This is a genomic window from Alphaproteobacteria bacterium, assembly GCA_015062495.1.
Classification (GTDB): domain Bacteria; phylum Pseudomonadota; class Alphaproteobacteria; order Rs-D84; family Rs-D84; genus Enterousia.
In genome coordinates this window covers 1-57,671 of sequence record SUUN01000002.1, presented here as the reverse complement: position 1 = coordinate 57,671, position 57,671 = coordinate 1, and the positions used below count along the sequence as shown (strand labels likewise).

Annotated in this window: 59 protein-coding genes and 1 tRNA gene (1 of these 60 running past the window's edge); 50 read left to right on the top strand and 10 right to left on the bottom strand. The window is 43.9% G+C overall.

The features are described 5' to 3' along the window. From E7008_02800 to E7008_02770, 7 genes are all read left to right on the top strand, one after another. Positions 1 to 1,402, top strand: partial view of a hypothetical protein gene (locus E7008_02800; protein MBE6456847.1) — the 3' portion only. It extends 677 nt beyond the left edge of the window; the window shows 1,402 of its 2,079 coding nt (coding positions 678–2,079); its start codon lies beyond the left edge, outside the window; the stop codon is at positions 1,400 to 1,402. A 34-nt stretch (positions 1,403 to 1,436) separates the two neighbouring features. Continuing rightward, complete coding sequence (locus tag E7008_02795; GenBank protein ID MBE6456846.1) at positions 1,437 to 3,530, top strand: hypothetical protein; 2,094 nt, start codon at positions 1,437 to 1,439, stop codon at positions 3,528 to 3,530. Positions 3,531 to 3,599: 69 nt separating this feature from the next. Beyond that, a complete protein-coding gene (locus E7008_02790; GenBank protein MBE6456845.1) occupies positions 3,600 to 5,222 on the top strand; it encodes a hypothetical protein in 1,623 nt (540 codons plus the stop codon). Between the two features lie 87 nt (positions 5,223 to 5,309). Continuing rightward, on the top strand, positions 5,310 to 6,356 hold the full coding sequence (locus E7008_02785; protein MBE6456844.1) for a hypothetical protein: 1,047 nt from the start codon (positions 5,310 to 5,312) through the stop codon (positions 6,354 to 6,356). A 93-nt stretch (positions 6,357 to 6,449) separates the two neighbouring features. After that, positions 6,450 to 7,496, top strand: a complete 1,047-nt coding sequence (locus E7008_02780) for a hypothetical protein (protein ID MBE6456843.1) — start codon at positions 6,450 to 6,452, stop codon at positions 7,494 to 7,496. Positions 7,497 to 7,602: 106 nt separating this feature from the next. Continuing rightward, the gene (locus tag E7008_02775) at positions 7,603 to 8,883 is read left to right on the top strand and encodes a hypothetical protein (GenBank protein MBE6456842.1); all 1,281 of its coding nucleotides are present in this window, start codon (positions 7,603 to 7,605) and stop codon (positions 8,881 to 8,883) included. Positions 8,884 to 9,077: 194 nt separating this feature from the next. Further along, entirely contained in the window at positions 9,078 to 10,856 is a 1,779-nt protein-coding gene (locus E7008_02770) for a hypothetical protein (protein MBE6456841.1), read from the top strand. Between the two features lie 374 nt (positions 10,857 to 11,230). Here the strand turns inward: E7008_02770 and E7008_02765 are convergent, their stop codons facing one another. Then, a complete protein-coding gene (locus tag E7008_02765; GenBank protein ID MBE6456840.1) occupies positions 11,231 to 11,806 on the bottom strand; it encodes a DedA family protein in 576 nt (191 codons plus the stop codon). 88 nt (positions 11,807 to 11,894) lie between these two features. Between E7008_02765 and E7008_02760 the strand changes: the two genes are divergently transcribed. From E7008_02760 to fabF, 6 genes are all read left to right on the top strand, one after another. Further along, positions 11,895 to 12,245 carry a hypothetical protein gene (locus E7008_02760; protein ID MBE6456839.1) on the top strand — a complete coding sequence of 117 codons (351 nt, stop codon included), beginning with the start codon at positions 11,895 to 11,897 and terminating at the stop codon, positions 12,243 to 12,245. A 77-nt stretch (positions 12,246 to 12,322) separates the two neighbouring features. Further along, on the top strand, positions 12,323 to 14,116 hold the full coding sequence (gene lepA / locus E7008_02755) for an elongation factor 4 (protein ID MBE6456838.1): 1,794 nt from the start codon (positions 12,323 to 12,325) through the stop codon (positions 14,114 to 14,116). Between the two features lie 10 nt (positions 14,117 to 14,126). Further along, the gene (locus E7008_02750; GenBank protein MBE6456837.1) at positions 14,127 to 14,537 is read left to right on the top strand and encodes a hypothetical protein; all 411 of its coding nucleotides are present in this window, start codon (positions 14,127 to 14,129) and stop codon (positions 14,535 to 14,537) included. 19 nt (positions 14,538 to 14,556) lie between these two features. After that, positions 14,557 to 15,564, top strand: a complete 1,008-nt coding sequence (locus E7008_02745; GenBank protein MBE6456836.1) for a hypothetical protein — start codon at positions 14,557 to 14,559, stop codon at positions 15,562 to 15,564. 130 nt (positions 15,565 to 15,694) lie between these two features. Next, the gene (locus E7008_02740) at positions 15,695 to 15,931 is read left to right on the top strand and encodes an acyl carrier protein (protein MBE6456835.1); all 237 of its coding nucleotides are present in this window, start codon (positions 15,695 to 15,697) and stop codon (positions 15,929 to 15,931) included. Positions 15,932 to 16,055: 124 nt separating this feature from the next. Beyond that, a complete protein-coding gene (gene fabF, locus E7008_02735; GenBank protein MBE6456834.1) occupies positions 16,056 to 17,306 on the top strand; it encodes a beta-ketoacyl-[acyl-carrier-protein] synthase II in 1,251 nt (416 codons plus the stop codon). A gap of 130 nt (positions 17,307 to 17,436) precedes the next feature. Here fabF and E7008_02730 read toward each other — a convergent pair whose 3' ends face one another. Together E7008_02730 and E7008_02725 are read right to left on the bottom strand one after the other, a co-directional pair. Further along, positions 17,437 to 19,674: a hypothetical protein gene (locus tag E7008_02730; GenBank protein ID MBE6456833.1), complete on the bottom strand. Its 2,238-nt coding sequence runs from the start codon at positions 19,672 to 19,674 to the stop codon at positions 17,437 to 17,439. Positions 19,675 to 19,796: 122 nt separating this feature from the next. Then, a tRNA-Pro gene (locus tag E7008_02725) sits at positions 19,797 to 19,873 on the bottom strand. Between the two features lie 119 nt (positions 19,874 to 19,992). Here E7008_02725 and E7008_02720 point away from each other — a divergent pair. Further along, positions 19,993 to 21,675, top strand: coding sequence for an acetyl-CoA synthetase (locus E7008_02720; GenBank protein ID MBE6456832.1), 1,683 nt, complete (start codon positions 19,993 to 19,995; stop codon positions 21,673 to 21,675). Between the two features lie 24 nt (positions 21,676 to 21,699). Here E7008_02720 and E7008_02715 read toward each other — a convergent pair whose 3' ends face one another. Both E7008_02715 and E7008_02710 read right to left on the bottom strand, forming a co-directional pair. After that, positions 21,700 to 22,962, bottom strand: a complete 1,263-nt coding sequence (locus tag E7008_02715) for an insulinase family protein (protein ID MBE6456831.1) — start codon at positions 22,960 to 22,962, stop codon at positions 21,700 to 21,702. Between the two features lie 73 nt (positions 22,963 to 23,035). Next, positions 23,036 to 23,254 (bottom strand): hypothetical protein, encoded by a 219-nt coding sequence (locus tag E7008_02710; protein ID MBE6456830.1) that lies wholly within the window; start codon positions 23,252 to 23,254, stop codon positions 23,036 to 23,038. 140 nt (positions 23,255 to 23,394) lie between these two features. Between E7008_02710 and mltG the strand changes: the two genes are divergently transcribed. The 32 genes from mltG (at position 23,395) to E7008_02550 (ending at position 45,062) form a co-directional block, all read left to right on the top strand. Then, positions 23,395 to 24,480 (top strand): endolytic transglycosylase MltG, encoded by a 1,086-nt coding sequence (mltG, locus tag E7008_02705; GenBank protein MBE6456829.1) that lies wholly within the window; start codon positions 23,395 to 23,397, stop codon positions 24,478 to 24,480. A 259-nt stretch (positions 24,481 to 24,739) separates the two neighbouring features. Next, positions 24,740 to 25,507 (top strand): hypothetical protein, encoded by a 768-nt coding sequence (locus E7008_02700; GenBank protein ID MBE6456828.1) that lies wholly within the window; start codon positions 24,740 to 24,742, stop codon positions 25,505 to 25,507. 120 nt (positions 25,508 to 25,627) lie between these two features. Further along, the gene (locus E7008_02695) at positions 25,628 to 26,377 is read left to right on the top strand and encodes a hypothetical protein (GenBank protein ID MBE6456827.1); all 750 of its coding nucleotides are present in this window, start codon (positions 25,628 to 25,630) and stop codon (positions 26,375 to 26,377) included. 397 nt (positions 26,378 to 26,774) lie between these two features. Then, complete coding sequence (locus tag E7008_02690; GenBank protein ID MBE6456826.1) at positions 26,775 to 27,146, top strand: 30S ribosomal protein S12; 372 nt, start codon at positions 26,775 to 26,777, stop codon at positions 27,144 to 27,146. Positions 27,147 to 27,224: 78 nt separating this feature from the next. Further along, positions 27,225 to 27,698 carry a 30S ribosomal protein S7 gene (gene rpsG / locus E7008_02685; protein ID MBE6456825.1) on the top strand — a complete coding sequence of 158 codons (474 nt, stop codon included), beginning with the start codon at positions 27,225 to 27,227 and terminating at the stop codon, positions 27,696 to 27,698. A 27-nt stretch (positions 27,699 to 27,725) separates the two neighbouring features. Beyond that, positions 27,726 to 29,807, top strand: coding sequence for an elongation factor G (gene fusA / locus E7008_02680; protein ID MBE6456824.1), 2,082 nt, complete (start codon positions 27,726 to 27,728; stop codon positions 29,805 to 29,807). A 51-nt stretch (positions 29,808 to 29,858) separates the two neighbouring features. Continuing rightward, a complete protein-coding gene (tuf, locus tag E7008_02675; protein MBE6456823.1) occupies positions 29,859 to 31,046 on the top strand; it encodes an elongation factor Tu in 1,188 nt (395 codons plus the stop codon). Positions 31,047 to 31,122: 76 nt separating this feature from the next. After that, the gene (gene rpsJ, locus E7008_02670; protein MBE6456822.1) at positions 31,123 to 31,434 is read left to right on the top strand and encodes a 30S ribosomal protein S10; all 312 of its coding nucleotides are present in this window, start codon (positions 31,123 to 31,125) and stop codon (positions 31,432 to 31,434) included. A gap of 79 nt (positions 31,435 to 31,513) precedes the next feature. After that, positions 31,514 to 32,239: a 50S ribosomal protein L3 gene (locus E7008_02665; GenBank protein MBE6456821.1), complete on the top strand. Its 726-nt coding sequence runs from the start codon at positions 31,514 to 31,516 to the stop codon at positions 32,237 to 32,239. Positions 32,240 to 32,269: 30 nt separating this feature from the next. After that, positions 32,270 to 32,890, top strand: a complete 621-nt coding sequence (gene rplD / locus E7008_02660; GenBank protein MBE6456820.1) for a 50S ribosomal protein L4 — start codon at positions 32,270 to 32,272, stop codon at positions 32,888 to 32,890. A 26-nt stretch (positions 32,891 to 32,916) separates the two neighbouring features. Further along, on the top strand, positions 32,917 to 33,249 hold the full coding sequence (locus E7008_02655) for a 50S ribosomal protein L23 (protein ID MBE6456819.1): 333 nt from the start codon (positions 32,917 to 32,919) through the stop codon (positions 33,247 to 33,249). Between the two features lie 77 nt (positions 33,250 to 33,326). Continuing rightward, on the top strand, positions 33,327 to 34,160 hold the full coding sequence (gene rplB, locus E7008_02650) for a 50S ribosomal protein L2 (GenBank protein ID MBE6456818.1): 834 nt from the start codon (positions 33,327 to 33,329) through the stop codon (positions 34,158 to 34,160). 22 nt (positions 34,161 to 34,182) lie between these two features. Beyond that, the gene (gene rpsS / locus E7008_02645; GenBank protein ID MBE6456817.1) at positions 34,183 to 34,467 is read left to right on the top strand and encodes a 30S ribosomal protein S19; all 285 of its coding nucleotides are present in this window, start codon (positions 34,183 to 34,185) and stop codon (positions 34,465 to 34,467) included. Positions 34,468 to 34,483: 16 nt separating this feature from the next. After that, positions 34,484 to 34,888, top strand: a complete 405-nt coding sequence (locus tag E7008_02640) for a 50S ribosomal protein L22 (protein ID MBE6456816.1) — start codon at positions 34,484 to 34,486, stop codon at positions 34,886 to 34,888. Between the two features lie 91 nt (positions 34,889 to 34,979). After that, a complete protein-coding gene (gene rpsC / locus E7008_02635) occupies positions 34,980 to 35,681 on the top strand; it encodes a 30S ribosomal protein S3 (GenBank protein MBE6456815.1) in 702 nt (233 codons plus the stop codon). A gap of 38 nt (positions 35,682 to 35,719) precedes the next feature. Next, positions 35,720 to 36,133 (top strand): 50S ribosomal protein L16, encoded by a 414-nt coding sequence (gene rplP / locus E7008_02630; protein ID MBE6456814.1) that lies wholly within the window; start codon positions 35,720 to 35,722, stop codon positions 36,131 to 36,133. Positions 36,134 to 36,186: 53 nt separating this feature from the next. Beyond that, a complete protein-coding gene (gene rpmC / locus E7008_02625; GenBank protein MBE6456813.1) occupies positions 36,187 to 36,378 on the top strand; it encodes a 50S ribosomal protein L29 in 192 nt (63 codons plus the stop codon). Positions 36,379 to 36,525: 147 nt separating this feature from the next. Further along, positions 36,526 to 36,795 (top strand): 30S ribosomal protein S17, encoded by a 270-nt coding sequence (rpsQ, locus tag E7008_02620; GenBank protein MBE6456812.1) that lies wholly within the window; start codon positions 36,526 to 36,528, stop codon positions 36,793 to 36,795. Positions 36,796 to 36,901: 106 nt separating this feature from the next. Beyond that, on the top strand, positions 36,902 to 37,276 hold the full coding sequence (gene rplN / locus E7008_02615) for a 50S ribosomal protein L14 (protein MBE6456811.1): 375 nt from the start codon (positions 36,902 to 36,904) through the stop codon (positions 37,274 to 37,276). 22 nt (positions 37,277 to 37,298) lie between these two features. After that, positions 37,299 to 37,601 (top strand): 50S ribosomal protein L24, encoded by a 303-nt coding sequence (locus tag E7008_02610; GenBank protein ID MBE6456810.1) that lies wholly within the window; start codon positions 37,299 to 37,301, stop codon positions 37,599 to 37,601. Between the two features lie 54 nt (positions 37,602 to 37,655). Beyond that, positions 37,656 to 38,201, top strand: a complete 546-nt coding sequence (rplE, locus tag E7008_02605) for a 50S ribosomal protein L5 (GenBank protein MBE6456809.1) — start codon at positions 37,656 to 37,658, stop codon at positions 38,199 to 38,201. A gap of 18 nt (positions 38,202 to 38,219) precedes the next feature. Then, positions 38,220 to 38,522, top strand: a complete 303-nt coding sequence (rpsN, locus tag E7008_02600) for a 30S ribosomal protein S14 (protein MBE6456808.1) — start codon at positions 38,220 to 38,222, stop codon at positions 38,520 to 38,522. Between the two features lie 88 nt (positions 38,523 to 38,610). After that, on the top strand, positions 38,611 to 39,009 hold the full coding sequence (rpsH, locus tag E7008_02595) for a 30S ribosomal protein S8 (GenBank protein ID MBE6456807.1): 399 nt from the start codon (positions 38,611 to 38,613) through the stop codon (positions 39,007 to 39,009). 20 nt (positions 39,010 to 39,029) lie between these two features. Next, a complete protein-coding gene (gene rplF / locus E7008_02590) occupies positions 39,030 to 39,581 on the top strand; it encodes a 50S ribosomal protein L6 (protein ID MBE6456806.1) in 552 nt (183 codons plus the stop codon). A 52-nt stretch (positions 39,582 to 39,633) separates the two neighbouring features. Continuing rightward, on the top strand, positions 39,634 to 39,990 hold the full coding sequence (rplR, locus tag E7008_02585) for a 50S ribosomal protein L18 (protein MBE6456805.1): 357 nt from the start codon (positions 39,634 to 39,636) through the stop codon (positions 39,988 to 39,990). A 23-nt stretch (positions 39,991 to 40,013) separates the two neighbouring features. After that, entirely contained in the window at positions 40,014 to 40,574 is a 561-nt protein-coding gene (locus E7008_02580; protein ID MBE6456804.1) for a 30S ribosomal protein S5, read from the top strand. Positions 40,575 to 40,605: 31 nt separating this feature from the next. Then, positions 40,606 to 40,782 (top strand): 50S ribosomal protein L30, encoded by a 177-nt coding sequence (rpmD, locus tag E7008_02575; protein MBE6456803.1) that lies wholly within the window; start codon positions 40,606 to 40,608, stop codon positions 40,780 to 40,782. A gap of 82 nt (positions 40,783 to 40,864) precedes the next feature. After that, positions 40,865 to 41,323 carry a 50S ribosomal protein L15 gene (locus E7008_02570; GenBank protein MBE6456802.1) on the top strand — a complete coding sequence of 153 codons (459 nt, stop codon included), beginning with the start codon at positions 40,865 to 40,867 and terminating at the stop codon, positions 41,321 to 41,323. Positions 41,324 to 41,388: 65 nt separating this feature from the next. Next, positions 41,389 to 42,705, top strand: coding sequence for a preprotein translocase subunit SecY (secY, locus tag E7008_02565; protein ID MBE6456801.1), 1,317 nt, complete (start codon positions 41,389 to 41,391; stop codon positions 42,703 to 42,705). A 151-nt stretch (positions 42,706 to 42,856) separates the two neighbouring features. Continuing rightward, positions 42,857 to 43,234, top strand: a complete 378-nt coding sequence (gene rpsM, locus E7008_02560) for a 30S ribosomal protein S13 (protein ID MBE6456800.1) — start codon at positions 42,857 to 42,859, stop codon at positions 43,232 to 43,234. 163 nt (positions 43,235 to 43,397) lie between these two features. Then, positions 43,398 to 43,781, top strand: a complete 384-nt coding sequence (gene rpsK, locus E7008_02555; protein ID MBE6456799.1) for a 30S ribosomal protein S11 — start codon at positions 43,398 to 43,400, stop codon at positions 43,779 to 43,781. A 594-nt stretch (positions 43,782 to 44,375) separates the two neighbouring features. After that, positions 44,376 to 45,062, top strand: coding sequence for a hypothetical protein (locus tag E7008_02550; GenBank protein ID MBE6456798.1), 687 nt, complete (start codon positions 44,376 to 44,378; stop codon positions 45,060 to 45,062). Between the two features lie 21 nt (positions 45,063 to 45,083). On the opposite strand, the gene E7008_02545 is transcribed toward E7008_02550, so the two are convergent. Continuing rightward, positions 45,084 to 45,272, bottom strand: a complete 189-nt coding sequence (locus E7008_02545) for a hypothetical protein (GenBank protein MBE6456797.1) — start codon at positions 45,270 to 45,272, stop codon at positions 45,084 to 45,086. Between the two features lie 146 nt (positions 45,273 to 45,418). Here E7008_02545 and E7008_02540 point away from each other — a divergent pair, with 146 nt between their 5' ends. After that, positions 45,419 to 45,721, top strand: coding sequence for a hypothetical protein (locus E7008_02540; GenBank protein ID MBE6456796.1), 303 nt, complete (start codon positions 45,419 to 45,421; stop codon positions 45,719 to 45,721). A gap of 92 nt (positions 45,722 to 45,813) precedes the next feature. Here the strand turns inward: E7008_02540 and E7008_02535 are convergent, their stop codons facing one another. From E7008_02535 to E7008_02525, 3 genes are all read right to left on the bottom strand, one after another. Then, positions 45,814 to 48,399 (bottom strand): OmpA family protein, encoded by a 2,586-nt coding sequence (locus tag E7008_02535; GenBank protein ID MBE6456795.1) that lies wholly within the window; start codon positions 48,397 to 48,399, stop codon positions 45,814 to 45,816. An 18-nt stretch (positions 48,400 to 48,417) separates the two neighbouring features. Further along, on the bottom strand, positions 48,418 to 50,178 hold the full coding sequence (locus E7008_02530; GenBank protein ID MBE6456794.1) for a hypothetical protein: 1,761 nt from the start codon (positions 50,176 to 50,178) through the stop codon (positions 48,418 to 48,420). An 86-nt stretch (positions 50,179 to 50,264) separates the two neighbouring features. After that, positions 50,265 to 51,152: a hypothetical protein gene (locus E7008_02525; protein MBE6456793.1), complete on the bottom strand. Its 888-nt coding sequence runs from the start codon at positions 51,150 to 51,152 to the stop codon at positions 50,265 to 50,267. Positions 51,153 to 51,285: 133 nt separating this feature from the next. On the opposite strand from E7008_02525, the gene E7008_02520 reads away from it, so the two are divergent. From E7008_02520 to E7008_02510, 3 genes are all read left to right on the top strand, one after another. Continuing rightward, positions 51,286 to 52,038: a hypothetical protein gene (locus E7008_02520; GenBank protein MBE6456792.1), complete on the top strand. Its 753-nt coding sequence runs from the start codon at positions 51,286 to 51,288 to the stop codon at positions 52,036 to 52,038. Between the two features lie 120 nt (positions 52,039 to 52,158). Further along, positions 52,159 to 55,779, top strand: a complete 3,621-nt coding sequence (locus tag E7008_02515) for a hypothetical protein (protein ID MBE6456791.1) — start codon at positions 52,159 to 52,161, stop codon at positions 55,777 to 55,779. 78 nt (positions 55,780 to 55,857) lie between these two features. Further along, positions 55,858 to 56,271 carry a hypothetical protein gene (locus E7008_02510; protein MBE6456790.1) on the top strand — a complete coding sequence of 138 codons (414 nt, stop codon included), beginning with the start codon at positions 55,858 to 55,860 and terminating at the stop codon, positions 56,269 to 56,271. A gap of 28 nt (positions 56,272 to 56,299) precedes the next feature. Here E7008_02510 and E7008_02505 read toward each other — a convergent pair whose 3' ends face one another. Next, positions 56,300 to 57,637, bottom strand: a complete 1,338-nt coding sequence (locus E7008_02505; GenBank protein ID MBE6456789.1) for a hypothetical protein — start codon at positions 57,635 to 57,637, stop codon at positions 56,300 to 56,302. Positions 57,638 to 57,671 lie beyond the last annotated feature (34 nt).

Genomic DNA, 57,671 nt, shown 5'->3' with positions numbered 1-57,671 from the left:
GACAGTTGATGGTTTGGGTGATATTGCGTCGGATGATTTGTTAAATCGTGTTGCTGATTTGGAATCGACGGTTGAGGGATTGCAAAGTGGTGGTGCAAGTGGCGAAACAGTATCGCAATTGCAAGAAGATGTAGAAGGTTTGAGTTCACAGGTTGAATCTGTGATGGCGCAGTTGGAAGATGTGGCGACACAGGAACAGATTAAGGATTTTGTGAAGTCTGATGCGGTTGAGTCGATGATTCAGGATTTGGCGACCAAGGGCGAAATTACTGAATTGCAAACAGAGATGGCAAAATTGGCGACCAAGGATTCGGTCAAAGATTTTATAACTTCTGATTATGTGACGCAGGCGATTGCAGGTTTGCAGACAGCGGATCAGGTTTCGCAGGCGATTGATGCTAAAATAGCAAATTTGGCGACCAAGGGTGAGTTGGAAACTGCAAAATCTGAATTGCAGGCCGCGATTGATAATATTAATAAGGGGCAGATTGAATTAACGAATTATTATACCAAGGCAGAAGCGGATGCAAAGTTCGCGACCAAGGGCGATATTCCGGTTGTGCCAACCAAGGTTTCTGAGTTTGAAAATGATGCAGGGTATGTAAAACAGGGTGCTTTGGATATCATTACGGCGTCTATTACGAGCGAGGTAGAAGCAGCGCAGTCTGCTGCGGATGCGGCCAAGGTGGCGGCAGATGCGGCCCAGAATTTGGCGAATTTGAATGCGGCGGAATTGGAAGATTTGGCAGATGTGGCGAAAACGGGTTCGTACAATGATTTGACGGATAAACCAACACTGATAACCCAGGATGATTTGACGACATTGCGCACTGCGTTGGAATCGCAGATTAATGCCAAGGCCGATGCGGGTGATTATGCGACATCTGGTGCGTTGCAGGATGTTTCGGATGCGTTGGCAGAATTGAAAAATGATTCTTATACGCGTGAAGAAATCAATCAAAAGATTGCGGATGCGGTGTCTGGTGGTGAAATTGATTTGTCAGACTATGCGACGGTTGCGGCACTGAATGAAGCCAAGGCGGCATTGGAAGCCAAGGATACAGAATTGTCAAATGGGTTGACGGCCCTGACGGAGTCTTTGACGGATTATGTCAAGAAATCTGAATTGTCGCCGGTTGCGATATCTGGTAACTATGCAGATTTAGAAGGTGCGCCAGATATGAATCAGTATGTGACGACGACCCAGGTTGATACCACGGTTTCAAATGCAATGAATGCATATGAAATTCCAGATGGTTCGATTACTGCGGACAAGATTCAGGCGGGCGCGGTTACATCTGATAAAATTAATACTGGTGCGGCCGAGGGCGAAATGGTGATGCTGATGTCCAATGGGGATGGAACTTCATCGTGGGTTTCTGTAACGGTTGATGCGGAATAACGGTTGCAAAACTGTGTAAAGAAAGGAAAGGATTATGAAAGTTAAGAATATTGCTTTTTCAGGATTTGCGGCCATGATATTTGCGGGCCTTTGCGGTGCGGCGGATGCGGCATCGGTTAATCTGGCAAGTAAGTCGTATGTTGATACGCAGTTGGCGGGTAAGGCAAACTTGATTGATTTGGAAGCGTTGGAAACGACGGTTGGTCAAAAGGCTACCCAGGAATCTTTGAATACGGTTGCGACACAGGTGAATCAGAATACACTGGATATTGCAGATTTAAAGGCAGCGGGTTATCTGACTGAAACGGATTTGAATAACTTGAAGACAACGTTGCAGGCGGCGATTGATGACAAGCAGGCCAAGGGTGATTATGCAGATGCGGCAGAATTGGAAACGTTAAAGACAACGGTTGAAACGTTGCAAAGCGGTACTGTTGACAAAACGGTTGTTGAAAATTTGCAAACAACGGTTAATACGATTTCTGCGGATTATGCAAAAAAATCTGAATTAACATCGGCCGAGGAAAGATTACAGGCGGCAATTGATGCGATTAAGATTCCAGATGTGTCGAATTTGGTAACAAACACACAATTGACTGAACTGCGTACTGCATTGGAGACAGAAATTGCGAAAAAGCAGGATTCTGGTGATTATGCCACGGCGGATGCATTGACAGCGATATCGACTGAGCTGGGCACATTAAAGAACAATGTTTATACCAAAGATGTAATTGATCAAAAGATTGCGGATGCAGTGGCCGGTGGTGAAATTGATTTGGATGGATATGCGACAACATCTGCGTTGGATGCATTGACGGCACTGGTTAATGGCAACACAGCCGAAATTAATGCGTTGAAGAGCGCAGGTTATCAGACATCAACTGATGTTCAGGGTGCGATTACCACAGCGATTGCGGATATGGCAACAGATCAAGAGTTGGCAAATTTAAAAACAACCTTGGAAGCGGCAATTGAAGATAAGCAGGCCAAGGGTGAATATCTGGTTGCGGCGGATTTGACGGAACTGAATGATGCGATTGCGGAATTGCAGTCTGGCAAGGCAAACGCATCCACGGTTGAAACGATTCAAACAACAATTAATAATTTGGGTAATACATATGCAACCAAGTCTGATATGACGACGGCGGATGCAGATTTGTTGGCCAAAATTAATGCAATTGAAATCCCAAGTTTGGAAGGGTATGTAAAGTCATCTGATTTGGCGGCGGTTGCGACATCTGGTTCATATAATGATTTGAATGACAAACCAGAAATTCCATCAATTGAAGGTTTGGCAACCGAACAGGCTTTGACGAATTTGCAGGCGACATTACAGGCGGCGATTGATGAAAAGCAGGCCAAGGGTGAATATCTGGTTGCGGCAGATTTGCAAACACTGAATGATGCGGTTGCAGCATTGCAGTCTGGCAAGGCGGACGCATCCACGGTTGAAACGATTCAAACAACAATTAACAATCTGGGCAATACATATGCCACCAAGTCTGATATGACCGCGGCGGATACTGCATTACAGAATGCAATTGATGCAATTGAAATCCCAAGCCTGGCGGACTATGCAAAAACAGCGGATGTTGAAGCGGCTTTGGCGGGCAAGGAAAGTGTATCGAACAAGGTTTCGTCGGCCACCGCTGATGAAATTGAAGCGATGGGTTCGACCGAGAAGCAATCGAAATATCCATCGATTGCCGTGGCGCAGACAATTGCAGATGCGGCTGTTACCAAGGTGAACGAAGTTGCAGGTGATTTGTCATCGTTGCAGACCCAGGTCAGTACGAATACAGCCGATATCAAGACTATTAACGAGGCCGGTTATCAGACATCGACCCAAGTTTCCCAAGCAATTGACACGGCAACGGCAACGCTGGCAACCAAAGACGAACTGAATGCCAAGCAAGATACATTGACTGCTGGTGCGGGTATTACCATTACAGATAATACGATTTCTGCAAGTGTTGATACTTCGTCATTTGTTCCGAATCCGACAGCAACACCAACAACATATGGTGAATATGTGCTGATGTTGAGTATCGGTGAAGATGGTAAACCAGAAGGTTATGATTGGCTGGATACATTGGATTTGATGGGCGATAGTGGTTTTGATATGTAGGATTAGAGAGTAGCAAAATGCTGTTTCTCTTATAAATAAATGGGAGCAATTGTGAAATTGGCGCGAAAAATGGTTAAGAAAACAAATTTTTTATTATTCTCTTTAATTGCGGCTTTGATCGCTAGTCCTGCGTATTCGGTAACTGTGACGAAAACCTATGTTGATAAGCAGGATAAGTCTCTGCAAAACAACATTCTTTTGTTGCGTGATATGTTGAATACCAAGGACTCGTCTGGTGCATGGTTGACCCTTGATACAGAAGCTAAATTGGCAATTCCGGCTATTAATGAATTAAAGGCGGCATTGGATTCCAAGGCGAATGTAGGCGATGTGTTAACGGCGGACAGCTTGACAGAATTGAACGAAGCGGTTGCTGCATTGGAATCGGGCAAGGCCACGGTTGCAGACCTGGAAGCGTTACAAAACACAGTTGACGCATTGGGTGACACATATGCCACAGATGACGAAGTAAGCACGGCGATTGCGAATGTTCAGTCGGCGATTGATAATATTGATTTGTCTGCGTATGCAAAAACTGCGGACTTGGCGTCGGTTGCGACATCGGGTTCATATGCTGATTTGACGAACAAACCAGACATTCCATCAATTGAAGGTTTGGCAACGGATCAGGATTTAACAGATTTGCGTTCTGCATTGGAAACAGAAATTGCGAACAAGCAGATTGCCGGTGACTATCTGGTTGCGTCGGATTTGACAGAACTGAGTGATGCGGTTGCGGAATTGCAGTCTGGCAAGGCAGACGCATCCACAATTACCACAATCCAGGAATCAATTAGCAAACTGGGCGACACGTATGCGACCAAAACTGATATGACGACGGCGGACGCAGAATTGTTGGCCAAAATTAATGCGATTAGTATCCCAAGTTTGGAAGGGTATGTAAAATTATCCGATTTGGCGGCGGTTGCGACATCTGGTTCATATAATGATTTGAATGACAAACCAGAAATCCCATCAATTGAAGGTTTGGCAACGGATCAGGATTTGACGAATTTGCAGACGACATTACAGGCGGCCATTGATGAAAAGCAGGCCAAGGGTGAATATCTGGTTGCGGCAGATTTGAAAACACTGGAAGATGCGGTTACAGCATTGCAGTCTGGCAAGGCAGATGCATCCACAGTTACCACAATCCAGGAAACAATCAGCAAACTGGGCGACACATACGCGACCGATGCGGAATTAACGGCGGCGATTGATGCGGTGGAATTATTAATACCGACAATCCCAACCAAGGTTTCGGAATTTGAAAATGACGCGGGTTATATTACCGATGCAGCATTGACTGATTATGCAAAATCTGCGGATGTGGAAATGGTTGCGAACAAGGTCTCAGACGCCACCGCTGAACAGATTGAAGCCATGAGTTCTGCGGACAAGGCAACCAAGTATCCATCAATCGCAGTGTCCCAGACGATTGCAAATGCGGCGGTTACCAAGGTGAACGAAGTGGCGGGCGATCTGTCTACACTGCAAACCCAGGTTAGCACAAATACCGCCGACATTGCCGAATTGGATGAAACGGTTGAAGATGTCCGTGTTGTTGCATATGCAGCAATCCCAGCCCCGACCGAGGCATGTAAGTCGGCATCTGGGGCGTGTGCACTGTCGTCGGATACCGAAGGTAATTTGACATGGGTTGTTATTGCGGGTGCGTTGAATAACAATTAATAAGAGCATATTTAGCCATTGACGCGATTCGCTGAAAAATGGTAAAATAAAACAAAATAAAAAAAACGAAAGAAAGGAAGGAAAAAAATGAAAGTAAAAAACATCATGTTTTCAGGCGCAATGGCGGCGATTTTAGGCGTCACCGGTGCGAACGCGGCGGTTACTGTTGCGTCCCAGGGCTATGTTGACAGCAAAATTGGTGAGGTTTCGACATCTGTTGAAAACATCACAAATAATTATCTGACCAAGGAAGCAGCGGCTGATACATACCTGACAGAAACACAGGTAAGCCAGCAGATTACAAATGTTATCGCAGCCGAAGATGGCGCGGTTGCAACAGCACAGGCAGCAGCAGACAAGGCCCAGGACGAAGTTGATGCTTTGGAAGAAGTTGTAGCAACCAAGGCAAATGCAGCCGATGTTTATACAAAAACGGAAGCAAATGAATTATTGGCAACCAAGGCTGATGTAGATAGTGTTTATGCAAAAACACAAACTTATACCCAGGATGAAGTAAAGGCTTACGTTTCGCAAACTTTGACAGATATTGGCGAAGGTAATATTTCCTTGGAAGGTTATGCCAAAACCCAAGATGTTAATAATGCTTTGGCTTTAAAGGCCGATAAAACTCAGGTTGCAACAGATATCGCAAATGCGGTTGCCGGCAAGGCGAATACAGCCGACGTTTATTCCAAAACAGACGCAGATTCAACATTTGCGACAAAAACTGCTTTGAGTGATGTTGATGCAAAATTTGCGGATTACACAACAACAGCAGTTTTAAATACAACGTTGGCTGATTATGCAAAACAGTCCGCCTTGACTGCAGAAGAAACAGCGCGTAAGGAAGCTGACCAGGCGGCAACATCTGCTTTGTCTGGCAAACAGGATACTTTGACCGAGGGGCAATTGGCGGCGGTGAATTCCGGTGTTACAACTGAAACTGTTGCCCAGGTTGCAACGAATACAGAAGAAATTGCCAAGAAAGCAAATGCGGATACTCTGACATTATTGGCGACGGCGAATGTCCCAGAGGAATGTCAGTCTGAATCCAATACTTGTGTTCTGTCTATGACATCGGATGGTACTTTTGCATGGACACCATTGACCGCAACACCAACGGCGTCTAACTAATTTAAAAATATTTCATCCGATTCGTTTTTTGTCTTTACACACATTGGCAAAAAATGATAGGATGAAATAACCGAATGAAGGGAAGGGAAAATCATGAAAAAATTAACAGCTGGTATATTTACCGTTATGTTGGGCCTGTGTGCGACATCTGGTGCAGACGCAGCCGTTGCATCTAAGGGCTATGTTGACAGTTTTGTTGGTGAACAAGGTTCAATTACATCGGCCGTTACGTCATTAACACAAACCGTTACAAATAATAAAACCGCAGCCGAAAATGCGACCAAGGCCGTTGCGGATGATTTGGCTGGCTATAAGACAACCAATGATGCGGCTGTTCAGGCGAATGCGGATGCAATTGCAACTGCTGAACAGGATATTGATGCGTTGGAAACAACGGTTAACGATGAAACAAATGGCCTGGTTGCCAAGGTTGCAACCTTGCAACAGGATATTGAAAATGTTCAGGGTGGTTCGTTAACCTTGAAGGATGGCTCTATTTCTAAGGCAAAGTTGGATGAAAGTTTGCAGACAGAGATTGATTCATTCCAGAATGCAGAAGAGGTTTCTGGTGCTATTGAAACTGCGTTGGGTGACTATACCACAACAACAGATTTGAATGCGGCTTTGGAATTAAAGGGTGATAAAACGGCGGTTGAAACAAATGCGGCAAATATTGCAACCAATACAAGCGCGATTGCAACGTTGAATGGCGATGAAAATACGACGGGTTCTGTTGCAAAATCCATTGCAGATGCGTTCACGGCGGCTAATTTGGATCAGTATGCGAAAACCTCTGCGATGGAAACGGCTTTGACATCTTATGCGTTGAAATCGAGCTTGAAGGCGTTGGCATATAAAGATACCGTTGGTACAGATGATATTGATAATTTGGCGGTGACAACGGCTAAATTGGCAGATGGCGCGGTTCAATCTGGCAAGATTGCAAATGGTGCTGTTACCGACGAAAAGATTTCGGCTGTTTCATCTTCTAAGGTTACAGGATTGTCTGAATCCTTGGCAGAAAAATTGACAATTCCAACGGCTGCAAATGAAACAGATGGTAAGTATGTTTTGACCGCTACGTCGGCAAATGGTCAGGCGACTTACTATTGGGAACTGATTGCGCGTGAAGGTGAATAATAATCACGCCACGTGAAATTTTGTGTCGTGGGTGGTGGTTCGCCCACGGCATAAATAAAAAAAATCAAATAAACCAAAGACAAAACAAGAAAGAAAGGAAAGAAAAATGAAAAAAATATTAACAGTATCTCTGTTTGCAATGATGGCGGTCAGCGCAGCAAACGCAGAAATCGCATCAACAGACTATGTTGGTAAGCAGATTACGGCGACTGCCGGTACGTTGAGCAATTTGACTACGACAGAAAAAACGAACTTGGTTGGTGCTATTAACGAGTTGAAGGATGGGATGACTACTATGGATGATGGTTATGGTACAGTTATTGATGAACTTTCGTCCAGCTTTACTTCTTATCAAACATCAAACGATGCGGCAGTAGCGGCGGCGAAACAAGCCGGTGATGATGCCCAGGCAGATATTGACGCTTATATCGAATCCAACAATGCGGCGTTGGCATTAAAGGCAAATTCTGCAGATGTTTATACAAAAACAGCGGCAGATGCAGAATTTATGAATTCATCAGAAGTTTCAGCAGCAATCGCTAGTGCGGTTACTGGTGATAACGGTGCATTGAAAGATTATGTTACAAATGATGCGTTGGCAGATTCTCAGAGTGCTCAGGATACGACTTTGAAAGCGTATGCAGATTCTGTAGCAGCTGATGCAGCAGCAACTGCAAAATCTGGTGCAGAAGCAACAGCAGCGGCTGCATTGAATGCATATAAAACAACAAATGATGCAGCAGTAGCGACGGCGAAAAAAGCCGGTGATGATGCCCAGGCAGATTTGGATGCATATAAAACAACAAATGCTGAAGCAGTAGCGGCGGCGAAAAAAGCCGGTGATGATGCCCAGGCAGATATTGACGCTTATATCGAATCCAACGATGCAGCGTTGTCGTTAAAGGCAAATTCTGCAGATGTTTATACAAAAACAGCGGCAGACGCAGAATTTATGAATTCATCAGAAGTTTCTACTGCAATCGCTAATGCGGTTACTGGTGATAACGGTGCATTGAAAGATTATGTTACAAATGATGCGTTGGCAGATTCTCAGAGTGCTCAGGATACGACTTTGAAAGCGTATGCAGATTCTGCAGCAGCAACTGCAAAATCTGGTGCAGAAGCAACAGCAGCGGCTGCATTGGGTGAATATCAAACAACAAATAACGCAGCAGTAGCGGCGGCGAAAAAAGCCGGTGATGATGCCCAGGCAACAGCTGATACAAAACAGGCGAAATCGACAGCTGATTATCAGTTGGGTAACAAGGATGGGACTTGGACAACTATCAAGTCTTATTATGAAGGCTTGCCTAGCTATTGTAGCACAGGTACGTGTTCTTTGGTTGCCAAAGAGGGGACAATCCAATGGGAAAAGGTTTCCTATTAATAGCCTGAATATATTATCCGGGGTGGGTGGTGTACCACCCAAACCGGATAAGGTTTTGATTTTGGCCATATTACAAAAATTGTGAAAAAATTTTTGCAATATGCGTCATTTTGTCCTTGTGCGATATGGGCGAAATTGAATATAATGCATAAACGAAACAGAGAGTGGTGAAAAATATTTGGTGGGATGTCCTGATGATTAAGACTAAGTTTGTTTTTGCGGTATCTTTGGTGGCAATGTTGGCGGTCAGTTCTGCGTGGGCGAATGCGCCTGCGTCAGGTGAATCCGTTGGTACGGCGCATGATGTTTATGAGGATCAAACCCCGACCGATGGTGCGGGTATTGCGGGTGTTTCATATGTGAACAAGGCCGTGAACAAGGCCGGTGCATCAGCCCAGGCGGCCGAGGCACATGCCGCAGCGGCGGGACAGTCTGCGTTGAATGCGGCATCAAGTGCAGCAGCGGCAGCAGCCAGTGCCAAGTCGGCAAATGACGCGTTGGCAAATAAACAGGATAAGTTAACGACGTCGAATATCAAGGGTTCAGGCAGTGTTACTGTTGGTATTAGTGATGGTGTGATTACGGTTAGTGGTACGGATACCAATACGACATATAGCACTGGTACGGCGACAACGTCTGGGTTGACCAAGTTGTACACAGGTACAGGTACGAACACAGATGGTACGATGACACAGGCTGCTTTGAATACAGCACTGGCGGGTAAGTTAAGCACAAGTGGTAATGCGGCATCTGCGACCAAAGCGACACAAGACGGCAGTGGTAATAACATTGTGAATACCTATGCGACCAAGACGGAGTTATCAGATGCCATTTCCACGTATGATGAAGGTATTGGAGATACACTTGATAATTTGACGAATACAAAGCAGGATAAAAGTACGGCGGTTACGCATACGGCGAATACTGCGGCGGGGTCTGAGACGCTTCCGGTTTATGTAAATTCAAATGGTGTTGCAACCGCGATAACCAGTTATAGTGGTACAGCGGCGAAGGCGACTGCGGACGCGAGTGGTAATAACATTGTGAATACCTATGCGACCAAGACTGCGTTAAGTGATGGTTTGGCAACGAAGCAGGCGACATTAACGACGTCGAACATCAAGGGTTCTGGTAGTGTTACTGTTGGTATTAGTGATGGTGTGATTACGGTTAGTGGTACGGATACCAATACGACATATAGCACTGGTACGGCAACAACGTCTGGGTTGACCAAGTTGTACACAGGTACAGGTACGAACACAGATGGTACGATGACACAGGCTGCTTTGAATACAGCACTGGCGGGTAAGTTAAGTACAAGTGGTAATGCGGCATCTGCGACCAAGGCGACACAAGACGGCAGTGGTAATAACATTGTGAATACCTATGCGACCAAGACTGCGTTAAGTGATGGTTTGGCAACGAAGCAGGCGACATTAACGACGTCGAACATCAAGGGTTCTGGTAGTGTTACTGTTGGTATTAGTGATGGTGTGATTACGGTTAGTGGTACGGATACCAATACGACATATAGCACTGGTACGGCAACAACGTCTGGGTTGACCAAGTTGTACACAGGTACAGGTACGAACACAGATGGTACGATGACACAGGCTGCTTTGAATACAGCACTGGCGGGTAAGTTAAGTACAAGTGGTAATGCGGCATCTGCGACCAAGGCGACACAAGACGGCAGTGGTAATAACATTGTGAATACCTATGCGACCAAGACGGAGTTATCAGATGCCATTTCCACGTATGATGAAGGTATTGGAGATACGCTTGATAATTTGACGAATACAAAGCAGGATAAAAGTACGGCGGTTACGCATACGGCGAATATTGCGGCGGGAACAACGACAAGACCTGTTTATGTCACCTCTGGTGGTGTTGCGACGGCGGTGACGGGTATGAGTATTCCATATGGTGCGGAGTCAAATCCGACGTCATGGGCAACCATTTGGGTTGAATAAGTATAAAATCCCCCATCTGGGGGATTTTTATTCGTGCAACCAACCCGCTACATAAAAGTTTATTTAATTTTGTCCGTTGGGCAAACAAAGAGCAATTGATACCCGTCTGGTATTGCCCATAAAAATTTTCTTAGTCCCTGTTCCCGCCTGCGCGGGAATGACAAAGGTAGGGCTAGCAAGAAGTATTCTACTAAACTTTTATTTATGTTGCAGTCCCTGCGGGGCAATGGATACCCGCCTGGTATCACCCACAAAAATTTTCAATTTTTGCGGGGCCCGAAGCGGGTATGACGTTTTTATTTTTTTTACTTCGATAAACTTTTGTTTATCTGGGTATGTGGGGGAATAAAAAATCCCGCTGGGGCGGGATCTGATTAAAACAGGCTGACCAGGCATATGCCAAGGCCCGCCGCAATTATCGCGCCAAGTGTTAATGGCCAGAAGTACTTTTTAACAATTGCGTTGGCGCGTTCCTGGAAAAAATAGAGCAGGGACGCGATTATTGCAAAGCGGCCTGTGCGGAATATTGCCGATACCGCCAAAAATATCCACAGTGGATAGCCGATAAAACCCAGCCATATGGCCAGCAATTTATACGGTATTGGGGTTACCGCAGTCAGGACAATTATCCAGATGCCATATTGGCTGAACATCGGTTTGATTGTTGATTCAATTAATTCAGGATTGGAAAATGTTTCAATCAACCATACGCCAACAGAATCATACAGCCACATACCAATCATATAGGCAATCGTACCACCAACAATAGAGCCAAGTGACGCGGCGACTGTAATCGGGACGGCGCGTTTCTTGTTCGCAATAATTGGTGGGGTCATAAAGACTTCGGGTGGGATGAATAAAAATATGGATTCGCAAATGGTTAGCAAAAATACAATCCACGAATATGCGCGCGATTCTGATTTGGCCAATATGTATTCTGAAAATTTCATCCCATGTCCCCGTTGTTTAAAAAAATTACTTGATTGTGGTTTTATATTTTATATCTTAACAATGATAACATAAAAAAAGACAATATACATGCCAAAAAAACAATTTAATTCAAATCGTGGCGAACGTGTTGCAAGCAAGGTTCAGACACTGGTGGCGGAAATTCTGCGGGATATATATGGGGATGATCCGTTGATTTCGGGGGTGTCGCTGGTTGGGGCGGATTCGCATGGGGGATTGCAATTTGTGCGGTTGTATTTCTATACGCGTAATTTGGATGTGGCGGCGGTGCAGGCGCGGCTGGATGCAATTACACGCGCTGTGCGGTTCGAATTGGCGGCGCGCATGAATCAGAAATATGTGCCAGATATTAAGTTTGCCTATGACGATACGTTGGAACGTGCGGCGCGTATTGATGAATTGTTGAGTAATTTAAAATAATCTGGTTTTGTTGAATTTTCGCCTTGCGAATGCGTGAATACTGGTATATCATTGCCGCATAAGCAAGGTGGTTTTGTATGAAGCAGTCTAATATCCGGAATTTTTCAATCGTCGCACATATTGACCATGGAAAATCGACGTTGTCTGACCGTCTGATTGAATTTACTGGCGGCTTGCAATCGCGCGAGATGAAGGCCCAAGTTCTGGATTCTATGGATATTGAACGTGAACGTGGGATTACGATTAAAGCCCAGACTGTGCGGTTGAATTACACGGCGAAAAATGGTGAAACATATCAACTGAATTTGATGGATACGCCGGGACATGTGGACTTTTCATACGAAGTGTCGCGGTCGCTGGCTGCGTGCGAAGGTGCGTTGGTGTTGGTTGACGCAACCCAGGGGGTTCAGGCACAGACATTGGCTAATGCGTATTTGGCGTTGGATAATGATCTGGAAATGTTGCCGGTATTGAATAAGATTGATTTGCCGTCCAGTGATGTGCAGTCCACACGCGAACAGATTGCAGATGTGATTGGACTGGACGCAGGGGATGCATTGGCGGTATCGGGTAAAACCGGCGATGGTGTGCCAGAATTGCTGGAAGAAATTGTAAATAAATTGCCTGCGCCACATGGGGATGAAAATGCGCCGACGCGCGCGCTGTTGGTCGATTCGTGGTACGATTCTTATTTGGGTGTTGTGATACTGGTGCGTGTGGTTGATGGGACGCTGACACGTGGGCAAAAGATTAAGTTTATGGCAACGGGCGCGGAATATGTTGTCGACAAGATTGGTTACTTTACGCCAAAAATGGTGAATGTGGATAAACTGCATACCGGGGAAATTGGATTTATTATTACCGGTATGAAGACAATTCATGATTGCAAGGTTGGTGATACGATTATCGATTCGAAATATGATAATGCCCAGATGTTGCCAGGGTTTAAACCGTCTGTGCCGGTGGTGTTTTCGTCATTCTTTCCGGTTGAGGCAGATGATTATCCAACGTTTCGTGAAAGTGCGGAAAAGTTAGCACTGAATGATGCGTCGTTTATGTTCACAGTTGAAAAATCATCGGCATTGGGATTTGGGTTGCGATGTGGGTTCTTGGGCCTGTTGCATATGGAAATTATTAGTGAACGGTTGGCGCGTGAATTTAATCTGAATCTGATTAACACTGTGCCAAGTGTGCTGTATAAAATTCATATGCGTGATGGGTCGGTGATTGATTTGGAAAATCCAGCCGATATGCCAGAGCCAACACGAATCGCCGCAATCGAAGAACCCTGGGTGCGTGCGACAATTATGATGCCTGATAAATATATGGGGGGGATTATGTCGCTGTGTTCGGAACGGCGCGGGGTTCAGGAAAATATTTCATATGTTGGTAATCGCGCGGTGTTGGTTTATCAGTTGCCGTTGGCAGAAATTGTGTTTGATTTCTATGACAGGGTAAAGTCGATTTCGTCAGGGTATGCGTCGTTTGACTATGTGGTCTATGGGTATCAGGCGTCTGATTTGGTGAAAGTCAATATTTTGGTCAATGAGGAAAATGTAGAACCGTTGTCGTTTATGTGTCATCGTTCTTTTGCGGAAAAACGTGGTCGTCAGATTGTAGAAAAACTGAAAGACCTGATACCGCGGCATCAATTCAAGATTCCTTTGCAGGCCGCAATCGGGGGCAAGATTATCGCAAGAGAGACAATTGCGGCATATCGCAAAGACGTAACCGCAAAATGCTATGGCGGGGATATTACGCGTAAACGCAAGTTGCTGGAAAAGCAGAAAGAGGGTAAAAAGCGTATGCGTTCGTTCGGTAATGTAGAAATCCCACAGTCTGCGTTTATTAATGCATTAAAGGTATCATAAGGGGTACAATATGAAGTGGTTTGATTATCTGAGAAAAACACCAGTGGCGCAAATTTTGACGGATTGGCGTGAATATAGAGGATTGAAAAAGGCACTGAGCCGGGCCGAGAAGGATATGGTCGTATCCGGGATGCCATTAGTTCGTCATTATGGAATTGACGATAGCATAGGGACAGGAAATGCATGTATAAAAAGCAAGCAGTTGGTTGGCGAGTTTGAATTGTTTGAACATTCGCCCTGTGCGTATCAGGTTGTGCGCTGTCCGCACTTTGTACCAGAAGGACACGAGCAGAAATGCCAGAATAATTTGTGTGTGATGTGGAAAGATAATAATCAATACTGTGAAAACAGACAAAAATTTGATGATTTAAAGATTGTCTGTGCGGGGTATTGGGCAAACAAATTTATGCGTGTAAAATAATAAACCAAGGGGGTGGCCCATGGCACACCAATTTTATTTTAATCCGTATATCTTGGATAATCTGCCGGCGCCGGCGACGGGGTTTGATGTCGTTCAGGATATTTCTGAACCACGTTTGCGGATGTATATTACCAGTCGGGGGGTCAAGACTTTCTTTGTTCGTAAACGTGTGCGGGGCAAGGATAAACGAATTTTAATTGGTAAATATCCAGATGTTGATATCGAAGATGCACGCAGCGCGGTGCCACAGATTCTGGAAAATGCGGCAAAAAAACCGCCTGTGCGCAGAAAGAAAATTACATTTAAGCAGTTCTTGGATTTGTATTTGGCGAACAAGGTTCGGCGCGGGGAAGATTCGCATATGAAATTGGTGCGCGCAATTAATCGGCATTTGGTGGTGCTGTTTGATAAAAAAATATCTGGGATTACATCTGATGATGTGCGTGCGTGTGTGCAAAATATTCGTGGTGTTGCCATTGCTGCGCGTATGCAGGAATTGTTGCAAAGTATTTTTAATTATGCGGTGGATATGGGATATGTAAAATCTAATCCTGCGATTGGTTTGGATAAAATCAAACAAACCCGACGTGTTCGACCATTGAACAGGGCAGGGTTGCAACGGCTGATGCGGGTAATTAATGACATGGATAATGTTATTTTGCGTGCAGCTTTTTTGATGCAGATTTATGGGTTCGCAACACGGTCAAAAATTTTTTCTATGGCGTGGGAAGACCTGGATTTTAATCACGATATGTGGAATACGCATCCTTTGCCAGATCGGGCAATTGTACTGTTGCAGGATTTACCCCAGGATGGGCATTGGGTTTTCCCAGGACATGGCGGGGTGCATTTAATTGATCCGCGTACGGCATGGAAGCGTGTTGTCATGGCGGCGGGAATTCCAAATTTAACGATGGATGACGTGCATAAATTTATGATGCGACAGTTGGTGTGGGCGTCGGATAGGGAAGATCTGCGGGTGAATATGAATAATTTGTTGGATGATATTTGCAGCCCATGCATATAATTTCGCATTTGTCAAGCGTTTGTTATCGTTTGTTATAATTCCTTGACACATATGTTAGAAAATGATAGTTTAGTAATCAATGACGGTCATGGTATGGACCAAACAATTTAACTAAAACAAAGGAAAAGAAATGACAACTTTTGAAAAAGTAAAGAAAATCGTAGTTGAAAAACTGGGCGTATCAGAAGATAAAGTTACAGAATCTGCAACGTTTGTAAACGATTTGGGTGCTGATTCCCTGGACGTTGTAGAATTCGTTATGGAAGTGGAAAAAGAATTCGACATCACAATTCCAGATGATGCAGCAACAAAATTGGAAAAAGTTGGCGATGCAGTTAAATACATCGACGAACACAAGAAAAACTAATTATTGTTTTGTGTAAGGTTTTTTCCGCTTGGGCAATTGTGCAGGCGGATTTTTTTATTGTCTTTTTCGTGGGAAACAGTATATCATATGGGCGTATGTTAGTTATACAAAAGGAATATATATTATGAGAAGAGTTGTTATTACCGGTATGGGTATTGTGTCCCCTGTTGGAACAGGTGTTGAGCATGCGTGGAAAAATATCCTGGCGGGAAAGTCTGGGGTTAAAAAGATTGATTCATTCGAAGTAGATGATTTGGCATCGCAAATCGCAGGTGTCCCAGAATATGGAACTGAACCCGGTCAATATAACCCAGACGCGGTGGTGGATGCCCGTGAACAGCGCAAACTGGATAAATGTGAAATATATGGCATTGTGGCGGCGGACGAAGCCATCAAAGATGCCGGGCTGGATACATATGATGGTGATAAAACACGTATCGGTGTATCAGTTGGCAGTGGTATTGGTGGATTTAATACGATTTATGATAACTGTATTGAACTGCATATCGGCGGTCCACGTCGCGTTAGTCCGTTTTTTATCCCCAAGGGGATTATTAATATGGCGGCGGGTAATATTTCAATTAAATATGGTTTCCAGGGGCCAAATATTTCCGTTGTGACGGCATGTGCAACCGGTGCCCATTCAATTGGCGAAGCAGCACGTATGGTAAAATATGGTGATGCAGATATTATGATTTGTGGTGGCACCGAAGGTGCGGTCAGTCGTATTGCGCTGGCTGGATTTTCGGCGATGAAGGCATTAAGTACGCGCAACGATAATCCGGCGGCGGCATCACGCCCATGGGACAAGGGACGCGATGGATTTATCATGGCCGAAGGGGCAGGTGTCCTGGTTCTGGAAGAATATGAACATGCTGTTGCACGCGGTGCAAAAATCTATGCCGAGGTTGCAGGTTACGGTATGTCAGGTGATGCATATCATATTACAGCACCATCGCCAAATGGCGAAGGTGGCAAACGTGCAATGATTGCCGCGTTAAAAGATGCGGGTGTTAATCCAGCCGACGTTGATTATATCAACGCGCATGGTACATCGACCGGTTTGGGTGATGTTGGTGAATTGGCGGCGGTGCAAAGTCTGTTTGGTGATGCGCCGGTATCGATGTCGTCAACAAAATCTGTGACGGGGCATTTGTTGGGTGCGGCCGGTGCGGTCGAAGCGATATTCTGTGCGTGCGCAATTCGTGATGGTATTGTGCCACCAACAATTAACTTGGATGACCCCGAAGATGCGGTGGGGGATTTTGACCTTGTGCCGCATGTTGCAAAAAAACGCAAGGTGGATGTGGCGTTGAGTAATTCGTTCGGTTTTGGTGGAACAAACGCGTCGCTGGTCCTTAAAAAAATCCAATAAAATGGCATATCTGCAAGCGGTGTCGACAACTTATGTACGTTTTGTACACTGCGTTGTCGGCACTGCGTGCATCTATACCATTTTCTTGAATTTTATTCCCCCAGAATTTGAAGTGTTTTTGGGATTTTTATTATTGTGATGCGCCCTGATAGAATATGTTCCCAGCGGTGTTGGGCAGTGTAAAGCATCCGTTTGTATCACAAATCTGGGTTGTGCCACCGACCATATGGCAGTCGGTTATGTAAGTGGCACCCTCAGCGGTTGTTGAACCGGCGGGGCATTTTTTTTGCTCGGTTTTTGGGTCGGAGTTTGTGCCAGGGCAATAATAGCCCGCCTGGCACGTGGTCCATATTGCGCTAAGTAATATATCATTTCCGCCCGAAATTGTTGATATGTCGGTCCCGGGGGAGATTTCGCATGTGCCTGTATCAAAACCCATCGAATTGATTGTTTTACAGCAAGGTTGCAATTTTTGCCCCGCCTGTGGCATATATTGACAAGACCATTTATTCGCAAATATGTATCCAGCGCGCATATATGTGTTGTCGGGGGCATTGCACGGTTTGTCATACGTGCATGTTGTTGGTTCGCTGGGGGCATTGCCAGCTGTGTTTTCATTCCCGCTGTAATTTACCTTAAATTCTTTAACCGCCCATTGTGCCTTAAAGACATAGTCTTGGTCAACGATTAGGGATGTTTCGTTTGTGTATGTTGTGTTTGAATTTTCTTCGAGCCACCCGTTAAATGTATATCCTGTTTTTTGACATGTGTTGGATGGTAAAATATAATGTTCGCCACCATATTCTATTTCGATTTCCTTGGTGGGGCTTGAATCGTCAGAATTGCAGTAATAGCGAATATAGTATTTGTTTATTTCGCAATCTTTTTGTCCATTGATGGGATTATAGGATATCGTATCGCGAGTTTCGTCCTTTACGTGATAGCCTTCTATACATTCGCATCTGTATGCGCCGGCATTGTTTATGCAGGCACCTTCTTTATTATTCTTGCCATCGCATGAACAGTTCGTGCTGCATGCATGACCGTCTGCCATTGTGCCGACTTCGTCATACAAGACTGTTCTGTTTCCTGTAATTGTTTTAGCATCTATGGTTGTTAGGTTGGGGCATTGATTGCATGTGAAATGATAATATTCCCCGACGTTGGCACCACGGGTTAGATAATAGCCTTGGGCTGATGTAAGGGTGTATTCGCAATTGTCAAGTGATGTCTTATCCGTTACATTTATTGCAGTTAGAGAACAATTTTTATCTGTATTTGTAAGTTTTACTATGTCATTGATACAGGATTTGCAACTTGATTGGCCTTGTTCGTTTTGATATTTCCCTGTGGGGCAGGGTTTGCATGATGATTGGCCAGTTTTGTCTTGATATGTGCCAGCGGGACAGACATCGCAGGTTTCTTGACCAGGCAATGCATTCGAGTACCCGATGTCGCATAGGGTACATTCCGTGCCGGTAAAGTTATTCATTGCTTGGTATGTACCGACAGGGCATTGTTCGCATTTACCAGACTTTACATAATAGCCTGGATTACATGTTATGATGATCGATTTTTGTTCGCATTGGGTGTTGTCATACACTTGTGTTTCAGATTTTCCTGTGAATTGATAGCCGTCTGGGCATACGCATCCGATGCCGTCATCGTCAGGTTCTGCATTTTTGCCACATGTTATGCAACGTTTTGCACGACCATAGTTCGTTAATAATTGGGTTATAGTATCTTTTTTATTACTGATGTTGTCTTCCACTTTGGAGGTTTGTATAGTGCCGTCTTCCATTTTTGCGGTGCAGGGTATGCATTTGTACTGTGTTCCGCTTTGTCCAAAATAATGTGATGCCGGACAGTAAAGGGTGGCTGTGGTGTTTGTTTCGCATTCTTCCTTGGATTCAAGCCCCGTTCCCCAACTGTTTATTTCTAGCATGTCAACACCACCGGTTTGTACATAGCCGCTTATATTGCAAGAGTGTCGATCTTTGTTTGTGCAATAATACCCTTCGGGACAACGGATACAGGATCCGGTTTGACCATTATAATTCCAATAGCAACCGGCAACCTCGGTGCAGGAGTTAGAGTCTTGTATCTTTTCACATACACCGCCACCGACCGTTCCCCACAGGTGTATGGGGAATACAATGTAGGTGATGTAAAATATTATGTGTGTGATGCTGAATTTTTTTCTCATATGTCCCCCGTGTGTGGTGTGTTTGTGGGGCGTCAGAAAAATATGTGAAAAAGGTCGCGCAATATTATTTAAGCGCAAATCGTATAAGCACAATAATGGCGCGAATTGCGTCATCGTTGAAATCGGATTCCAATGTGATATTTTATCACACTGCTTTTTCACAGGCTTTTCTAAGGCCCCAAATACATGTCCCCATATATTTACCGATTATTATATATCAGATTATATGAATTTTCAAATGGCGACATAAAATAAAAACCACCCAAATGGTGGTCTGAATTTTATGGTCGGAGTGACTGGGTTCGAACCAGCGACCTCTACGTCCCGAACGTAGCGCTCTACCAGGCTGAGCTACACTCCGATTGTTGTGCGCTGATTATGCGACCTTTTGATATAAAAATCAATGTAATTTTTTTGTTTTTTTATTTGTGTTTTGGCATATGTGCATTATATTTATTTTGCACTAAAAAGGAAAAAAAGATGTTTTTTAAGCGGCTCTTGAAACAGGATGAATTTAATAATTATGATGATTATTCAAAAAATGCGGTGGTGAATGTTCCGGAAAATTTTAACTTTGCATATGATGTCGTGGATGTTATCGCGTCTGAAACCCCAGATAAAGTCGCAATTTTATGGACAAACGATGCGGGTGAAAAAAAGAATATTACTTTTAGCATGTTGTCCAAATGGTCGAACGCGGTGGCAAACTTTCTGGGCCAGCGTGGGTTAAAGCGTGGGGATACAGTTTTACTGTTTATGCGTCGCAGATGGGAATACTGGGTATTGATGATGGCGATGCATAAATTAGGAGTGGTTCCAATTCCGTCAACTAATCAATTGAAAAGCAAGGATATAGAATACAGGTTAAAGACAGCAGAAGCGTCCGCGGTAATCGCGTTTGATGATGGTAATGTTGTGGATGAAATTAAAAGGGCAATTGGTGATAAAGAAAACATTCAACTAATTGATTGTGCAGAAATTAGTGCGGCGTGCGAATCATATCCGCAGACATTGGAACGCGTGCCAAATGAAAACACGGATACAATGGTTGTGTACTTTACCAGTGGGACAACCGATATGCCGAAAATGGTGGCGCACAATTTTGTATATCCGTTGGGGCATATTAATACCGCGGTGTTCTGGCAGCGATTGGTTGATGGCGATATTCACTTTACATTGTCCGAATCGGGTTGGGCAAAATGTTCGTGGGGTAAAATGTATGGCCAATGGTTGGCGGGGGCGACGGTCTTTGTGTTCGATTTCAGTCGCATATTTACAGCCCACGATTTGCTGAACGCAATTGCAGAACATAAAATCACATCGTTCTGTGCACCACCAACGGCATATAAAATGATGATTCATGCGGATATGTCTAAATATGATTTGTCGTCGTTGGTCAAGGCCGATGTCGCCGGCGAGGCATTGAATCCAGAGGTATATGAAAGATTTTTAGACAGCACAGGTGTTAAACTGCGCGAAGGATTTGGTCAAACCGAAACGTGCGTTATGATATTTACAAACCAGTGGATTGAACCAAAGCCGGGTGCAATGGGAATGCCGGCCGCAGGTTGGGATGTGAAATTATTGGATGAACGTGGACGCGTGGTGACCGAACCGAATACCGTTGGTGAAATCTGTGTTAATGTCAAGGACGGTAAACCATTGGGGCTGTTCCAGGGATACCATAAAAATGACAAGCAGACAAATGCGGTCTATCGTGATGGGATTTATCACACGGGTGATATGGCGTATTTTGATGCAGATGGATATTTCTGGTTCGTGGGGCGTAATGATGATTTAATTAAAACCAGTGGTTATCGTGTCAGTCCGTTCGAAGTCGAATCGGTATTACTGGAACATCCCGCGGTGCGTGAAGTTGCCGTCACGGGTATCCCAGATCCATCGCGTGGCCAGGCGGTCAAGGCAACGATTGTTCTGAATAAATATTTTCAACAGACAGATGCGCTGGTGCGGCAATTGCAAGATTATGCAAAATCGCGCGCCGCGCATTATAAAGCGCCACGCGTGATTGAATTTGTAGAAACATTGCCTATGACAATCAGTGGTAAGATTCGGCGTGCGTTAATTCGCACACTGGACAGTGCCAAGGAATCAATCGTTGACCCAATTAAAAGTACAATTGGGTTGGGTGATGAAAAATAATAAAAATCCGGCATCGTCGGATTTTTATTTAGGCAAAGTAAAGTTGTCTTGCCATATGTTTATTAGATTGTTATTTTGTGTAGGCCCTTGTGTTATTATGGATAGGGGGGTGTTCAAAATGATGTGTCCTATGTTTGTGATATCAGATAGGGTCAGGTTATCCAGTTCTGTGTTTTCCAAGTTAAAATCATAAACTTTTCCATAGTGTTTCATATATTGTGCATATGTTTCGCAACTTTTATCTATTGAATCCATTACGCGTGCATTTTGATATTTTATAACATTTTTAGCAGTTTGTAATTCGTTAGATGTTATCGGTCGTGTTGTTAGAATGGTTTTGCATTCTGATGCAATTTTTTGTGTGATTGTTTCTATTAGTTGTGGTTGTGCTTCGGTTTCAATTGTGTATAATTTTGTGTTGCCGGTTCCCATGGTTAAACATTTTACTGAATAAACTAGTCCGTTTTGATAGCGCAAATAGTTAATTAAACGGTCTTGTAGGATTTTTTTGAATAATCCTGTGGCAATTTGGTTTTTGCGTGTATCTGGAATTTTATCTGCAAATGCTAATACTAGCTTAGTGTTGCAGATGTCTTGTTTGAAATCATGGGCGATGGTTGGGGTTGTGGCCCACGATTGTTGTGTGTATGGTGTGTATGGCATGTCGCCAAATGCAGATTCCAGTTTGGCTAATAATTTGTCTTTGTTATCTATTGGGCCGATAACAACGATGTTGAATTTGTCGCTGGATAGGTGTGAATGATAATATTTTGATAGGGCTTGTGATGTAAATGAATTTATTGTCTCTGGTGTTCCTGTTATGTTGTGCCCCAGTCCAGTGTTTTTGAATAAGTTTTCTTGGGCGAACAGAAACCAAGAATTTTGGGCGCTATATCTTTTGTGTTCTGTTAAAATGACGTGTTTTTCTTGTTCGATTTTTTCTGTGTCAAACACGGGGGACATTATTTGTGGGGCGATAATTTGTATAGTATCGATTAGGTGGGCGGGCAATATATTGATATAGCATCCTATTTTGTTGTATGTTGTATATAGACTAATATTGCCCCCCAGTGTTTCAATTTTCTTGGTTAGATTACCAAAGGTTTTGTTGCCTGTTGTGCTTTGTCCTAATAAATGTTCTATAAAATGCGTTATGCCATATTCTGGCGTGGTTTCGTCGCATGCACCAAAATGTAGGCTGAATAGTATTTTGCATGTGTGAAATGGCGCGTTGTGCAAGATTATGGGGATTCCGTTTGATAGGTTGTAAATTTCTGCCTGGTGCATTATGTTGTGCTCTTTTTTTTTATTATGGGCCGTCAATCCAATGTTATTGGCGACCCTTTTTTTGATAAATTAATTAGCGGATACGATTACGAAATCCTTGTGTTATGCGTTGTTGCATTAACATGGCTGGATATTTTATTTTTTCGCTTAATTTAGTTGTGTCAATGTATTCGCCGTCTGTGTCCACAATTACAATAACTGCTGAATTGCCGTCGTCACTGGCGCCTGTTGAGGTTGTTAGTGGTTCTGAATCGGGCATCAGATACATTTTTTTGTTAGTGTTTTGTTTCATCGTTTGTCCTTTGGGTTGTTACGAAGTGTCGTGTTCGCTTCATTGAACATTGTTCAAAGGTGAAACGTTGTTGTCATTAAATATTTTTTTGATTTTTCTGAATAAAGAGATTGATATTATTTATCTTTGTGCAACAATAAATGTTGTTCGCCCCTTGTGGTTTTGCGTTTGCAAATGGGGGTTTTGTCTGTAATAATAAACAGACCATGGCAAGACGTAGAAAATTATTTCCAAAGCGTGTTATTGTTCAATTGATTGTCGCACCAGTGTTGATTGTGCTGTGTGTGGTGTTGTATATGTTTGGTATTCATTCAACGGTTTCAAAACCGGTTGTGTTTGATATTGTGGCGGGGGATACTGTATCAGGGGTCGCGCGCAGATTGTACAAACAAAAATTAATTGATTCAGAAGAAGTTTTTGTAATGTCGGTGCGATTTAATGGGGGGAAAATTCAAACCGGACAATATGATATTCCCGTTTCAGCCAGCAGTTGGCGAATCGCAGATATGTTCGCAAATGGACGCGTGGCATCTACTACAATCGTTATTCCCGAAGGGTTAACCATAAAACAAATTAAGAACCTGTTGTTGCAGTCATCTGCATTGACGGGCGCGGTGGAATGTAAATCAGGGAACAGTGCGCCGGTGTGTAATTTGCGTGATGGTGATGTGTTCCCAGATACATATACGGTGGCGCGTGGGATGAATCGGTTGGCGGTTCTGGATTTGGCGCGCAAAAAAATGGTAAATGTACGGGGGGCGTGGGAACGTACGAATCGTCGATTGCCAAAGCCGTTACAGGATTGGGACGATGTTATTACGTTGGCGTCAATCGTACAAAAGGAAACGCCCCAGGCACGTGAAATGCCGATTGTGGCCAGTGTGTATCTGAATCGGTTGAACCGGGGGATGCGGTTGCAGGCCGACCCAACAGTTGTCTATGCGTTGACTGATGGACTGGGCGATATGCAGGGCCAACCGTTATTGCGCGGGCATTTGAAAATAGACAGTCCGTATAACACGTATAGGAACAAGGGCCTGCCGCCGGGGGCAATTGCCAATGTTGGTGAAAATGCGATTCGGGCGGTGTTAAGGCCGGCGGACACGAATTATTTGTTCTTTGTTGCAGACGGGCGGGGTGGCCATTTGTTTTCCAAAGACTATGAAGAACATAAAAAAAATCACAATGACTGGCGCGAGATAAAAAAATTAAAAAATAAAAATTAAAAAATCGTCAGTCTGTTATTTTTGATAATTATTAAAAAGTATAACGAATTATAACAAATTTAATAAAACGCCCGGTGTATGGGCGTTTGAATTGTGTGTTGTGACTAAAATCCGATTCGTGCACGCGTGGGATAATATCATATTTTTGGTGGTTTTGCAAAAATCTTTAACCTTGCGGGTGGGATTTTATACCTGATAAAATTGTATTAACGGGACTGAAAACAAGTGGTCTTGGTTAACAAAAACGAAAGGAATGAATATGAAAAAATTAGCATTAACTTCTTTGTTGGCATTTTTTGCAGTATCAGGTGCGCACGCGGCAAATATTATTGATGGTAATCCATTATATCGCCCGGGCGAAGGTCGTTTTTATAGCAATTTTGCAGTAGAATCACATTCAGAAGCAATCGAAGATTGGGGTATTACCGAAGAATTTGGTTATGGTATCACAAATGAATTGGCAGTGTTCATGAAGACGGGCGTATCCGAGGCAGAAGGCTTTGATGCGATGTCGTGGGATGAATTTACCGTTGGACTGAATTATCGTGCGATTGATATGGGTAACTGGAAGGCGGATGTGTACGGTGTGTACAGTTTAGATACAGTATGGGGTGATCACGTGCCATTCTTGGATAAAGGTGTAACGGATTACACATGGACAATCGGTATGCGTGGCGGTTATGTCGGCGAAGGTTGGACATTGGCGGGTCATGTTGACTTTGATTATTTGAATTCTGAATCGTTCAATTGGGGCGATGATGGTGCACATCGTTTGAGTGTTGGTGTCGATGGCCAGTTGGTTCTGTGTCCACAGTGGAATCTGATTGCTGGTGTTGAATACACTGGTATGTTGGACGATGAATTTGAAGATGCAGGTAAATGGACTGGTAAAATCGGTGCAAACTATAACCTGGATGAAACCAAGTACATTGGTGCATATTTCATGGGTGAAATGGAACATTCAACAGGTGACTGGGAATGGGTCGATGGATTTGGGTTTGGTGTGAACTTTGGAATCGACTTTTAATCAAACGTACAACTGTTAATATTCACCCCCGGTTTCCGGGGGTGTTTTTTTGAATTCGTTCCTGTTTATATATTTTTTCATATTTCTTAAAATCGGATTGCGAAAGAAAGGGAGAAATATATGAAAAAAATTTTTCTTTTGTCGTGTGCGCTGGCATTTGTGTCGGGTGGGGCAGGGGCCGCCAATGTAATAAATGGTAATCCGTTTTATAATCCGGCACAGGGGCGGTTTTATAATATTTTAACGCCGTTGCAAGCAAATTCTGAATTTGACAGATTTGTTATTGCCGATGAATTTGGGTATGGGGTATCTGATGCCTTTGCGATTCATGTGGCGACATCGGGGTCTTATGATTCATCGGATAATCCAGAATTTGGAAAATGGTCATGGAATGATTTGGAATTTGGGTTTGATTGGGATTTGTGGCATGAAAATCAATTGCATGCCGAGGTTTATGGTGATGTAAAACAAATCTATGATACGCGTGAAAATTTACAGACGGTTGCATATAATTGGACGGCGGGTGCGCGAATGGGACGCATAACAGACAATTGGACCGTTGCAGGGGTGGTGCAGGTGGATTATCTGAACGATGATTTGCCACAAGATACATTTGATGCGTGGGCGATGACCGTCGGTATTCAGGGACAGTATATTGTTAATAATCGCTGGAACTGGGTTGGCGGATTGATGTTTGATTTTGATTTGTTTGATGATTACTATGATGGGGAACGGCTGAGATTGCAATGCGGAATTAATTATAATATTGATGCGACCAAGTATTTGGGCTTTTATTTGGAAAAAGATGTTGTGCACAGTTTCAAGAACAGCCCGGCGACGATGGGGGTGATGTTCGGAATTGATTTTTGATAAAATAAAATCTAATGGCATATCTATGGGCGGGGGCGACATCTCATGTAGCGTTTGTACACTACGATGTCGCCCCCATACCATATCTACGCCATTATCTTTTATTTTTATAAAAGTAGACTGATTGAAAATTTGTCATTTTTGGTGTTTGCTGTAAAATCCTGATTTTGTGGGGTTTTCAAGCGGGTTTTTTAAGGTTTTTTCCCATATTTTCCTTGACAATTTGGGGGGGCGCGATTATAGTAAGTGCGCTTTCTGTGTAAACAAGGAAAGCAAGGAATACATAAAAACCGCTTACACTGACAGATTTATAATCCGGCATAAGTCGTTGAAATAAGTCTGAATAGGCGGCTTTTGTGCAGAGTAAAATAGGTAGAAAAAAACAAAGAGATTTTGAATGCCAACAGTAAACCAACTGATTCGGAAGCCTCGTAAAAAAGTCGTGGTGAAAAGCACTGCGCCTGACATGATGGAAAACCCACAGAAACGTGGTGTTTGCACACGTGTTTATACGACAACACCGAAAAAACCTAACTCGGCGCAGCGTAAGGTTGCCCGTGTAAAACTGGCAAACGGCCGCGAAGTAACCGCTTATATTCCTGGCGAAGGTCATAACCTGCAGGAACACAGTGTTGTTATGATTCGTGGTGGTCGTGTAAAGGACTTGCCTGGTGTAAAGTATCATATTATTCGTGGTGTCTTGGATACCAAGGGTGTTGATGCACGTAAACAGGGTCGTTCTTTGTATGGTGCCAAAACAAAGAAATAATAAATGTTAACCACACGCATGTAATGTGCGTGAGTAATCTGGGGAAAACCCAGATGAAGCGATAAAAGGAAAATAAATATGTCAAGACGTAAAGCTGCAACAAAACGTGAAATCTTGCCAGATTCCAAATACGGTAATTTGGTTGTTGCGAAATGTATTAATATTGTTATGTGGGACGGCAAAAAAGAAGTTGCTGAAAACATCGTATATGGTGCAATGGATAAATTGAAAAAGATTGCCAAAGACGGTGATGAATTGACAGCATTCTTGGAAGCGATTGATGCGTTGAAACCGTCGGTCGAAGTTAAGGGTCGTCGTGTAGGTGGTGCAACATACCAGGTTCCAGTCGAAGTAAGACCGGCGCGCCAGCAGACATTGGCGTTGCGTTGGTTGGTCGGATTTGCGCGTAAACGTGGTGAACGCAGCATGGATGACAGACTGTTTGGCGAATTGCGTGATGCCTTGAACGGTCAGGGTGGCGCATTTAAAAAGAAAATTGATACACATAAAATGGCAGAAGCGAACAAGGCGTTTGCTCACTTCCGCTGGTAATCAATACAAAGGCAAAGGAAAGATACAATGTCAGTCGGGAAAACCGCACCTTTACATATGTACCGCAATATCGGCATTATGGCCCATATTGACGCGGGTAAAACAACAACATCTGAACGTATCTTGTTCTATACTGGTAAAACATACAAGATTGGTGAAGTGCACGATGGTGGCGCAACCATGGACTGGATGGAACAGGAACAAGAACGTGGTATTACAATTACATCGGCCGCAACAACATGCTTTTGGCGCGACCATCGTATCAATCTGATTGATACACCGGGGCACGTGGACTTTACTATGGAAGTAGAACGTTCACTGCGTGTTCTGGACGGTGCGGTTGCCGTATTTGAATCTGTGTCGGGCGTTCAGCCACAGACAGAAACTGTATGGCGCCAGGCAGACCGTTATGCGGTTCCACGTATTTGCTTTATTAACAAAATGGATCGTATTGGTGGGAACTTCTTCCGCTGTGTTGATATGATTCGTGAACGTTTGGGTGCAAATCCGTTGGTTGTTAATTTCCCAATTGGCGCAGAATCTGATTTCCGTGGCGTTGTCGATGTTATCGAAATGCGCGGAATTGTCTGGGAAGATGATATGGGCAAAGATCCACACATCGTTGAAATCCCAGAAGAATTAAAGGAAAAGGCACAGGAATTACACGAAAAACTGATTGAAGAAGTTGTAACACTGGACGATGAAATTATGGAAGCGTACATGGAAGGAACAATTCCAGATGTCGCAACCATCAAAAAGTTAATCCGCAAGGGTACAATCAACCAGAACTTTAACCCAGTTTTGTGTGGTACAGCGTTTAAGAACAAGGGTGTTCAGCCATTGTTGGATGCGATTGTTGACTATTTGCCAAGCCCATTGGATATCCCAGCGATTAGTGGGACAAAGATGGACGGTGAAACGGCCGATTCGCGTAAGCCAGATGCCAAAGAACCATTTAGTGCCTTGGCGTTTAAGGTGGCAAATGACCCATTTGTAGGTAACTTGATGTTTATCCGTATTTATTCGGGTAAGTTGGTGTCGGGTTCTTATATCTATAATTCTAACCGTGATAAACGTGAACGCGTTGGTCGTATGTTGTTGATGCATTCAAATAACCGTGAAGAAATCAAAGAAGCATCGGCCGGTGATATTATCACTTTGGTTGGTATGAAAGAAACAATTACAGGTGACACACTGTGCGACGAAGCGAATCCAATTCTGTTGGAATCAATTCATGTTCCAGAGCCTGTTATGAGCATCGCAGTTGAACCAAAGACCAAGGCAGACATTGAAAAGATGTCATTGGGTCTGCAGGCGTTGGCCAAAGAAGATCCTTCGTTCCGTGTGTCGGTTGACGAAGAATCAGGTCAGACCATTTTGTCGGGTGTTGGTGAATTGCACTTGGAAATTTTGGTCGATCGACTGTTGCGTGAATTCAAGGTGGATGTAAACGTTGGTGAACCACGTATCGCATACCGTGAAACATTCCGCAAGCCGGTCACAGAAGAATACACACACAAGAAACAGTCTGGTGGTTCGGGTCAGTACGCACAGGTTAAGATTGAATTTGAACCATTGGAACCAGGTCAGGGATACGAATTCGACAACAAGATTGTTGGTGGTGCGATTCCAAAAGAATATATCCCAGGTGTGGAAAAAGGTTTGAAGATAGCCCAGCAGACAGGTGTTCTGATTGGCTATCCAACAGTAGATTTCAAAGCTACATTGGTAGATGGTAAGTATCACGAAGTTGACTCTAATGTATTGTGCTTTGAAATTGCGGCACGCGCATGCTTCAGAGAGGCAATGAAAAAAGCGGCGCCGAAATTGCTGGAACCGATTATGAAGCTTTCGGTTAATACACCGGAAGAATACGTCGGTGACATCATTGGGGACTTGAACAGTCGCCGTGGCCAGATTAACGGTATCGAAACACAGTTCGGTAATCAGTTGATTTCTGCGTATGTTCCATTGGCAAATCTGTTTGGGTACGTAAAGACATTGCGTTCTTTGTCACAGGGTCGTGCAAATCCATATATGGAATTGTCGCACTATGACGAAGTCCCGACAAACGTTGCTGACGAAGTAATCAAGAAGCTGACGAAATAATTAACAAGAAGTTCTAACAAAAACTAACAAGCAAGCCTAAGGAGAAAACTAATGGCAAAAGAAAAGTATGTAAGAAGCAAACCACACGTCAATATTGGTACAATTGGCCACGTTGACCATGGTAAAACAACATTGACTGCTGCTATCGTTCACCACTATGGTGTTGGTGCTGATGCACAGAAGGGTGTTGATCAGATTGATAATGCGCCAGAAGAAAAACAGCGTGGTATCACGATTAACACAGCGCACGTTGAATATGAAACAGAATCACGTCACTATGCACACGTTGACTGCCCAGGGCACGCGGACTATGTTAAAAACATGATTACCGGTGCGGCGCAGATGGACGGCGCAATCTTGGTTGTTGCAGCGACAGATGGTCCAATGCCACAGACACGTGAACACATCTTGTTGGCACGTCAGGTTGGTATTCCAAAAATCGTTGTGTTCTTGAACAAATGCGACTTGGCAAATGACCCAGAATTGTTGGAATTGGTTGAAATGGAAATCCGTGAACTGTTGTCTGCGAACGACTTTGACGGTGACAATGCACCAATTATCCGTGGTTCTGCGGTATCAGCTGTTGAAGATAAAAATGATGGCTTGGGTAAAGAAGCGATTGATGCGTTGTTAAAGGCGTGTGACGAATATATCCCAATGCCAGAACGTCCAGTTGACAAACCATTCTTGATGCCAATCGAAGACGTGTTCAGCATCACAGGTCGTGGTACAGTGGTAACAGGTCGTGTTGAATCAGGTGTTATCAAAGTTGGTGACGAATGTGAAATCGTTGGTCTGCGTCCAACACAGAAAACAACAGTTACAGGCGTTGAAATGTTCCGCAAATTGCTGGATCAGGGTGAAGCCGGTGATAACGTAGGTCTGTTGTTGCGTGGTACCAAGAAGGAAGATGTAGAACGTGGTCAGATTATCTGTAAGCCAGGTTCTATTACACCACACACAGAATTCGAAGCCGAAGTCTATATCTTGACCAAAGAAGAAGGTGGCCGTCATACAGCGTTCTTTAGCAACTATCGTCCACAGTTCTTCTTTAGCACAACAGACGTAACAGGTACAATCACTTTGCCAGCAGACAAAGAAATGGTTCTGCCAGGTGACAATGTCCGTATCAACGTGCAGTTGATTGCACCAATTGCTATGGACGAAGGTCGTCGCTTTGCTATCCGTGAAGGCGGTCGCACAGTTGGCGCAGGTGTTGTATCCAAAATCATTAAATAATTAAACAGTCTTGGGCGGTGTAACTGAATTAAAAGTGTCAGTGATTACCGCCCAGATAAATATAAGGAAAACGGTAATGGTACCAACATCAAAAATTCGTATCAAGTTGACAGCATTCGACCATCGTATCTTGATGGAATCTGTCGAAGAAATTGTAAAAACTGCCAAGCGCACAGGCGCAGATGTAGTTGGACCAGTTCGTCTGCCAACATTGGTGCAGAAATTTACGGTCAACCGTTCACCACACGTTGACAAGAAGTCGCGTGAACAGTTCGAAATCCGCAATCATAAAGCGGTTGTAGATATTGTTAATCCAACCCCTCAGACAGTTGATGCCTTGATGAAGTTGGATTTGGCGTCTGGTGTTGATGTAAAAATTAAATTGTAAAATTAAAATAATCTGTTAGTGTTGGCGTGGCAGTGTGTACACCATACCAACCAACTGACATAAAAAAAGGCATAAAAAAATGAAACGTAGCGGATTAATTACAACAAAAATTGGAATGACGCGTCTGTATGATGATGCCGGTGTTGCGCATCCTGTGACAGTTTTGTCTGTGGGTGACTGTGCCGTCATTGGAAATCGCACGCAAGAAAAGAACGGTTATGTCGCAAATATTTTGGGTTTGCGCGAAGCCAAGGCAAAACATGTAGCAAAACCACAGTTGGTTGCGGCTGAAAAAGCAGGCGTAAAACCATATCGCAAGGTTGTAGAATTCCGTGTATCGGATGACTGTGTTATCCCAGCAGGGACACAGTTGATGGCATCTCATTTTGTTGCCGGTCAATTCGTTGATGTACAAGCAACAAGTAAAGGTAAAGGCTATCAGGGTGCTATGAAACGTCATAACTTTGGCGGTAAGGAAGCAACCCACGGTGTATTGAAAGCACATCGTTCCATCGGTGGTACTGGTATGCGTGAATGGCCAGGCCGCGTTCTGAAAGGTAAAAAGATGGCAGGACAGATGGGTAATGAAACTGTCACAGTTCAGAACTTGAAAGTGTTCGGTACAGATGAAGCAGAAAATCTGATCTTTGTCGAAGGCGCAGTTCCAGGTGCAAATGGTACATTTGTTCTGGTTACAGACGCAATCAAAAAAGAACACAAGGATTTGCCAGTTCCAACAGTCGCAGCGAAAGCAGCAGAAGTTGTAGCTGAAACAGTAACCGAAACAGAAGCTGTTGCGGAATAATAAGTTAACAGCAAGAGTGAGGTAAGTAAAATGCAATTAGATATTATTAATTTCGATGGAAAGAAAGTTGGTTCGGTTGAACTGGCTGATAGCATCTTTGGTTTGGAACCACGTGCGGACATCTTGCACCGTGTTGTTACATGGCAGCGTGCAAAATCACGTGCCGGTACGCATGCAGTTAAAACTGTATCAGATGTTCAGGGCAGTGGTAAGAAAGCGTTCAAACAGAAAAAGACAGGTAACGCACGTCAGGGTGAAAGATATAATGTTCACATGCGTGGCGGTGGCGTAGTTCATGGACCAGTCGTTCGCGACCATTCTATTGACTTGCCAAAGAAAATCCGTTCATTGGGTCTGAAGATGGCGTTGTCATCCAAGGCAAAAGACGGCAGCCTGGTTATCATTGATTCTGAAAAGTTGGCAGCAGCGAAGACAAACGCATTCGCGAAGCAGTTGAAAAAACTGGAAATCGCATCTGCTTTGTTCGTAGGGGCCACAGAATTAGATGAAAACTTTGTTAAATCTGCGGCAAATATCGCAAATGTTGATGTGTTGCCAACGATTGGTTTGAATGTTTTGGACATCTTGAAACATGAAAAATTAGTTTTGACAGCAGACGCAGTCAAAGCGGTTGAAGCAAGATTGGCGTAATCAATTAAAGAATTGAGGTAAGCAAAATGGCAGAAAAGAAAGTAAGTGCAGAGAAAAAAATCGTTGCGACAGCCGGTATTTATGATATACTGCGTCGTCCGATTATCTCGGAAAAGGCAGCAAAACTGTCTGAAAGCAACGGTGTAGCGTTCGAAGTTGCTATGCAAGCAACCAAAGAAGATGTGGCACGTGCGGTCGAAGCAATCTATGGCGTAAAACCAACCAAGGTTAACGTTGTAGTCACTAAGGGGAAGGTTAAAACCTTCCGTGGTCGCAGCACAGGTACACAGCGCACTGTAAAAAAAGCATATGTATCTTTGCCGGCAGATGCAAAACTGGATTTGTCAGCAAATATGTAGTATAATATACCGCCCTGGCAGAGAACCCAAAGAAAAGGATGCTAGTGTCAGGGTGAGAAAACAAAGGTAAGAAAAAAATGGCATTGAAACATTATAAGCCAACAACACCAGGTACACGCGGATTGACCCAGGTTGATCGCAGTGAACTGTACCGTGGTGCGCCAGAAAAGGCATTGACAGTTGGTTTGAAGTCCAAAGGTGGACGTAATAACTTTGGTCATGTAACAGTTATGCACCAGGGTGGTGGTCATAAACGTAAATATCGTTTGATTGACTTTAAACGTAAGAAGATGGATGTTCCAGCGACAGTTGTGCGTTTGGAATATGATCCAAACCGTACCGCATTTATCGCATTGATTGAATATACAGACGGTATGCGTTCTTATATCTTGGCACCGCGCGATTTAAAGGCGGGTGATGTGGTTATTTCGGCACAGTATGCAGATATTAAGCCGGGTAACACAATGCCATTGAAGAATATGCCAATCGGTACAATCGTACATAACATCGAATTGAAACCAGGCGCAGGTGGTCAGTTGGCACGTAGTGCGGGTTGCTATGCGCAGTTGATGGGTAAAGACGGTGTTTATGCACAGATTAAGTTGAACAGCGGTGAGTTGCGCAAAGTTCATTCCGATTGTTTGGCAACAGTTGGCAGCGTATCTAATCCAGATCAGCGCAATGTCAACTTGGGTAAAGCTGGTCGCGCACGTTGGTTGGGTATCCGCCCATCAGTACGCGGTATGGCGATGAACCCAGTAGATCACCCAATGGGTGGTGGTAATGGTCATTCTAAGGGCCACGAACCGGTATCACGTACAGGTATTCCAGCCAAGGGATATCGTACCCGTAGCAATAAACGTACTGCTAAGATGATTATTCGCAGCAGACATTTGGCGAAAAAGAAATAATAAGAAATAAACGGAGTAAATGATGTCTCGTTCAGTATGGAAAGGTCCTTATGTTCATCCGTCTGTGTTGAAGAAAACAGCAGCGGCAATTGAAAAAGATGACCGTAAACCAATTAAAACCTGGTCCCGTGGTAGCACAATTATACCACAGATGGTGGGACTGACATTTGATGTGCACAATGGTAATAAATTTATCCCTGTATCAATCGTAGAAGATATGATTGGTCACAAGTTGGGTGAATTTGCGCCAACACGTACATTTAAAGGTCATGCCGCTAATAAAAAAGCCGCAGCAGGTAAGAAATAATATAGGGTGGTAAGTTATGACAGCAAGATATGGAATTAAAGAAAATCAGGTGCGCGCGTTCAATAAAATGATCCGCGTTAGCCATCAGAAGCTGAATCTGGTATGCGACATGGTTCGTGGTTTACCAGTGGAACGCGCTGTTGATGTCTTGAAATTTTCGAAAAAACGTGTAGCAGGTGAAGTGCTGAAAACTTTGTTGTCTGCGACTGCAAATGCAGAACACAACAAAAAGTTGCCAGTTGAAACTTTGTTCGTCAAAGAAATTTGGTGTGGCAAAGCGTTGACTATGAAGCGCATTATGCCGGGACCACGTGGCAGTGCACGTCCAATTCTGAAACCTTTTTCAAATTTGACAATCGTTTTGGAATCAGGCACGGCGCCATCGAAAAAGAAGGCAGCAAAAAAAGAAACAACAAAATAAGGTAAGTCGTGTGGGGTGGTATGGAATGAAAATTCCTGAATAAAGTGGAAACACTTCAAGAACACCCCCACTAAGTTTAAGGAAAAAAGAAATGGGACAGAAAGTATCACCAATTTCACTGCGTGAGTTTATCAACAAGATTACAGATTCACGCTGGATTGCAGGTAAAAAAGACTATGCGGCTTTGTTGGCAGAAGACGTCAAAATTCGCAAGTTTATCGAAAAGAAATTAAAGAAAGCCGGTTTGGCCAAGGTTGTTATTGAACGCTTTGCCAAAAAGGTTGTCGTGACTATTCATACCAGCAGACCTGGTATGATTATTGGTAAGAACGGTGCCGATATCGAAACACTGCGTAACGATATCAAGAAACTGGTTAAAAATGACCAGGTTGTCGTAAATATTTACGAAGTTCGCCGTCCAGACCTGAATGCGCAGTTGGTTGCGCAGAACATTGCACAGCAGATCGAAGGTCGTGTATCCTTTAAACGTGCAATGAAGAAAGCTGTGCAGAATGCACAGAAAGCAGGCGCCCAGGGTATCAAAGTTATGTGTTCTGGTCGTTTGAATGGTGCTGAAATCGCACGTAGCGAACAAATCCGCGAAGGTCGTATTCCACTGCATACATTGCGTGCGGATATTGACTATGCGTCAATCCAGGCCAAAACAACATATGGTGTTATCGGTGTAAAAGTTTGGATTTATACCGGTGATGTTGTTAACAAGGATAAATTGGCATCTGAAATGGCGCGTCCGACAGAATATGCCGGCAGCAGCGAAAGAAAGCACAAATAATAATTAAAACAATTATTAGAAATTGAAGGATTTGTATCATGTTAATGCCAAAGAAAACAAAATTTCGCAAACAGCATAAGGGCCGTATTCACGGCGTTGCGAAGGGTGGCAGCGAATTAGCGTTTGGTTCGTTCGGACTGAAGGCGATGTCACCAGAACGTATCACTGCGCGTCAAATCGAAGCAGCGCGTCGTGCAATCACACGTCATATGCGTCGTATGGGTAAACTGTGGATTCGTATATTCCCAGATGTGCCAGTTACCAAGAAACCTGCCGAAGTTCGTATGGGTAAAGGTAAGGGTGCAGTGGAATACTGGATTTGCCGTGTTAAGCCAGGTCGCATCATGTTCGAATTGGATGGTGTAAAACCAGAAGTTGCATATGAAGCGTTCGCATTGGCGGCGGCGAAACTGCCAGTGAAAACAAAAGTTGTTGAACGTAAAGTTAACTAATTAATTGCAGTCCCCGGGAAAAAACCGGGGCAGGGCAAAAAAAGGTAGCAGAAATGGCAGAAAAGAAAGTTGAAACAGAATTGACGATGGAAGCATTGGAAAGCAAATTGGTTGATTTGAAAAAAGAACAGATGAACCAGCGTTTTCAGCATGCAGCAGGTCAGATGCCAAAAACACATGTTATGCGTCAGACCCGTCGTGAAATTGCACGTGTTAAGACAAAACTGAACGCGGCAAAAAAATAAAAATTGCTGATTTTTGTTGATATTTCTAAATTTTTAGATAATATAGACGGGGTCAGATTTAAGGAAACCAGGATTTAATCCGGGGGCTTTGCGCAAAAAATTAAGTAAAGTCTGTGGGTTAAACAAACAGTATAAGGGATAATAGTTATGCCAAGACGTATACTGCAAGGGACAGTTATCAGTACAGCAAACGACAAAACAGTCGTTGTAGAAGTGGAACGTCGTTTCCGTCACCCACTGTACGGTAAGTTCGTTAAGCAGAACAAAAAGTACAAAGCGCACGATGAAAACAATGAATATAAAATTGGTGAAATCGTTGCAATCGAAGAACATCGTCCAATCTCTAAGACAAAGTCTTGGGTTGTTAAGGGGCGCGTTGGTGTTTCCAAAGACGATGCAGTTGAAGTAGTTGACTAATAATCAACAGGTTCTTTGAGGTCGGTTCGGGAATTATAAGGCGACAGTCGGAACCTATAACAAAGCGGTGGGGGATTGCCCCGCCTGCAGGAAAAGGATTAAAGTTATGATTCAAAATGAAACAGTTATGACAGTTGCAGACAACAGTGGTGCACGTAAAGCAATGTGCATCAAGGTTTTGGGCGGTTCTCATCGTCGTTATGCAACAGTTGGCGACAAAATTGTTGTTGCTATTAAAGAAGCCATTCCACGTGGTAAAGTTCAAAAGGGTACAGTACAGCGTGCGATTATCGTTCGTACAAAGTTTCCTGTGAAACGTCCAGACGGTTCTATTATTCGTTTTGACGACAATGCGGTTGTTTTGATTAACAAAAACAACTTTGAACCAATTGGCACACGTATCTTTGGGCCAATTGCCCGTGAAGTTCGTCGTAAATACGATGTTCAGAAAATCGTGTCTTTGGCACCAGAAGTAATCTAAATAACAGATGGAAGGTCATAAAATGAAAATTAAAAAAGGCGACGAAGTCGTAGTTATTTCGGGAAAATTCAAAGGCGTCAAAGGTAAGGTACTGGAAGCACGCCCAGCAGAAGAACGTGTTGTTGTCGAAGGTGTCAATCGTCGTAAATGGCACATCAAACCAACACAGGAACAGCCAGGTCATATCATTGACCGCGAAGCGCCGGTTCATGTTTCCAACGTTGCATTGGTTGATCCAAAAACCAAAAAGGCAACACGCGTTGGTTACAAAGTTGAAAACGGCAAAAAAGTTCGCGTTGCAAAAAAATCTGGTGCTGAGATTTAATAACAGGTAAATTGTTGCCCGCTGTTACGGGAACACAACAAAAGGAAAAAAGAAATGCAAAGCAGATTGCGTGAAATTTATGAAAAAGAAATTGTGCCAGAATTGGTTAAAGAATTCGGCTATAAAAATACGTTTGCAGTTCCAAAACTGACAAAAATCGTTTTGAACATGGGCGTTGGTGAAGCAGTGTCTGATAAAAAGAAATTGGATGCAGCGGTTGCTGATTTGACAGCGATTGCAGCCCAGAAAGCAGTTAAGACACGTGCGAAAAAATCAATCGCAACATATCGTCTGCGCGAAGGTCAGGAAATTGGTACAAAAGTTACACTGCGTGGTAAAAGAATGTATGATTTCTTGGATAAACTGATTACAGTTGCGTTGCCACGTGTTAAGGACTTTCGTGGATTGTCAAAATCTAAGTTCGACGGTCGTGGTAATTATGCGTTCGGTATCAAAGAACATTTGATTTTCCCAGAAATTTCTGTTGATAAAATCGATGCCATTCGTGGTATGGATATTGTTATCGCAACAACAGCGAAAACAGATGACGAAGCACGTGCATTGCTGACTAAAATCGGCTTGCCATTGGTTTTGAAATAATTAAAAAAGGTAAAAAAGATGGCGAAATTAGCGTTAATTAATAAACAACATAAACGTGAAAAGCTGGTTGCGCAGTATGCAAAAAAGCGTGAAACAATCAAGGCAAAAATGTCTGTTAATGCGACACCAGAAGAAAGAATCGATGCAATGAAAAAGTTGGCAAAATTGCCACGTAATGCAAACCCAACACGTTTGCGCAATCGTTGCAGCGTCACAGGTCGTTCACGCGGGTTCTCGCGTTTGTTCGGTTTGTGCCGTCAGCAGGTGCGTACAATGGCCAGTGAAGGTAAACTGCCAGGTGTACGTAAGTCTAGCTGGTAAAAAAAGAACAAGCACAACTGTGGACAATGCAGTTGGAAGATAAACAGTGCAGGGGGATTTTCCCCCACACATGTAAGGAGTAAAAAAGATGTCACTATCACACCCAATCGGCGATATGGTTACCCGCATCCGTAATGGTCAAAATGCAGGTAAAGAAACAATCGTCGTTCCAAACAGCAAACTGCGTCAGGCTGTTTTGTCTGTATTAAAAGAAGAAGGTTTTATTACTGATTTCCGTATTGATGCAATCGATGAACATCGTTCAAATTTGGTTGTTGAATTGAAGTATGTTGGCGGAAACGGTGCAATCCAAGAAATTTCAGTTGTATCCAAACCAGGTCGTCGTGTTTATTCCGGTAGTGCCAAAATGCCAAAGGTATTGAATGGGTTGGGTATCGCAATCGTGTCAACACCAAATGGTGTTATGACAGACCACAAGGCACGTTTGATGAACGTCGGTGGTGAAGTGTTGTGCAAGGTTATCTAAGTAAAAGCGAGGATTAAGTTATGTCACGTGCAGGAAAATATCCAGTTAAACTGAGTGAAGGCGTATCTGTCGCGATTGTGGACAACGCTGTGATTGTTAAAGGACCAAAAGGTGAACTGAGTTTGCCATTGGATACAAAGAATGCTGGCTTGGTCGATATTGTTATCGAAGAAGGTCAGGTTGTTATTAACCCAAAAGATGCCGAAGAAAAACAGTCGCGTACAATGTGGGGCACAATGGCACGCAATATTCGTAATGCGGTCGAAGGTGTTTCCAAAGGCTTTGAAAAAGAAATGTACATGAAGGGTGTTGGTTATAAAGCATCTGTTAAGGGCAGTCAATTGGTTTTGGTTGCGGGCTATTCACATGATGTTATCATGGACATCCCAGCGGGTTTGACCGTTGTGATGGGTGATGCACCAACAGAATTCACCATTAAAGGTATGGATAAATGCTTGGTTGGGCAATTTGCTGATAAAGTTCACAAAGTGCGCAAGGTAGATCCATACAAGGGTAAAGGTATCTTCTATAAGGGCGAAAGAATCCGCCGCAAAGAAGGTAAGAAGAAATAATAATTAACTTTGATGTCCGCTGTTACGGATGTCGGAAAAAAGGAAAAAGAAAATGTTGAAACATTTGAATTCAGAAGAAAGACGTACACTGGCGAATCGCGGTGCGTTGAAAAGAAAAAATCCTGGCAAGATTCGTTTGTCAGTTTTCCGTTCTGGTCGTCATATTGAAATCCAGGCGATTGATGACACCAAGGGACACACAATCTGTGCGGCTTCGTCCAAAGAAAAGGCGTTTGCAGGCAAGGGTTGGAATGTTGCCGGTGCCGAACTGGTTGGTAAAGCATTTGCAGAACGTGTAGTTGCTGCTAAGATTGCTGACAACTGTTATTTTGATCGTGGCGGTTATCGCTATCATGGTCGTGTTAAGGCACTGTGCGAAGCAATCCGCGCAGGTGGCGTAAGAATTTAATTTGAATAAGACGGAGTATAATAATGGCACGTTTTGATGATAAAAAATTGCAGACAGATAACTTGGTTGATAAATTAGTTTCTATTAACCGTGTGTCTAAGACTGTAAAGGGCGGTCGCAATATGTCTTTCTCGGCATTGGTTGTTGTCGGGGACAAAGCAGGTCGCGTAGGTTTTGGTAAAGGTAAAGCGTTGGAAGTGCAATCTGCAGTGCAGAAGGCAACCAAGGCAGCCAAAGCGAAAATGATTCGTGTACCACTGAAAGAAGGTCGTACACTGCATCATGACAGCGCAGCAAAATATGGCGCTAGCAAATTGGTTGTACGTAGTGCAGTTCCAGGTACTGGTATCATCGCTGGTGGTGCGTTGCGTGCGGTGTTTGAATGTTTGGGCGTTCAGGACGTTGTTGTTAAATCACAGGGTTCAAATAATCCAAACAACATGATTCGTGCGGCGTTCTTGGCGTTTAACAAGATGAATTCGCCAAAGACTGTGGCGGCACGTCGTGGCAAGACAGTGGCAGAAATCATCGCAGGTCGTGATGGCAAAAAATTAGAAGTTGCCGATGAAGCGGATGCAAAATAATCTGGACACAAGATAAACAGGAGATTTAATTATGGCTAAAATAGTTGTAAAACAAGTTAAAAGTACTATCGGTCGTCCAGAAGCACAGGTCAAAATTGTAAAAGCGTTGGGCCTGGGACGTATCGGCAAGACCAAAGAAATCACAGATTCTGAATCTGTTCGTGGCATGATTGCCAAGGTTTCACACCTGGTCGAAGTTGTAAAATAAAAAAGTAAACCGAGTACGAAAACAGTCTTGTTTTCGTGCGACAAAGAACTACATAGTAGTTATAGGATAAAAGGAAAAAGAAATGAAATTAAATGCTTTGATGGATAATTTTGGTGCACGTCAGAACGCAACACGCGTTGGTCGTGGTATGGGATCTGGGTCTGGTAAGACAGCTGGTCGTGGTCACAAGGGTCAAAAGGCACGCAGTGGATCACGCAAGCAGGCGACATTCCAGGGTGGTCAGATGCCAATTTTGCGTCGTTTCCCAAAATTTGGTTTCAACAATCCATTTGCCAAAGAATATGTGACAATCAATCTGGGTGATATTGAAAAATTTATTGCAGCGGGCAAGATTGATGCATCAAAAGACATCACAGTTGATTCTTTGATGGCGGCAAAAATTATCAATCGCAAATTGGATGGTTTGAAAGTATTGGCCAAGGGCGAAATCAAGACAGCAGTTAATGTTGTTGCGGACAAATGGTCCAAAGCGGCAGAGGCTGCGATTGTTAAGGCCGGTGGCACAATCAAAAATAACTAAATCATAAAATCTGAATTTGGCATCTGGCAACCCAGATGCCAATCAATGGTTAAAAAGTTCACACAATGAAATTCTTAAAAGGCTTTTTCGGTAATCTTAGCGATTTGCAGAAGCGTATTCTGTTTACGTTGGGGGCGCTGATTGTTTATCGTATTGGGTCGTTCATTCCACTGCCGGGGGTTAATGCGTCGGCGGTTTTGCACCTGTTCCAGGGTGATAATGGAATGATGGGTATGTTTGATATGTTCAGTGGTGGATCACTGTCGCGTATGTCGGTGTTGGCATTGAACATTTTCCCGTATATTTCGGCATCAATCGTTTTGCAGTTGTTAAGTGCAACCAGCAAGTCTTTGGGGGAATTGCGTAAAGAGGGTGAATCGGGACGCGTGAAAATTAACCAGTATACCCGTTATTTGGCCGTTTTGTTGGCGGTTGTTCAGGGGTGGGCGGTTGTTCGTGGACTGGAAGCAATGGCGCCGGTTAATGGTGTGGCGGCTGTTGTGAACCCGGGGTTTGCGTTTGAATTGTCTGCAATTATTGCGTTGGTTGGTGGTACTGTGTTCGTCATGTGGTTGGCGGAACAGATTACTGCACGTGGTATCGGACAGGGCGCATCATTGTTAATCTTTGCCGGTATTATTGCCGAGGTTCCAGGCGGTATTGCACAGTTGGTATCCTTGGGGTCTGTTGGTCAGATTTCACCTGCAATGATTGCATTGGTTGTCGCATTCGTGGTTGGTATTGTGGCGTTGATTGCGTTCTTTGAACAGGCGCAGCGTCGTATTCAGATTCTGTATCCACGCCAGGTTATGGCTAATGGTGTTGTGAATACCAATGCATCATATCTGCCGATTAAGATTAATATGTCGGGGGTTATGGGGCCGGTGTTTGCATCGTCTATTATGATGTTGCCTGCATTTGTTCAGCGTTTTGTGCAAAGTGAAAATTTAACCGTTCAGACGATACTTGGGTTCTTTACATATGGAACTTGGTCATATATTTTGCTGTTTACCGTTTTAATTGCATTCTTTGCATATTTCCAGACGGCAGTAATTTTCAATTCCGAAGAAACCAGCAATAACCTGAAAAATGCAGGTGGCTATGTTCCGGGTGTGCGTCCAGGTGAACAGACCATTAAGTATTTGGATAATGTTGTTTCGCGTACAACGGCAATTGGTGTTGCATATCTGATTGTGGTTTGTGTTTTACCAATTATTTTGAACACACATTTGGGTATGCCGTTAACAATTGGCGGTACAAGTGTACTGATTGTGGCGGGCGTTGTGTTGGACACAGTTAATCAGGTGCAATCATACCTGGTTGCGAAACAGTACAGCGGTGTCATCAAAAAGGCACAGAAAAAGGGGCGTTTCCGCGGTTAATGTGGAAATAAAACAAGATTTGACTTTTGCTGATATTTATATAAAATTATTCGGCAAAATAAAATAGCCTGCGGGTGTAAGCCCAAGGGTTGGGAATCGGGGAATCCGGTGGACTGGATGAACCGCAGTTAAATAAAAAGGAAAATGAAAAATGGCACGTATAGCAGGTGTTAACATTCCGACTGAAAAACGTATCGAAATTGCGTTGCAGTATATTCATGGTATTGGGCCGGCAAAATCGGCACAGATTGTGAAGGCGTTGAAATTAAAAGACGGTCTGCGCGCAAAAGATCTGACAGACGAGGATGTTATTAAAATTTCGAAATATATCGAAGAGAACTTTAAGGTAGAAGGTGACGTTCGTCGTGAAGTCACAATGAACATCAAACGTTTGCAGGATTTAAAGGCATATCGTGGTATTCGCCATCGTAACCGCTTGCCGGTTCGTGGTCAGCGTACCCAGACAAATGCGCGTACACGTAAGGGGAAGCGTATTGTGGTGGCCGGTTCTGCAACCAAAGGGAAATAAATTTAATATAACATCACATCTGCTTGTTGTTGGCGCGTTTATGTAACTTTTGTACACTGCACTTGCCAACAACCACGCATCTGTAATGTTCTCTTAAATTTAAGAATAAGGTAGAGATTAACACCATAGTTAATTGAAGACATCGAAAAAAGGTTAAAATAAAATGGCAGTTACAAAAGCTAAAAAGAAAGTCGTGAAAAAAGTATCACATGGCATTGCACATGTTGTTGCGACTAATAACAATACACGTATTACAATCACAGACCAGTCTGGCGCCGTGTTGACATGGGCAACCGCTGGGGCAAATAATTTTAAGGGCGCAAAAAAGTCCACACCATATGCCGCAACAATCGTTGCCGATGCAGTTGGTAAGAAAGTCGCCGAAATGGGTATGAAAACAGTTGATGTTTTGATGCGTGGTATTGGTCAGGGTCGTGAATCTGCTGTACGTGGATTGGCAAATGCCGGTCTGGTTGTGCAGTCCATCACAGATACAACGCGCATTCCACACAATGGCTGTCGCCCAAAGAAGGTGCGTAGAGTATAAAAAATCCCGCCAATTGGCGGGATTTTTAGTGTTCAGAGTGCAGTTGTGGAATCCCACTTCGTTAAAACTTCGTGGGACGGGTATATAGTACTGCGATAAATAAAAGTTTAACGAAGTAAAAAATAAAATCGTCATACCCGCGCAGGCGGGTATCTATTGCCCCGCAGGGACTGCATAAAAATGTCTGCGACGCAGTGGATTCCCGCCTTCGCGGGAATGACGAGTCTTAATATTAATTGCTCTTTGCGCTTTGCTATTTGCTCTTTGTTTGCCCAACGGGCAAACTGCGATAAACTTTTATTTATCTAAGTATTTGAATTTGTGGCGAGTATAGCGTATAATAGGGATGTCGTCGGGTGTTCCGGCGATGGGGTGTGATAGCCCGTGCCATAGCGTCGGAATATGTACTTAATGACGCGTTATGCGTCGTGTTTTATTATTTCGATGAATAAAAAAACTCCTGATACCCAATTGGGTCAGGAGGGTTGCGATATATATAAATAAGCACACAATTCTATGGATTGCTATCAACCTCCTGACCACTTGCATTACAGCGGTGGTTTTTTGTTTAACAAAAAATCAGGAGATTGAAAAATGAAAAAATTCTTAATACCGATATTGGCTGTGATACCAATAGGGGCGAATGCGGTGTCGCTGGATCCGTCGGTGGGGCTGCAGGGGTGTGTATCTGCTACGTGTCCCACGTCGTCAACCGCGATTGTGTATGAGATGACGCATGTATCTGGGGTGTGCAGCAGTTATACGACCAAATGTTTATATAACAGCGCTAATGGATATTATCTTAAATACCAATCTTGTACCGGTGGATGTAATGAAGATTATCTGGAACTGGCACAGCAAAATTTGTCTGATGAATCTGCTTATGGGGCGGTGTGTAACTTAAACTTTACCAACACCACACGAAACATTTGTACGTGCGGTACACAGTGTGACAGTTGTGGCGCCGGTATTATGCCAATATGGTCTTCGCCAAAAACGGGGTATCAGTCCCTGACTGAATTTAGCTGTGGGCTCACAACCGGGTGTGAATGTACCCAATCCACCAAGTATCGTTGTGCGGCCGGGTATTATGGTACTGCCAGTTATTCGCAACTGAATGGATATCGCGGGTGTACGCGATGTCCGTCGTCTGGTGGTGTTTATGGAACGAGTGCCGCGGGCAGTACGGAAATAACATCATGTTATATTCCAACGACATCAACATTAACGGATGGTGCTGGGTCGTATCAGTACACGTCAAACTGTTATTATACTGAATAGAAATCCCGCCAGTTGGCGGGATTATTTTTGTTTTTTTGGGGTAATTGCATTGCGCAAGGTCATGGTCAGTTCGTCCATTGCGGTTTCTATTAATATATAGTGATCTTGGCGAATTAACATATTTTGAATTTCACTGATTTGTGTTTGCAGAATATTATAATTGCGTTCAGTTATTGTATATATACCGTCAGGTTCATTTGTTTTTGACATTTTTTTCCTTTTGTGAATATACATCATATGCGTGGGATGATGTAATGTCAATAGGGATTTTTTTCTGGCAATCTGTGTGTGGACTGATATAGTTTTGCTGTAAGCAGGGTGGGGAATGTTTTATTAATGGGTCAAAGGTGATTTTTATGAAAAAATATTTATTGGCGATGTTTGGTGTGTTGTTTGTATGTGGGGTGGCGTGTGCCGGGTATACATATACTGAAACAGAAACAATAACAACATATGAACGTGTTGGCGCAGATGTGGGTTGTGGATGTGGCTGTGATAAACGTTTTGTTTCCAGTCGTGATGTTAAGCCATGTGCGAAAAAGGCACAGCCTGTACGCGTCAAGACATATACCGAAGTGATTGACCACTATCAGGTGTATCAACCGGTTACGGTTTATAAACCAATGGGAACTGAAATTCAGCGTCGTATTGTGAAATAAAAAATCCCCGCGCCTGCGGGGATTTTTTACAAAGAGCAATTATTGAATAATTACTTCGCTAAATAAACACCGCCCGGATGGGCGGTGGGTTGTTATTGTTGTTGGGTTACCGTTGTGATTTGTTTACAATCAGCGGTTATTTCAACACGGCGACATGGGGCGTAGCGTGCGTTGCCGGATAATGAGTGGGTGGTATCTTTTCCAGAACACGCACTGTACTCGCGGTCACTATAATTAATTTGAATTCCATTAATTTGACCGTCGGTGTCAGTGGATGATTTGCCTGCGCCGCATGTACATTTGTTTTCGCCGTGTCCCACAGCGGTGACAGATTCAATCGCAGGATTGTTTAAACCTTCGATATGCTGCTTTACGGCGTTGGCACGATTTTGTGATAATGTTTTATTTGTATTTGTGCCACCTAATGGGTCGGTATATCCATCTATTGTGATTTTGCAGTTTGTGTATCTTGCATCGGACAAGCCCTTTATAAATGTGTTCAGGGCGGTTTTTGCAGCGTCTACCAGTTCATATGATCCAACCTTGAACAGCGAACCGGCCGGCAACGATGCGTTTTCAACCGTTGTTGTTGTCTGGGTTGAAATACGTTCTACAATTGTTTTTGTTTCAATTGTTTGGCATTTGCCGTCTGCACCAATTTGTTTGTTTTCACCGGTACATGTACATGTCCCATTTTCATATGTATAGCCATCGCTGCATGTGCACGAACAATTATTTTGAACAATCAGGTGGTCACCATCGGTTGGGGTACACTGTGGAGTGCAAGTGGTTGGTTCGGCAACGCATTGGCTGATACGATTATCCCACAGCGGTTTATCGGTTGGACATTCGCATTTGCCACTTTGTACCGTTTGTCCGCCAACACATTCTTCGCATGCATGTGTGTTTGGGTTATATATTTTTGTTGTGTCGGTACATGTGCAATCTGGGTGTGCCGTGCCCGTTGTGCCGTCAGGGCATGCGGCGGTTTGAGGCGGGATTATGGCCACATCTGATTGCAGATCATCCAGTAATTGTTTCTTTTTATCGTATTTATTCAGGATTTCATCCAGTTTGTTTTGCTTTGCCTTGCCTGAATTAATGGCCAGGTTACCAACCAGTGAACCCGCCGCGCCAATGCCCGCGGTTATCATGCCGGTTTCCTTTTTGTCGGCGGTTTCTGCCTTTTGTGCGGCCCATGCGGCGGCGTCTGGGCCGTTCGGGTCCATTAATGCGCGTGCCAGGGATGTGTATGCGCCGGATGTTTTGCCAATTGCGACGTCGTCATATAATCCAGATGTTGCCGCGTCCAAAATTGGTTCAGATTCAATACCCGGGCGCATGTCCAGGGCGGTTTTGCGAACCTTTAAATCATTTGCCAGATTTACATATTCGGAATACAAGCCGATTAATTCATTGCCACCCGGCAATTCAACATCACGTTCGCCACCCGGGATGTTTTTCCCCGCGCCATAGTTGCAATGGAATGTGGCCAGATAGGCACGCATGGCGGCCTCGGCATCGGCGTCGGCATTTTCTTCGGCCATGGCGGATGCCATTTGCATGCCACCGATACCGGTTGCGCCCATCCCAGCCGCGCCCAATAGTTTATTGGCGGTGGATTGTTCTTTGGCCTTCATTGCGTCGGCATTGTCCCGTAATTCGTCGATTTTTGCCAGTGAATCTGCTTCGGACAGGCGCGGTTCATTTTGTTGTGTTTGGTCATTGCCACCATCGGTTGGTGGAACGATTGCGCTATCAGAATCTACGTCTTCATCGGTGTCGGGTTCACCGGGCTTGGTGCATTTGTTTTTTTCTGTGTTGTGGTCATAGCCGTCTTGGCAAGCCGTGATTTCACATGTGGCCTTGCCCTTAGCATTGCATATCATCTTGGCAGACTTTGCATTCTTGGGTAATTTTGGTTTTGTGTCATTGGTGCATTGTTTGTCCGATGACCATTCAACGCATTGGTCGTTTGTTAAATCATATCCGCATTTACATTCCTGGGCGATACAGGTTTCAGTGCCTTTTTTTATGCCGGTTTTTGTTGCGTTTGGATGCGTGGCCTTTTGTTCGGCGGTGCATTCATCCAACATTTCAATACATGCGTTACCGGCGTCGTTCTTTTTCCAGCCTTTGGCGGTGTCGCATGCTGTTAATTTACATTCCCATGTGTCGCCGTTTTGTTCCCATTTTCCAGTGCCATGCTTAAATTCACATTTTTGTTCAATGCATTTTGCGCGTTTGCCATTGCCGGATAATTCCCAACGTGGTGTCAGGCATTTGGTGGGGGCGCATACGCCATCAATGTATTGTAATTCTGTGATTCCATTCTTTTTGTCAATATCTTTGCATTGTACTTGGCTGGTACTGCGTTGTAGGTCGGTTTGGATTGTGACCTTACTTTCTGGAATGTTGCATGCTGTGGCCACGGCTGTTGTCATTTTTTTGTGGTCTGTATTTTTGAATTTATAGCAACCAATTTCAATTGAATTGCTGTATGTTCTGTAACTGCCATAGGCATTATCGCCCACCCCTGTGTTTGTGTTGTATTTGTAACCTTCGGCATCACAATATTGGGCCAATATGTCAAAAAGAGTAGTAGTATTACATTCAACCGCCATTGCGGGCAGGGTGGCGATGGAACAAATAATAAAGACAGTTAATAATTTTTTCATGGTTGTTGGTTCTTTTTCTTATTGTTTGCCCAGGTTGCGTGATCCCAGATTAAATTGTGTGCCGGTTGTGCCGGCGTTTGTTGCGCTAATAGACTTAAATTGACATTTCCCGTCTTTGAATTCTTGGGTTTGTGGGTCGCATTCGCACATTTTTTTAGATGCGTTCCATTTGCCCATATTGTTACACATACATGTTGTCCCAGTCCATGTGCCAAATATCTTGCATGCGGTTTCTTGTTCGGTAAAAGTGGCAGGTTTTTCCCCGGCGGCATATTCCTTGCACTTTCCGGTCCAATCGTCCCAGAGTGCATTATCGCCACACTTTGGATCTTTGCAGATTTTATCCCATGTTCCACCGACGGCTTCACAATTCTTTTTGGCGGTCTCGTTATCGGGGCGTTCAGATGAATCATTGTCCGTATCTTCCCCTGAATCCTTTGTTTTTACACATTTATTTTTTGTGTTGTTCCATTCTTTGTTCTTGCCACAGGTTGCGCCGGTGCATGTGTTATTTTCCCATGTGCCATTTGCGCGCTTGCAACGGCGTTCGGCTGCGCCTGGTTTTGTGTCGTTTTCATCATCTGAATCGTCATCCCCATATAATTCTTCGTGTTCGGATTCGGCATCTTTTAAGGCCTTTTCAGCCTTGTGTCGATCGATTGCGCGATCGATTGCGCCCGATGTTATTGCGCCTGTTGCCATACCAATGCCCGAACCCATTAATGCAGATGTGGCGGATGTTTGTGTCCGTGTCAGGCGGAATGCGTTTTCCTTGAACGTGGTAATGTCGACACCAAACCAGTTTTGATCACAACTGAATGTTGAACCGGCATATGCTTTTTTCGATGCGTACAGGGTGTTATCTTCGCCGGCAAAGAAATTGACCGTGTAAACGCAATCCAATGTACGGTCGTCAAACATTGCCCCCAGACGGCCGCATGTGTCACGCATTTTGTCGCGCAATTCGTACAGACGTTTTTCATCGGCGGCAACCTGTTTTTCAGCGTCGACGCGCAGTGAGCCAAATACATTTAGTGTGCGTGATGCCAGACCGCTGTCCTGTTGAGTGCATGTTTTTGCGATTTTTTCGCATTTCGAAATCGCTGCATCGCCCGCGCGTTTGCCCAGGCACTTGGTAAATTTTTGACCGCATTCGGTGACAATGCAATTGTTATAGCGATTGCCGCAATCAACAATTGAATTATATGATGCAATGCGTGCGTTCATGTCGCGGTCGGCCTTAATCTGGGCTGAAAACAGTGCGTATTCATGTCCACTGCACGGCAGGTCGCGTCGGCATGCGTCCATTTTTGTTCCCCACATGGTGTCTGTGTCGCCGGCACATTTCGAATAATCGTTGCCACATTTTTGTTTCATACATTCACGCAGGTTGGCATCACATGCGTTTTGGCCCGATGCGCGTGCTGTGGCCATTTGGTTTGCAGCCGCGGATGCCGCGTCCGCCGCGTCCAGTGCGGCGCGTTGTGCGCGAATTTGTGCCGCCAATGATTCAGATGATGTGTCGGTCGTTGGGGTGGAATCCGCCATGAATTCATCAAATTGTGATGTTTTATCTTCGATTATAATTTCGGGTTCTGGTTCGATAACAATTTCGGTTTCAGATTCAACATCCGACGATTCGGTTTCTGGGGTTGTTGCGGATGTGTTGGATGCGGTGGTGTTAATCATTGCCGACATAGTGGGCATGCGGGCCGTGGTTGTTGGGCGTTGCCCCCGGGATACAACCGCGCCATCCGATGTTGTACACAGTACAAACATTGCGCAAAAAGCAAAGAGCAAAGAGCAATGTTTACAGGTGTGTCTTGAAAAAATATTATCGTTTTTTTTCATTTGTTTTATTGCCCTTAGTCAATCGTTGCGCATGCGATTTCATAGAATTTGCATAATTGTATTGCCATTGATTTTTCAGATTCATATCCCACACCGCAACCGTTGTTCATATTGTTGGCGCAAACGGTCGCAACGCACGCGTCGCGTGCAGAATTATTTGCGCATCCAGATTTAATTGATGATATTTTTTTATCGCGTGCAGATTGATATGATGCAACAATCTGGTTCAAAATTGATTCTGCATTTTTAACCGCATTGTCACGATCGGCAATTAAATCGGTGCGAATTGTTGAAATGTATTCGTCACAACCGGCACTGGCCACGCCACAGGCGGCAAAGATTCTGTCAAAATCGGAATTTTCAGCACAGTTGCGATAGTCTGCCATGCAGTTTTTGTCCAATATAACACAATTTGTAATTTCAGACTGGCACGCGGATTTTGACTTTGTTTTGCCAGCAGATTCAATGGTTTTGTCCATTTGTGCGGATACGCCGGCGGCCTTGCACGATTGTTCAATTAAACTGTCGTATATGTCGGTGACGTCGTCTGCGGTACAGCCTGCAACCTTGGCAATGCATTGTTTTGTCGCCCAGGCATAACGTTGGCCGGGGTCGGTGGGTGCTTTCTTTAATTCCTTGTCAGAAATATTGTATTTTGCCGATGTGCCTGCAGATACGGATTTCATCACGTTTTTTGGTGGCGTGCCGGCGGTGGATGTACCGCAATATTGACACCGGGCGGACGGGTTTGATGATACACCAATGGCGCATGCAGAATCCAGACAGCGTGTCAGGTTTGCACGTGAACACGTTGTTGCAGCACCCGCCGTGCCAATGCAAAGAGCAAAGAGCAAAGAACAAAGAGCAATTTTGCAATTAAGATTTGTGTTATGTGTTTTCATATTCTCTCTATTGGTCTGATTATATCAAAAACGGGTGCGCGGTGCAAAGGGAAAAAGAATTTTAATTTTAGGTATTGACAAATTGTAATCGTTTGTCTATATTGTTTGTGTGTAGATAACAAAAGGATAAAAAATGGCTACTGGAACACCTGCACCAACAACGGGGACAGGGAAAACAAAAAAATGGTGGATTATTCATGTTGCGGCGGGCGTCGCAGCAGTTGCATTGGTTGTGTTTGGCGCAACGCAGTGCAGTGGTAAAAAATCTGAACGTTCTGAAAAAGAAGCGAAAAAATCAGAACTGGTTGCCGCAAATCAGACATTGGACAGTTTGCGTGTCGCAATGCGTGATGCAACCAATATGATTGGTGGTTTAAGCCAGGATAATCGTGCCAAGGCGGATACAATTCGTATGCAACGTGATACAATTCGTACACAGCGCGATTCAATTGCTACGCTGAATGATTCTTTGACGGTGGTTAATGGTAAATTAAAGGATTGCCGTAATTCCAAGCGCAAGCCTGCACAGAAACCTGTGCAAACGACGCCAGCACCGGTAAAACCTGCGCCTGTGAAATCAGCACCGGTAAAGCCAGATACAATTATCATTGTTCAGCAGCCAGTAAGAACTGGATGTGGCGGTGCGACAAACGTTAGTCTGAATAATTCCCAGAATAACGGTGCGATTGTTGTCGGTGGCGCAGCGTGCAAAACGGACATTAAGTTGGATAACAATTCCGTGAATAATGGCGCGATTGTTGTGGGTGATGGCAACAGTGTTGTTGTTAACACGCCGGCTGCGCTGATTGCGGCTGATTCTTTGGCCCGTGCACGCCAGGTACAAAATGTTCAATTTACAGCGGTATTTGTTACCAAGTCAAAATAATTAACATTTTGTTGTTTTATTTAATCGGTTCGCGGTTGCGAACCGATTTTTTTTATGCTTTTTTGGCTGGACAGATAAAAGGCTGATATGATAAGATTTTATTTATAAGAGAGAATATAGATGAAGTTTATCAGAATTTTAGTGTTTTCGTTGTTCTTGGCACCGGTGGCGTCATTTGGTGCGTCAAATGAATTTATGATGGCGGCCCAGTTGTTGGCGGCGGCGAAATCCGCGGATATTCAACAGGTTCAGGCCCTGGTGAATAATGGGGCGGATGTGAACTTTGTGGATTCAACGGGGCTGTCGATTGTTTGTACGGCGTTGATGAACAATGATGTGCGTGCGGCACAGATTTTGCAGATGTATGGGGCGGATGCGTCCAATTGTGATCGTCAGATAAAAAAGTTTAATAATAAAAACAAACCCAGGGGTGGTGGTGGACTGTTCAGCGGACTGTCGTCTGCCCAGGGGATTGGTTTAGCGGCGGCGGGGGCCGCCGTTGTTGTAGGGGGGCTGTTTCTGTTGACGGATGTGTTCGATCCGGGCAACGATAATGATGCGTCAAATGGTGGTGGCGACCGCCCCAGCAATAATCCCGGTGGCGACACAGGCGGTGGGGATGTTGACGTGGCGTTTACGTTACCTGCAGGGGTTGCCGATGATGATGTAAATTTGTGGAGTTCAAACGCGTATGAGTATAATTTTAACTTTATGAAAAAGTTTAATTATTTGATGATGGCGTATGGATATAATTCAATGGCGCGTGGGTATATGGGGTTGGAAACCATTCGTATCACCAGTGATAATACGCCATTTAATTTAAGCAGTTTGCCATTCCCAGGTGACCCATTGGAGGGTGGTAAGCCGGTTGGTGTGGCAGTGGTAAGTGCCAGTGGTGTTAATACAACAGGCAGTTTGGCAGATGACTGGTTAAATTGGGCCGATAAAGATCAGGTAAAGGTGGCGCAGGCCGCGTGCACTCAGTATGGTTCAGGGTCGACGGAATGTACAAATGCTATGGCGACTTTGACAAAGCAATCGCGCAAATTTTATAACAGAAGTAATTTAACGGATTTGACAGATTTGACGGAACGTACAGGATTTGATTTTTCGGGGCATGGTACGGTTTTTGGCAGTGCATCTGAACAAGATAGCACGTCTGCCAAGGTAGTTGCGGGGTGGAAGCCAGGGATTGCCGATTATTATGGTTTTGTGCCAAATGGACAATTGACGGTTTATCGTACGGGTGGCGGTCTGGCATTGGATTCGGTGGTTGGTGCATCCAGTAATGCAAGTGGAGCGACCGATTGGGCAAATGATGATACGTTTACATTAGATGGTGTTGAATATAAGATAACGTTGGGCGATGATGGTGATTTTTCTGCGGTTGATGTGACGGATGATACAAATGTACTGACTGGCACAAAAAATGGGGTTAGTTTGAACTTTGTTCAAAATGGGACAAATTACGAAGCGTTGTTTAATGGCAATGTTAATTCTTTGAAAACAATTGATTTGATGAATTATGCGGCGATGTTAAGTGCGGCAAAGTTAGAATCCGCAGGTGAATCTGTGGTTGGGGTTATTGCAAATCTGGCGTTAAATCCGAAAAATACAAATTTGGGTTACTTAAAAATGTCTGATTTCAAGGCTGGAATATCGGGGTTGTCTACGGATGCTGCACGTAAAAGCGCGTATGAAAACTATATTAATGTGTACTACAATTTGGATGAAACAAATGATGATACGGTTGATACGCCTGGAATGGATGCAAAAAGTTTATATGCAATGGTTGGTGATTATCAAAATCAGATAATTGTAAATTCGGTTGGCGCATACGAGTATGGTGTTGGGGATGGAAAGTCTGTTGCTGCGCTTGATCCCACGTTTGAGAATTATGCACCCGCAATATGGACTGATTTGGAACATCTGTTTGCATCGGTTGTTACTGTGGAACTTAGTGGTACTGGGACTAATACAAGTACAATAGATGATGTGTCAGATTATACAGGTCCTAATTCTACTGTTGGGAAGATTGTGTTGGCAAAGTGGGAAGCAGGCTATAATGATAATGGTACGCCAGAAGATAATAGTGATGATTTTTACGATACGATTTATGCGTCACGAAAATGTGGTGATGCAGGTCTGGGGTTAAATGGTGTTGATCCGTGGTGTTTTGCCGCCCCAGGCGAGAACAGTGAAATGGCGGTCGCGTCAATGGCAGGTGCAATTGCATCGGTTCAGTCTGCATTTGCATATTTGGATAATGATGAAGTTTTTGCTTTGCTGGCATTGACGGCGGATGGCGCATATTTGGGAACAAATCCAGATACGGCAAAACCATGGGGTGCAACACCGGAGCAGGCTAAAGCAGCATTGGTATCTTACCTGCAGGGACGCTATGAATTGCCGGGCGAGTATTCTCCAGAAACAGATGATGAATACCTGGCTGCATTTAAAGACGTTTTTGGGTATGGTTTGATAAATTTAGAACGTGCGACCAAACCGGGGACGTCAGTGTATTATTATAATGGTACAAATATTGTGTCAAGCAGTGGTAATGCTTTTTGGCGGGCGGCGACGAATACTGTGTTCCGGCCATCGTCTGTGCTGAATTTGCGTGGTGCGACAATTCGCGCGCCGTACTTTGATGTGTTGGAAAATGTTGATGGGTCGTTAAGTTTGCCACGTGTGTGGGAAAATGAATTTGCGTTTGGCGCGGGTGATGAACGTGGACTGTATATGGGCGATGTGTTGGGTGATTTTAAAACGCGGCGTGAAAATACCCAACGCAATCAGATTGGTGCGATTGGTTTAACGATGGCCTTTTCAGAACGTGCATATAATGACAACCTGAATGGCTTGGATAATTTGACGTTGGATTATGCAACTGGTCGCTGGAATTTTGGTGCGTCGTATCAGCATTACTTTACCGATGGTGTGTCGCGTTTTTCAGGATTGGCAAATCCAGTTTTGGGGTTGATGTCAAATGCGGTTGTGTCGGATGTCGCGTATAATTCTGGGAAATGGTCGTTTGGTGCGCGTGCGTTTTCGGGTATGATTACAGACGAAGGTTTGTTAGAAAATGATCCGACGATTTCAGCACAATATATGCCGGCCAGATTGGGATTGATGCAGGGTGGGGCGGCCAATGTTGCGTGGACGGGTGATAAATTCAAATTTATCGGTTCTGTTGGTAGTGCGCATGAAACGGACACATTGTTGGGGGCCCAGACGGGTGGACTGTTAAATCTGGGGGATGGGGATACGATGTACGTTGATGCGGTTGCGCAATATCAAGTATCTGATATGGTTGATTTGACGGCGCGTGCGACTTTTGCCCAGACACGGTCGAATGCTAGTGGTGAATTTGTGATGGGGTTGACTGATATAACATCAAATGCATTTGCGTTTGGGGCGAATATTGGAAATTTTGAATTCGGTATTTCCCAGCCGTTGGCAATAACAGACGGTGCGTTGCGGTATGCGTACGCCCAATATGATGTTGTGGATGCGCCAGATAATGGTTATAAGTTGAATGTTGTCGATACGCATGTTGAAGATTTGTCCCTGCGTCCGGAAAAACGTGAAATGCGTTTGATGGGGACATATCGTCATCAGTTTGGTGACTTTACCGATGGTGCAGTTGGATTTATATATAGAATTAATCCAAACCATACGGATGACTTTGGTAACGAGTCTATATTTATGATGAAGTTGACCCATCGTTTGGGGATATAAGAAACGCCAGGAATGGCGTTTTTTTCTTGCCTTTTATTTGTGTGGGTATATTATTGTGGGGCAATCAAAGGATAAGATATGGATTTGAGTTATAAGACAGTTGTAAATTATGTAAAAAATTTGTTCCCAGGCAAAGCACCGGTTGTGGCCAGTGACAATCCGCAATTGGATGCCCAGGTTGTTGCATTTAAATCGATGAACAAGTTTTATACAGTTGCGAGTAATAAGCACAGATATTGGTATTGCTTTGTGGATGATGCAGATATTCCATTGGTAAAGTATATTTTGCACAGCAATGGTGTTAATGTAAGTAAACACAATAGCCATTATTTCTTTGGGACAGAGCCTGTATTACGTGTGCGTACGTCGAATTTAGAAAAGGCGCCGTCTGCCCGGGCATTTGTGGAATCGGTGATGGCGATGTCAAATATCTCATTGAACGAGGCTATAATTCAATCGCGTATCAGCCAGATTCAGCAAAGAATGAAATAAAAAAAACCGCCAATTGGCGGTTTTTTGTTTACATATTGATTTGTGTTGTTGTGGTGGTCGGGGACATAAATTCTTGGCATGCCACCCCTTCGAATGTTTGGTCAACAGTTGTGGTTTTTTTGCCGCCGCCTATATTTAATATGCCACCGCCACCTTTGCAGCCATTCCCGCCAAGTAATGTAAAGCCACCGCTTTTGCAGGATGTGGTTGTGTCAGTGGTAATTACTGTTTCCATATTTGCGCACATGGTTGTAGTTGTGGTCAGGGTGCATAAATTTTTATCTGGGGAATATACCGCAGACATTGCGATTTTTCCAATCATGTTTCCCTTGGAATCGGTTTGCGTGAATTCGCCGTGCCCTTTTTGTTGGACTGTTGCTAAATCGCTGAGTTTTGCGCCAGAAATTGTGTATTTGGTTGAATAAATGTCTTCGCCACTCATGCCTGTGGTTGTGTCTGAGCTGAATACGTTTTCAAATGTGTTGGCGGTATATTTTGTGCAGAATGCTTCGCCAAGGATAGATATGTATTCGGCGCATTGGGGTGTGTCGCTTGATGCCATGGCGGCGCAAAGCGTTGATTTGACGGCGTCATCTTTGGCTTCCAGTGCTTGACCTAGTAATTCATTGTACTTTTTGGTGTAATTTATATTTGCGCGTTCCAGCCCAGATGAAATAATCGCCAAAATAGACGAGTCCAGCAAATATGGAAAACGTGCAGATGTTGTTTCGCGTCCGTTTATCTGGCGCAGGTTGCGACCATTGACGCACATGTCTATTTGTGGGTCTTGGGACAGGACGGCAATTTTTTGATTAATTTTGTTGGCGGTTGATTGCAGTGCCGATACCACGCGTGCCGTTGTTGGGTCTGTATCGTTCAGGTGTTTTTTATAATCATTAATATTGATTTCATATTGGCCAAATTTTACGTCGTCATCGCTTGATTGTGTCTTTTCGACTTTGATATTGCCAAAGGATATTAGACCCTCAATTACATAATTGCCGTTGTTTTCCTGATAACTGATCAGTGATTCCGTGCCAATTATGTTGTCGTCGTCAAATGCCATGCATGTGGATGTATCGCCACATATTTCCAGCATTTTTTCATTAACTATGTTTTGACATTGTTCTAGCATGGCGTTATCTATCCCCAGCCATATTCCTTGGACGATGCTGTCGAATTTGTCCCATTGGGCGGTATAGTTGCCATTTTCATCGGCGGTTTGGCAGGCAACTAATTTTTCCAGTGGACACATTTGCCGTAGTGCCTCTAAATCCAATCCGATACATTGGGTATAATCCTTACCGCACCGGTCGTCGGATTGGAGGCAATTTTTGACTTCTGTAGTACAAGAATCGACACGCATAGAAGCGAGTCTAGCGACCACGAAATCCCAAATA

Bases quoted from the DNA above. Each gene is read 5' to 3' on its own strand.
- rpsH (MBE6456807.1), top strand. From the start codon at position 38,611: ATGTCACTATCACACCCAATCGGCGATATGGTTACCCGCATCCGTAAT.
- fusA (MBE6456824.1), top strand. From the start codon at position 27,726: ATGTCAGTCGGGAAAACCGCACCTTTACATATGTACCGCAATATCGGC.
- E7008_02570 (MBE6456802.1), top strand. From the start codon at position 40,865: ATGAAATTAAATGCTTTGATGGATAATTTTGGTGCACGTCAGAACGCA.
- E7008_02690 (MBE6456826.1), top strand. From the start codon at position 26,775: ATGCCAACAGTAAACCAACTGATTCGGAAGCCTCGTAAAAAAGTCGTG.
- E7008_02610 (MBE6456810.1), top strand. From the start codon at position 37,299: ATGAAAATTAAAAAAGGCGACGAAGTCGTAGTTATTTCGGGAAAATTC.
- E7008_02520 (MBE6456792.1), top strand. From the start codon at position 51,286: ATGGCTACTGGAACACCTGCACCAACAACGGGGACAGGGAAAACAAAA.
- rpsN (MBE6456808.1), top strand. From the start codon at position 38,220: ATGGCGAAATTAGCGTTAATTAATAAACAACATAAACGTGAAAAGCTG.
- E7008_02710 (MBE6456830.1), bottom strand. From the start codon at position 23,254: ATGAAACAAAACACTAACAAAAAAATGTATCTGATGCCCGATTCAGAA.
- E7008_02640 (MBE6456816.1), top strand. From the start codon at position 34,484: ATGACAGCAAGATATGGAATTAAAGAAAATCAGGTGCGCGCGTTCAAT.
- fabF (MBE6456834.1), top strand. From the start codon at position 16,056: ATGAGAAGAGTTGTTATTACCGGTATGGGTATTGTGTCCCCTGTTGGA.
- E7008_02580 (MBE6456804.1), top strand. From the start codon at position 40,014: ATGGCACGTTTTGATGATAAAAAATTGCAGACAGATAACTTGGTTGAT.
- rpsC (MBE6456815.1), top strand. From the start codon at position 34,980: ATGGGACAGAAAGTATCACCAATTTCACTGCGTGAGTTTATCAACAAG.
- E7008_02745 (MBE6456836.1), top strand. From the start codon at position 14,557: ATGGCACACCAATTTTATTTTAATCCGTATATCTTGGATAATCTGCCG.
- E7008_02505 (MBE6456789.1), bottom strand. From the start codon at position 57,637: ATGCGTGTCGATTCTTGTACTACAGAAGTCAAAAATTGCCTCCAATCC.
- E7008_02515 (MBE6456791.1), top strand. From the start codon at position 52,159: ATGAAGTTTATCAGAATTTTAGTGTTTTCGTTGTTCTTGGCACCGGTG.
- E7008_02785 (MBE6456844.1), top strand. From the start codon at position 5,310: ATGAAAGTAAAAAACATCATGTTTTCAGGCGCAATGGCGGCGATTTTA.
- rpsM (MBE6456800.1), top strand. From the start codon at position 42,857: ATGGCACGTATAGCAGGTGTTAACATTCCGACTGAAAAACGTATCGAA.
- E7008_02765 (MBE6456840.1), bottom strand. From the start codon at position 11,806: ATGAAATTTTCAGAATACATATTGGCCAAATCAGAATCGCGCGCATAT.
- E7008_02530 (MBE6456794.1), bottom strand. From the start codon at position 50,178: ATGTTTGTACTGTGTACAACATCGGATGGCGCGGTTGTATCCCGGGGG.
- rpsS (MBE6456817.1), top strand. From the start codon at position 34,183: ATGTCTCGTTCAGTATGGAAAGGTCCTTATGTTCATCCGTCTGTGTTG.
- E7008_02655 (MBE6456819.1), top strand. From the start codon at position 32,917: ATGGCAGAAAAGAAAGTAAGTGCAGAGAAAAAAATCGTTGCGACAGCC.
- E7008_02790 (MBE6456845.1), top strand. From the start codon at position 3,600: ATGGTTAAGAAAACAAATTTTTTATTATTCTCTTTAATTGCGGCTTTG.
- rplE (MBE6456809.1), top strand. From the start codon at position 37,656: ATGCAAAGCAGATTGCGTGAAATTTATGAAAAAGAAATTGTGCCAGAA.
- rpmD (MBE6456803.1), top strand. From the start codon at position 40,606: ATGGCTAAAATAGTTGTAAAACAAGTTAAAAGTACTATCGGTCGTCCA.
- E7008_02780 (MBE6456843.1), top strand. From the start codon at position 6,450: ATGAAAAAATTAACAGCTGGTATATTTACCGTTATGTTGGGCCTGTGT.
- rplB (MBE6456818.1), top strand. From the start codon at position 33,327: ATGGCATTGAAACATTATAAGCCAACAACACCAGGTACACGCGGATTG.
- E7008_02540 (MBE6456796.1), top strand. From the start codon at position 45,419: ATGAAAAAATATTTATTGGCGATGTTTGGTGTGTTGTTTGTATGTGGG.
- E7008_02750 (MBE6456837.1), top strand. From the start codon at position 14,127: ATGAAGTGGTTTGATTATCTGAGAAAAACACCAGTGGCGCAAATTTTG.
- E7008_02700 (MBE6456828.1), top strand. From the start codon at position 24,740: ATGAAAAAATTAGCATTAACTTCTTTGTTGGCATTTTTTGCAGTATCA.
- E7008_02545 (MBE6456797.1), bottom strand. From the start codon at position 45,272: ATGTCAAAAACAAATGAACCTGACGGTATATATACAATAACTGAACGC.
- E7008_02795 (MBE6456846.1), top strand. From the start codon at position 1,437: ATGAAAGTTAAGAATATTGCTTTTTCAGGATTTGCGGCCATGATATTT.
- E7008_02720 (MBE6456832.1), top strand. From the start codon at position 19,993: ATGTTTTTTAAGCGGCTCTTGAAACAGGATGAATTTAATAATTATGAT.
- E7008_02740 (MBE6456835.1), top strand. From the start codon at position 15,695: ATGACAACTTTTGAAAAAGTAAAGAAAATCGTAGTTGAAAAACTGGGC.
- mltG (MBE6456829.1), top strand. From the start codon at position 23,395: ATGTTGTTCGCCCCTTGTGGTTTTGCGTTTGCAAATGGGGGTTTTGTC.
- E7008_02550 (MBE6456798.1), top strand. From the start codon at position 44,376: ATGAAAAAATTCTTAATACCGATATTGGCTGTGATACCAATAGGGGCG.
- E7008_02770 (MBE6456841.1), top strand. From the start codon at position 9,078: ATGATTAAGACTAAGTTTGTTTTTGCGGTATCTTTGGTGGCAATGTTG.
- E7008_02760 (MBE6456839.1), top strand. From the start codon at position 11,895: ATGCCAAAAAAACAATTTAATTCAAATCGTGGCGAACGTGTTGCAAGC.
- rpmC (MBE6456813.1), top strand. From the start codon at position 36,187: ATGGCAGAAAAGAAAGTTGAAACAGAATTGACGATGGAAGCATTGGAA.
- tuf (MBE6456823.1), top strand. From the start codon at position 29,859: ATGGCAAAAGAAAAGTATGTAAGAAGCAAACCACACGTCAATATTGGT.
- rplP (MBE6456814.1), top strand. From the start codon at position 35,720: ATGTTAATGCCAAAGAAAACAAAATTTCGCAAACAGCATAAGGGCCGT.
- rplF (MBE6456806.1), top strand. From the start codon at position 39,030: ATGTCACGTGCAGGAAAATATCCAGTTAAACTGAGTGAAGGCGTATCT.
- E7008_02695 (MBE6456827.1), top strand. From the start codon at position 25,628: ATGAAAAAAATTTTTCTTTTGTCGTGTGCGCTGGCATTTGTGTCGGGT.
- rpsG (MBE6456825.1), top strand. From the start codon at position 27,225: ATGTCAAGACGTAAAGCTGCAACAAAACGTGAAATCTTGCCAGATTCC.
- rplR (MBE6456805.1), top strand. From the start codon at position 39,634: ATGTTGAAACATTTGAATTCAGAAGAAAGACGTACACTGGCGAATCGC.
- rpsK (MBE6456799.1), top strand. From the start codon at position 43,398: ATGGCAGTTACAAAAGCTAAAAAGAAAGTCGTGAAAAAAGTATCACAT.
- E7008_02665 (MBE6456821.1), top strand. From the start codon at position 31,514: ATGAAACGTAGCGGATTAATTACAACAAAAATTGGAATGACGCGTCTG.
- rpsJ (MBE6456822.1), top strand. From the start codon at position 31,123: ATGGTACCAACATCAAAAATTCGTATCAAGTTGACAGCATTCGACCAT.
- E7008_02775 (MBE6456842.1), top strand. From the start codon at position 7,603: ATGAAAAAAATATTAACAGTATCTCTGTTTGCAATGATGGCGGTCAGC.
- E7008_02510 (MBE6456790.1), top strand. From the start codon at position 55,858: ATGGATTTGAGTTATAAGACAGTTGTAAATTATGTAAAAAATTTGTTC.
- lepA (MBE6456838.1), top strand. From the start codon at position 12,323: ATGAAGCAGTCTAATATCCGGAATTTTTCAATCGTCGCACATATTGAC.
- E7008_02525 (MBE6456793.1), bottom strand. From the start codon at position 51,152: ATGAAAACACATAACACAAATCTTAATTGCAAAATTGCTCTTTGTTCT.
- rpsQ (MBE6456812.1), top strand. From the start codon at position 36,526: ATGCCAAGACGTATACTGCAAGGGACAGTTATCAGTACAGCAAACGAC.
- rplD (MBE6456820.1), top strand. From the start codon at position 32,270: ATGCAATTAGATATTATTAATTTCGATGGAAAGAAAGTTGGTTCGGTT.
- rplN (MBE6456811.1), top strand. From the start codon at position 36,902: ATGATTCAAAATGAAACAGTTATGACAGTTGCAGACAACAGTGGTGCA.
- secY (MBE6456801.1), top strand. From the start codon at position 41,389: ATGAAATTCTTAAAAGGCTTTTTCGGTAATCTTAGCGATTTGCAGAAG.
- E7008_02535 (MBE6456795.1), bottom strand. From the start codon at position 48,399: ATGAAAAAATTATTAACTGTCTTTATTATTTGTTCCATCGCCACCCTG.
- E7008_02715 (MBE6456831.1), bottom strand. From the start codon at position 22,962: ATGCACCAGGCAGAAATTTACAACCTATCAAACGGAATCCCCATAATC.